This window comes from Reyranella sp. (assembly GCF_004297405.1).
Taxonomy (GTDB): domain Bacteria; phylum Pseudomonadota; class Alphaproteobacteria; order Reyranellales; family Reyranellaceae; genus Reyranella.
Genome location: NZ_SCVC01000008.1, coordinates 1 through 51876, shown reverse-complemented (window position 1 = coordinate 51876; position 51876 = coordinate 1). Strand labels below are relative to the sequence as shown.

General features: G+C 63.0%; 44 protein-coding genes. 32 read left to right on the top strand and 12 right to left on the bottom strand.

From position 1 onward, the window contains the following. Positions 1 to 615: 615 nt before the first annotated feature. From EPO50_RS07790 to EPO50_RS07780, 3 genes are all read right to left on the bottom strand, one after another. Positions 616 to 1497 carry a hypothetical protein gene (locus EPO50_RS07790; protein ID WP_296342657.1) on the bottom strand — a complete coding sequence of 294 codons (882 nt, stop codon included), beginning with the start codon at positions 1495 to 1497 and terminating at the stop codon, positions 616 to 618. 11 nt (positions 1498 to 1508) lie between these two features. Further along, positions 1509 to 1748: a hypothetical protein gene (locus EPO50_RS07785; protein ID WP_296342656.1), complete on the bottom strand. Its 240-nt coding sequence runs from the start codon at positions 1746 to 1748 to the stop codon at positions 1509 to 1511. Positions 1749 to 1813: 65 nt separating this feature from the next. Beyond that, entirely contained in the window at positions 1814 to 1984 is a 171-nt protein-coding gene (locus EPO50_RS07780; protein ID WP_296342653.1) for a hypothetical protein, read from the bottom strand. 365 nt (positions 1985 to 2349) lie between these two features. Between EPO50_RS07780 and EPO50_RS07775 the strand changes: the two genes are divergently transcribed. Continuing rightward, complete coding sequence (locus EPO50_RS07775; protein WP_296342652.1) at positions 2350 to 2943, top strand: TetR/AcrR family transcriptional regulator; 594 nt, start codon at positions 2350 to 2352, stop codon at positions 2941 to 2943. 1 nt (position 2944) lies between these two features. Here the strand turns inward: EPO50_RS07775 and EPO50_RS07770 are convergent, their stop codons facing one another. After that, positions 2945 to 3388: a VOC family protein gene (locus EPO50_RS07770; protein ID WP_296342649.1), complete on the bottom strand. Its 444-nt coding sequence runs from the start codon at positions 3386 to 3388 to the stop codon at positions 2945 to 2947. A gap of 110 nt (positions 3389 to 3498) precedes the next feature. On the opposite strand from EPO50_RS07770, the gene EPO50_RS07765 reads away from it, so the two are divergent. The 19 genes from EPO50_RS07765 to EPO50_RS07675 all read left to right on the top strand — a co-directional run bounded on the left by EPO50_RS07765 (position 3499) and on the right by EPO50_RS07675 (position 26437). Beyond that, a complete protein-coding gene (locus tag EPO50_RS07765) occupies positions 3499 to 4743 on the top strand; it encodes an acyl-CoA dehydrogenase family protein (protein ID WP_296342648.1) in 1245 nt (414 codons plus the stop codon). A gap of 44 nt (positions 4744 to 4787) precedes the next feature. Continuing rightward, positions 4788 to 5927, top strand: a complete 1140-nt coding sequence (locus tag EPO50_RS07760) for an ABC transporter substrate-binding protein (RefSeq protein WP_296342646.1) — start codon at positions 4788 to 4790, stop codon at positions 5925 to 5927. An 82-nt stretch (positions 5928 to 6009) separates the two neighbouring features. After that, positions 6010 to 6897, top strand: a complete 888-nt coding sequence (locus EPO50_RS07755) for a branched-chain amino acid ABC transporter permease (protein WP_296342644.1) — start codon at positions 6010 to 6012, stop codon at positions 6895 to 6897. A 2-nt stretch (positions 6898 to 6899) separates the two neighbouring features. Further along, the gene (locus EPO50_RS07750; RefSeq protein WP_296342642.1) at positions 6900 to 7865 is read left to right on the top strand and encodes a branched-chain amino acid ABC transporter permease; all 966 of its coding nucleotides are present in this window, start codon (positions 6900 to 6902) and stop codon (positions 7863 to 7865) included. After that, positions 7858 to 8622 carry an ABC transporter ATP-binding protein gene (locus EPO50_RS07745; protein WP_296342641.1) on the top strand — a complete coding sequence of 255 codons (765 nt, stop codon included), beginning with the start codon at positions 7858 to 7860 and terminating at the stop codon, positions 8620 to 8622. The genes EPO50_RS07750 and EPO50_RS07745 overlap by 8 nt, the downstream gene beginning before the upstream one ends. A gap of 2 nt (positions 8623 to 8624) precedes the next feature. After that, positions 8625 to 9341, top strand: a complete 717-nt coding sequence (locus EPO50_RS07740; RefSeq protein ID WP_296342639.1) for an ABC transporter ATP-binding protein — start codon at positions 8625 to 8627, stop codon at positions 9339 to 9341. Between the two features lie 900 nt (positions 9342 to 10241). Then, positions 10242 to 10952, top strand: a complete 711-nt coding sequence (locus tag EPO50_RS07735; RefSeq protein ID WP_296342637.1) for an HAD family hydrolase — start codon at positions 10242 to 10244, stop codon at positions 10950 to 10952. After that, positions 10949 to 12034, top strand: a complete 1086-nt coding sequence (gene tal / locus EPO50_RS07730) for a transaldolase (RefSeq protein ID WP_296342635.1) — start codon at positions 10949 to 10951, stop codon at positions 12032 to 12034. Before EPO50_RS07735 ends, tal begins: the two co-directional genes overlap by 4 nt. Before the next feature lie 24 nt (positions 12035 to 12058). After that, entirely contained in the window at positions 12059 to 13696 is a 1638-nt protein-coding gene (pgi, locus tag EPO50_RS07725) for a glucose-6-phosphate isomerase (RefSeq protein ID WP_296342633.1), read from the top strand. After that, entirely contained in the window at positions 13696 to 14604 is a 909-nt protein-coding gene (locus tag EPO50_RS07720; RefSeq protein WP_296342631.1) for a 2-deoxy-5-keto-D-gluconate 6-phosphate aldolase domain-containing protein, read from the top strand. The genes pgi and EPO50_RS07720 overlap by 1 nt, the downstream gene beginning before the upstream one ends. A 2-nt stretch (positions 14605 to 14606) precedes the next feature. Continuing rightward, positions 14607 to 15620 (top strand): phosphogluconate dehydrogenase (NAD(+)-dependent, decarboxylating), encoded by a 1014-nt coding sequence (gene gnd, locus EPO50_RS07715; protein WP_296342629.1) that lies wholly within the window; start codon positions 14607 to 14609, stop codon positions 15618 to 15620. A gap of 24 nt (positions 15621 to 15644) precedes the next feature. Next, on the top strand, positions 15645 to 17702 hold the full coding sequence (gene tkt / locus EPO50_RS07710; RefSeq protein WP_296342627.1) for a transketolase: 2058 nt from the start codon (positions 15645 to 15647) through the stop codon (positions 17700 to 17702). Positions 17703 to 17716: 14 nt separating this feature from the next. Beyond that, complete coding sequence (gene zwf, locus EPO50_RS07705; protein ID WP_296342625.1) at positions 17717 to 19288, top strand: glucose-6-phosphate dehydrogenase; 1572 nt, start codon at positions 17717 to 17719, stop codon at positions 19286 to 19288. 22 nt (positions 19289 to 19310) lie between these two features. Then, the gene (locus EPO50_RS07700; protein WP_296342623.1) at positions 19311 to 20150 is read left to right on the top strand and encodes a Cof-type HAD-IIB family hydrolase; all 840 of its coding nucleotides are present in this window, start codon (positions 19311 to 19313) and stop codon (positions 20148 to 20150) included. Next, positions 20138 to 20863: a 6-phosphogluconolactonase gene (pgl, locus tag EPO50_RS07695; protein ID WP_296342622.1), complete on the top strand. Its 726-nt coding sequence runs from the start codon at positions 20138 to 20140 to the stop codon at positions 20861 to 20863. Before EPO50_RS07700 ends, pgl begins: the two co-directional genes overlap by 13 nt. A gap of 4 nt (positions 20864 to 20867) precedes the next feature. Then, positions 20868 to 21554 carry a ribulose-phosphate 3-epimerase gene (rpe, locus tag EPO50_RS07690; protein WP_296342620.1) on the top strand — a complete coding sequence of 229 codons (687 nt, stop codon included), beginning with the start codon at positions 20868 to 20870 and terminating at the stop codon, positions 21552 to 21554. Next, positions 21551 to 22294, top strand: a complete 744-nt coding sequence (rpiA, locus tag EPO50_RS07685) for a ribose-5-phosphate isomerase RpiA (protein WP_296342618.1) — start codon at positions 21551 to 21553, stop codon at positions 22292 to 22294. The genes rpe and rpiA overlap by 4 nt, the downstream gene beginning before the upstream one ends. Before the next feature lie 20 nt (positions 22295 to 22314). Next, entirely contained in the window at positions 22315 to 24948 is a 2634-nt protein-coding gene (locus EPO50_RS07680) for a glucosidase (RefSeq protein ID WP_296342616.1), read from the top strand. Positions 24949 to 25009: 61 nt separating this feature from the next. Further along, positions 25010 to 26437: an alpha-amylase family glycosyl hydrolase gene (locus EPO50_RS07675; RefSeq protein ID WP_296342614.1), complete on the top strand. Its 1428-nt coding sequence runs from the start codon at positions 25010 to 25012 to the stop codon at positions 26435 to 26437. Here the strand turns inward: EPO50_RS07675 and EPO50_RS07670 are convergent. Next, complete coding sequence (locus EPO50_RS07670) at positions 26434 to 26676, bottom strand: DUF4142 domain-containing protein (RefSeq protein WP_296342660.1); 243 nt, start codon at positions 26674 to 26676, stop codon at positions 26434 to 26436. The two genes, EPO50_RS07675 and EPO50_RS07670, sit on opposite strands and share 4 nt — an antisense overlap. A gap of 1 nt (position 26677) precedes the next feature. Between EPO50_RS07670 and EPO50_RS07665 the strand changes: the two genes are divergently transcribed. Then, positions 26678 to 27058, top strand: coding sequence for a FecR domain-containing protein (locus EPO50_RS07665; protein WP_296342612.1), 381 nt, complete (start codon positions 26678 to 26680; stop codon positions 27056 to 27058). Here the strand turns inward: EPO50_RS07665 and EPO50_RS07660 are convergent. Further along, on the bottom strand, positions 27004 to 28047 hold the full coding sequence (locus EPO50_RS07660; RefSeq protein WP_296342611.1) for an SGNH/GDSL hydrolase family protein: 1044 nt from the start codon (positions 28045 to 28047) through the stop codon (positions 27004 to 27006). The two genes, EPO50_RS07665 and EPO50_RS07660, sit on opposite strands and share 55 nt — an antisense overlap. Positions 28048 to 28411: 364 nt before the next feature. On the opposite strand from EPO50_RS07660, the gene EPO50_RS07655 reads away from it, so the two are divergent. Then, positions 28412 to 29470, top strand: a complete 1059-nt coding sequence (locus tag EPO50_RS07655) for a hypothetical protein (protein WP_296342609.1) — start codon at positions 28412 to 28414, stop codon at positions 29468 to 29470. Positions 29471 to 29552: 82 nt separating this feature from the next. Here EPO50_RS07655 and ispH read toward each other — a convergent pair whose 3' ends face one another. Then, complete coding sequence (ispH, locus tag EPO50_RS07650) at positions 29553 to 30527, bottom strand: 4-hydroxy-3-methylbut-2-enyl diphosphate reductase (protein ID WP_296342607.1); 975 nt, start codon at positions 30525 to 30527, stop codon at positions 29553 to 29555. A 397-nt stretch (positions 30528 to 30924) separates the two neighbouring features. On the opposite strand from ispH, the gene EPO50_RS31520 reads away from it, so the two are divergent. Both EPO50_RS31520 and EPO50_RS07645 read left to right on the top strand, forming a co-directional pair. Further along, entirely contained in the window at positions 30925 to 31065 is a 141-nt protein-coding gene (locus EPO50_RS31520; RefSeq protein WP_367268033.1) for a 1-deoxy-D-xylulose-5-phosphate synthase N-terminal domain-containing protein, read from the top strand. 199 nt (positions 31066 to 31264) lie between these two features. Then, positions 31265 to 31885, top strand: a complete 621-nt coding sequence (locus EPO50_RS07645; RefSeq protein WP_296342605.1) for a phospholipid-binding protein MlaC — start codon at positions 31265 to 31267, stop codon at positions 31883 to 31885. Positions 31886 to 31906: 21 nt separating this feature from the next. Here the strand turns inward: EPO50_RS07645 and EPO50_RS07640 are convergent, their stop codons facing one another. After that, on the bottom strand, positions 31907 to 34510 hold the full coding sequence (locus tag EPO50_RS07640; protein ID WP_296342658.1) for an MMPL family transporter: 2604 nt from the start codon (positions 34508 to 34510) through the stop codon (positions 31907 to 31909). A 96-nt stretch (positions 34511 to 34606) separates the two neighbouring features. Here EPO50_RS07640 and EPO50_RS07635 point away from each other — a divergent pair, with 96 nt between their 5' ends. After that, a complete protein-coding gene (locus EPO50_RS07635; protein ID WP_296342603.1) occupies positions 34607 to 35584 on the top strand; it encodes a hypothetical protein in 978 nt (325 codons plus the stop codon). 709 nt (positions 35585 to 36293) lie between these two features. Continuing rightward, positions 36294 to 36569, top strand: a complete 276-nt coding sequence (locus EPO50_RS07630; RefSeq protein WP_296342601.1) for a cation-translocating P-type ATPase C-terminal domain-containing protein — start codon at positions 36294 to 36296, stop codon at positions 36567 to 36569. A gap of 510 nt (positions 36570 to 37079) precedes the next feature. On the opposite strand, the gene EPO50_RS07625 is transcribed toward EPO50_RS07630, so the two are convergent. Together EPO50_RS07625 and EPO50_RS07620 are read right to left on the bottom strand one after the other, a co-directional pair. Beyond that, positions 37080 to 37658: a VOC family protein gene (locus EPO50_RS07625; RefSeq protein ID WP_296342599.1), complete on the bottom strand. Its 579-nt coding sequence runs from the start codon at positions 37656 to 37658 to the stop codon at positions 37080 to 37082. A gap of 85 nt (positions 37659 to 37743) precedes the next feature. Next, the gene (locus EPO50_RS07620) at positions 37744 to 38367 is read right to left on the bottom strand and encodes an FMN-dependent NADH-azoreductase (RefSeq protein ID WP_296342597.1); all 624 of its coding nucleotides are present in this window, start codon (positions 38365 to 38367) and stop codon (positions 37744 to 37746) included. 79 nt (positions 38368 to 38446) lie between these two features. On the opposite strand from EPO50_RS07620, the gene EPO50_RS07615 reads away from it, so the two are divergent. Together EPO50_RS07615 and EPO50_RS07610 are read left to right on the top strand one after the other, a co-directional pair. Beyond that, positions 38447 to 39403 (top strand): LysR family transcriptional regulator, encoded by a 957-nt coding sequence (locus EPO50_RS07615; RefSeq protein ID WP_296342595.1) that lies wholly within the window; start codon positions 38447 to 38449, stop codon positions 39401 to 39403. An 84-nt stretch (positions 39404 to 39487) separates the two neighbouring features. Next, positions 39488 to 39976: a hypothetical protein gene (locus tag EPO50_RS07610; RefSeq protein ID WP_296342593.1), complete on the top strand. Its 489-nt coding sequence runs from the start codon at positions 39488 to 39490 to the stop codon at positions 39974 to 39976. Positions 39977 to 40720: 744 nt separating this feature from the next. On the opposite strand, the gene EPO50_RS31515 is transcribed toward EPO50_RS07610, so the two are convergent. Beyond that, positions 40721 to 40954 (bottom strand): hypothetical protein, encoded by a 234-nt coding sequence (locus EPO50_RS31515; RefSeq protein ID WP_367268034.1) that lies wholly within the window; start codon positions 40952 to 40954, stop codon positions 40721 to 40723. Here EPO50_RS31515 and EPO50_RS07605 point away from each other — a divergent pair. The 3 genes from EPO50_RS07605 (at position 40940) to EPO50_RS07595 (ending at position 42482) form a co-directional block, all read left to right on the top strand. Continuing rightward, the gene (locus EPO50_RS07605) at positions 40940 to 41068 is read left to right on the top strand and encodes a hypothetical protein (protein ID WP_296342591.1); all 129 of its coding nucleotides are present in this window, start codon (positions 40940 to 40942) and stop codon (positions 41066 to 41068) included. The genes EPO50_RS31515 and EPO50_RS07605 overlap by 15 nt on opposite strands. Positions 41069 to 41208: 140 nt before the next feature. After that, positions 41209 to 42354: an integrase core domain-containing protein gene (locus tag EPO50_RS07600; protein ID WP_296342590.1), complete on the top strand. Its 1146-nt coding sequence runs from the start codon at positions 41209 to 41211 to the stop codon at positions 42352 to 42354. Beyond that, a complete protein-coding gene (locus EPO50_RS07595) occupies positions 42345 to 42482 on the top strand; it encodes a hypothetical protein (RefSeq protein ID WP_296342588.1) in 138 nt (45 codons plus the stop codon). Before EPO50_RS07600 ends, EPO50_RS07595 begins: the two co-directional genes overlap by 10 nt. A gap of 29 nt (positions 42483 to 42511) precedes the next feature. On the opposite strand, the gene EPO50_RS07590 is transcribed toward EPO50_RS07595, so the two are convergent. Further along, positions 42512 to 51049, bottom strand: coding sequence for a glucoamylase family protein (locus EPO50_RS07590; protein WP_296342586.1), 8538 nt, complete (start codon positions 51047 to 51049; stop codon positions 42512 to 42514). A gap of 402 nt (positions 51050 to 51451) precedes the next feature. Here EPO50_RS07590 and EPO50_RS07585 point away from each other — a divergent pair, with 402 nt between their 5' ends. Beyond that, entirely contained in the window at positions 51452 to 51682 is a 231-nt protein-coding gene (locus EPO50_RS07585) for a hypothetical protein (RefSeq protein WP_296342584.1), read from the top strand. Positions 51683 to 51876: the final 194 nt, after the last annotated feature.

Here is a 51876-nt window from a genome sequence, read left to right as displayed (position 1 = left end):
TCGACGATGCTCCACCTGCCTGCCACCCCATCACCCGGCTGCAGGCGAGACGTCGTGTGTGTCGATCCTGTCGAGCTTGCCGAAGCCTTGAAGGCGGACGCCTCGTGACGCGGGAGCATGACTTGGCTTAGCGGCCGAGTCACGGAAGCAGAGGCGGGGTTAGAAATCCTCGAGACGGTCGATCGCAAGGAGCGCCATATCGACGACGGGTCTCCAATCTGACGCCATCCTAACGGGCGGCCATTTTCCAAGCATGCGGCTCTCTCACGAGTTGCCTGGTGCAATGTAACGACACCAAGTTCGTTGTGCGTTGACACAAAGAGCGTTCGGCACCTGCCGCGCGAATGGGCTGCCGGAAGCCCAGTCTTTGTGTACTCACTCACCGCCGTCGTGCTCGTACTTGTCGTCAATGCCCTCTTGTGGGGCGATGGCCGGATGAGTTGCGGCTTACGGGTGAGGGTGGTGTTTGCCTCGCGATTTCGGGTCCGGGGGCCATTCAATGCTAAGTGGCCTTTGTGATGCAAAGCTCGATCGCCAAGCAGGTCGACCTTGCTTCGATGTCGGCGAAGAGGGGCTAAAGGACGATAGTGAAGTTCACCATCGTCCTCGCGTTAGCTACCAAAAACGCTTGGCGCCCATCCAGTAAGGTTTCGTGCGCTTGTCCCGGTCATCACCGCCCAAGCTCGCAGCCGTGGCCGCGGCGGCGAGTGCGAGCGCCATGGTAGCTGCGGTCAGAAAGGCTGCCAACGCCGTCTTCTTTCGAGCCTCATCGGCAAGATCTCTTGCCTTCTTTACAGCGGCTTGAGCCTCCGCAAACGCCCGATCGACGCGCTGCTCGGCTTCGTTTTGAGGTAAGCCACTTTGCTGAGAGACGATCTGCGCGAGATAGGCGCGATCATCAGTTGGTAGAGTGTTGTCTCTCAACGCCGCAGCAAGAGTCCGTACTATGGCGTCGCGGTCTGGGGCTGCAGCTCCGGTCGGCTGCCCAGACCCAGGCCGAAGAAGGCGATCGGCCGCGACATCCCCGGGGTCGAGAGACAGCCGAATATTTGGATTGGAAGCTGTTCCTCCAGCCGCAGCACCAGCGACTACGGCACCAGTTTCAGAGGCGGTCTTCAGAATGCCTCCGACGCCTGAAGCAAGAACTGCCGTGGTGAAGACCAGACCGACAGCCCACACACCGAATCCATAAGCACCGTCGCGAAAGTTCTGCTCGTCTTCGGTGCCGTCGAGCCATGGAGTTCGCAAGCGACCAGCTAGGTAGCCACCTGCCGCGTAACTCACGACCTGAACCGTCGCGGCGAAGAGAGCTGTGAGCACGAAGAAGGTGGTGCCGCTAAGTCCACGATAGGGATGCGGTGAAACCGCTAATAGACCCAGAGCGGAGCCGAACGTGTACAGTACGAAAGAAATCGCCGCGGCCCCCACCGCGCCCAAAAGTATAGGTCCCCATTCGAGGTATCGTAGGGGCCGGGAAACTTCCGCCACTGTCACCATGGTGCCCTCCGCTAGCGAAAGCCGACGAAGGAGAGGATCGCCATGACAATCACGACGAGCCCGACGAGGTAAATGATCGAGTTCATGGGATGCTCCTGAAGCTGCCTTACGGCCGGCAACGGCATCCCGAAGTCGAGGTTGCAGGGTTCTGACATTTTCTTGCCCAATTCGGGCGTATCCACCTGGCCGGCTATCGCCCGGCTCTCCGCTGATCTTAGAAGCCCGCGGATCTGGACCGTCTTCTTATCCATCGTGGCGAAGACGTGAAGGGCCGTAAGCTCCGTGGCCTTCCGTTGCTCGACCTCGATCGTTTCGATCAGCCAACCGTTACGATGCAACTCGGCGCCACCGGCGCGTCGAGCTGCACCAGGGCACGCGAGCTCTCGGGTAGTACGGCCTCCATCCGCAGTGGCTGCCACTTCGTGTCATGCTTGTACTTGTTGCAGGTGCTGTGGGGCGTCTCTACCATGATCCTCAGCTCGCCCATTTTCCTGTCCTCGAAGGGGAATTCGGTCCTGGCGTGAGTTCATTTGGGATGGACCTCTCTGCCGGACACGTGGTTTCGATCAATGTCGTTGCTGAATGCTGGAGGAAAGAGGCGGGTCCCATTAACGTCCGACGAAAGACGATGTACCGTGCCGTAGGAGGCTTGCCGGAGGCCCCATCGTGGGAGATCCCAGCGCGCTCTCGCACGGCAGCCCGGAAACGGGCATAAGGTCTGCCTTCTGACTCAGGACACTTCCCGGAAGCATGGCGGCAAAGAGAAGAAGGGCAGGGGCGACGGCCAGGCGTGAGACGAAACCTGTCCGCCGGCACGTCAAGCGTGCAGGCATCACGCAGCGCATATTGGACGTGGCCGAGGACCTGTTCGGCCGGTCGGGCTTCGGCGGCACCACGACGCGGGCGATAGCGGCACGCGCTCACCTTAATGTCGGGCAGCTTCACTACTACTTCGATTCCAAGCGCGCGATCTTTGAAGCGGTCGTCGGACGACAGGGCAAGGAGGTGACCGAGCGCCGTCGACAGCTCCTTGACGAGGCGATGGCGAAGTACGGCAGGAAGGGCGTGCCGCTGGCGGTGCTGGTCGACGCGCTGGTGCGCTCCCTGCTGCTGGCCGAGGTCCGGCGCAACGGAAGACGCACCTCCCTCCAGATGCAGGCCCGTCTGTTCACCGATCCCGACGAGACGGCGAGCGAAGTGCGGGCCAACATCTACGACGAGACCAACGCGCTCTACGTCGACGCGATCCGCCGTGCCCTGCCCGAGGTGCCGGCGAAAACGCTTTACTGGCGCTACTACTTCATGATGGGCGCCTACGTGTGGACGCTGCTTCAGCCCGGACGCCTCGAGGCGATCTCCAGGGGCCGCTGCAATCCTGCGGACATGGAGTCCGCGGTGCGCGAGATCGTGCCGTTTCTGTGCGCGGGGCTTTCCGCGCCCGCTTAGGCTAGGCTTTCACGCGGCTCTTCAGCCGGCACCGGCATTTGTCGAACTGGTGGAGCTCGACCATGTTGCCGCACGGATCGTTGAGGAAGAGCTGCTCGGCATCAGGACCGGTTGCGCCCTTCAGCGACCAGTAGGTGGCGCCGATGCGATCGAGTTCGGCCTTGGTCTCCACGATGTTCTCGACTGCGAGCGCGACGTGCGGCGCGGTCGGGTCCTTGCCCGGTCCTTGTGAGAAGCGCGATGGGAAATCGCCGCCGATCAGATGGATCTGGCCGACGTCGCCGATGTTGATCCACATGCCGGGAATGCCCGGGATTTCCGGTCGACCCTTGTCACGCTCCAACCCGAGCACGTCGGTGTAGAACTTCTCGACCTCGCCCAAGGTCTTGTCGTCGGCCTCGACGCGGACGCCGTGGTGATGAATCTCCAGCACCTTTATCGCCATCTTCTTCCTCCCGTGGTCGTTTCAAATAATTTAGGTCACTTGACCTGATCGTGCACGACGCGCATCGTCCGGGCAACGAACAACGCTGCCGTATCGCCGGGAGGAACGGGATGCCGAGAGAAGGGAGCGCGGGCTGGTCGAAATCGGCCACGCTGCCCGCGACGCCGCAATCGTTTGCCGGTGTGACGTATGCCGAGATGCTGGCCCGCGCCCACGAGCTCGTGCCGGCGATCGCCGCCCGCGCGGCGGAGTGCGAGAAGCTGCGCCGCCTGCCCGACGAGACCGAGCGCGACCTGCACCGCACCGGCCTGTTCCGCATGGTGCAGCCGGCGCGCGTGGGCGGCGCCGACCTCGATGTCGGCATCCTGGTCGACACCTGCGCCGCCGTCGCGCGCGTGTGTCCCTCGACTGCGTGGAACCTCGGCAACCTCGCCAGCCACCACTGGATGCTGGGCTACTTCCCGTCCGAGGTGCAGGACGAGATCTGGAGCCTGTCGCCCGACACGCTGATCGCCACCTCACTTGCCTTCCCGGCTGGTCGGGGTCGCAAGGTCGAGGGTGGCTACGAAGTCTCGGGCCGCTGGCCGCTCTCCTCCGGCGTCGACAATTCCGACTGGAACATGCTGGCCTTCATGGTGCGCGAGCGCGACGACGGCCCGCCGGTCGACCAGCGCTTCGCCCTCGTCCATCGCTCACAGTACGAGATCATCGACACCTGGCACGCGGTCGGCCTCTCGGGCACCGGTTCGAAAGACGTGGCCATCAAAGGCCTGTTCGTTCCCGAGCAGCGCACTGTCACGGCCTGGGCCATGAACGGCAAACCGCATCCGGGATCCAAGGTGAACGGCTCGGCTCTCTTTAGGCTGCCGATGCTGGCGCTCGGACCGTATGTGCTCTCGGGCGTCATGCTGGGTTGCGCGCAGGGCGCCTACGAGACGACAGTCGGTGCGGCGCGCACGCGTAACGCCACAACGTCCGGCCAACCGGTCGGCGCCAGCCAGGCCGTGCAGCTCAAGGTCGCGGAGGCCGGCGCGCGCATCGACACAGCCGAGATGATGATGCGTGCGGTCTGTACCCACGCGATGGACTGCGCGCGTGCCGGCCGCGAGCCGCTGCACGAGGACAAGCTGCGCTACCGCCGCGACGCCTTCTTCTCGGTGCGCATGTGTCTGGAGGCCGTCGACATCCTGATGGGTGTCGCCGGCTCGAGCGGGCTTTACCTCACCGGCAATATGCAGCGCCTGTTCCGTGATGCGCATGCTGCCAACGCACACGTCATGTTCTCGCCCGACACGCAGGGCGCATTGTTCGGTCAGCATGCACTCGGCATGGCCGGGCCGCCTCCGCTGCTCTAGGGCAGGGGGCGACAACCAAGTTTAAGGAGTGGGAGGAAGCAACAATGTCACTGTCAAAGATTGCAAGGTTTGCCACGGCGCTGGCCGGATTGACGGCCTTAGCCGTCGGCGCGCAGGCGCAGACTCCAGCAGCAGGCGAGCCGATCAAAATTGGTGCCATTGTTTCGGCAACCGGCGCTGGCGCCGGCCTCGGCATCCCTGAGCGCAACGGACTGCTGCTGGCCGAGAAGGACATTAACGCCAAGGGTGGTATCAAGGGCCGACCGATCAAGATGATCATCGAGGACGACGCCTCGAACCCCGACACTGCTCTAAGCAAGGCGAACGAGCTGATCTTCGGCCAGAAGGTCGTGGCCCTGCTCGGGCCATCGCTGACTGCCAGCACCGTGGCGGTGGGCGGCGTGACGCACGCCAACAAGGTGCCGCAGATCGCCTTCACCGGCATCGGCCCGGCGGTCGAGCGCGAACGCAAGTGCGTGGCTCACGTGCTGCCGCCGCAGCGGCTGAACGCCCAAGCGCTGCTCGAATATGCCAAGAGCATCAGGGCTACCAAGGTCGGCGTGCTGCACGACGCGGGCTACGGCAACGTCGTGATGGCCGAGCTGAGGCCGCTCGCCGACAAATACGGCGTCAAGCTGGTGGCGGTCGAGAAGTTCGAGATCGGCGCCACGGACACGACCACGCAAGCAGCCAAGGTAAAGGCGGCGCAGCCCGAGGCGGTGTTTGTCATCGCGACGTCGGCCACGCCGTTCCGCAACGTCAAGCAGATCCAGATCACCCAGCCGGTGATCGCCGCGATCGGCTCGTCGTCCTACGAGTACGTCAACGCCATGGGCACGGCCGCGGACAACATCGCGATCCCCGAGTTCGTCGTTGGCGAGGATCCGCTGCCGCACCAGAAGGCGTTCGTCGACCTCTACAAGCAGGCCTACAATTCGACGCCGAAGAACTACGAGGCGGCGGCGTGGGACGCCGCGCACATCATCGCGTCGGCCCTCAACAAAGCCGGGGCCGATGCGACGAACGAGAAGCTCTGCGAGGCGATGAAGGCACCCTACTCGGGCGTGCTCGCCAACTACGACTTCTCGGCCGACGACATGACGGGCATCCCCATCGGCAGCTTCGTGTTCTCGAAGCTGGTCGGCGGCAAGTACACCCGCACGCCGTTCCGCGTGTCGCAGTAAGCCAACCAAGTCATCGGACGGTGCTGGCCCATGCCAGCGCCGTCCTGCCTTCGCGCGGATCGCCTTCCATGACCACCAGACCATGACCTTGAGCCTCATCCTGCAGGCGATCTTCGCGGGCGTGACGAATGGCATCGTCTATGCCCTGGTCGGCATGGGCCTGTCGGCCATCTTCAAGGGCAGCCGCGTCATCAACGCCATGCAGGGCGAGTTCGCCGTGATCGGCGCCATGACTACGGTCTTGCTGCTCACGAAGTCCGGCTGGCCCTATCCAGCGGCGATCGCTGGCGGCGCGTTGGCGGGCGCCCTGGTCGGTGCCTTCATCGAGGTCGCTTTCGTGCGTTACATGGCGCTGAAGAACGCCAGCGAGGACAGCTTCCTGCTGCTGACCATCGGGCTGGCGCTCACGCTCTCCGCCTCGGTCCTGTTCTTCATCGGCCGCGACGGGCACCTTCTGCCGCCGATCGGCGGCGAGGGGGTCGTGCTGGTACTCGACGCGGTGATCCAGTTGCACGCGTTGTGGCTGGTCGCGATCGGCATCGGCGCGACGCTTGCCCTTCGCGCCTTCTTCCATCGCACGACGGTGGGCCTCTCAATGATGGCCGCATCGATCGATGCGGATGGCGCCGCGACCACCGGCATCAATGTCGGCCGCATGCGCACCTACACCTTCGTCCTTGGCGGCTTGCTGGGCGCGCTGGGTGGTATCCTGGTGACACCGCTGATCTCGGTCGATTACACGCTCGGCCTCAATCTCACGCTGAAGGGCTTTGCCGCCGCGGTGCTGGGCGGCCTCACCAACCCCCTGGGTGCCGCGGTGGGCGGTGTCACTCTAGGGCTGGTCGAGTCGCTCGCCATCATTGGCATTTCGTCGAGCTACAAGGACGTCGTGGCTTTCTCCGTGCTGATCGTCATCATGATTCTGATGCCGAACGGCATCCTCGGCCGCGCCGGGCGGCGAGGAGGTTGAAGATGGCGAGCCTGAACCTGCAGAGGAACCTCCTCTGGATCGCCGTCGCGCTCGCTGTCTGGGCAGCGCTGCCGTTTCTGGTGCCGCGCAACATCGCCGACCTGCTGGTGTTCACCGGCATATACACGATCGCAGGCCTGGGCATCGGCCTTCTGCTCGGCCATTGCGGCATCGTCAACCTGGCGCAGGCGACCTTCTATGGGCTCGGCGCCTATGCCAGCGCCTACTGCACGGTGATGATGGGCTGGCCCAGCATCACCGGCTTCCTGGTGGGTGCCGTCATCAGCATGGCGCTGGCCTACGTGATCGGCCGGCCGATCCTGCGCCTCACCGGCTATTTCCTCGCATTGGGCACCCTGGCGCTGAGTGCGATCGCGAGCGCGCTGTTCTTCGAGTGGGACTGGCTGACCGGCGGAACGCTGGGCATCGGCGGCATCCCCAAGCTCGACCTCTTAGGCTTCGTGCTTGACCGGCCGTCGCGCTACTACTTCTTCGTCTGGATCGTGGCCTTTGCCTGCATGTGGGCCGCCCACAATCTAGTCGACAGCCGCAGCGGTCTGATGCTGCGAGCAATGCGCGATTCGAGCACCGCAGCGGCGGCCCTGTCGGTCGACCTGCAGTCACTGCGGACGCGCGTGTTCGTGGTCTGCGCGTTGTTCGGCAGCCTGGCGGGCAGCCTGTTCGCGCACCACGTTTCGTTCGTCAGCACCCAGAGCTTCACGGTCGACCGCTCGATCACCTTCCTGCTGATCCCGGTGATCGGCGGCGCCACGTCCATTCCCGGCATCGTGGTCGGCGCACTGTTCATCACCTTCCTGCCCGAGCTGCTGAGTAAGCTGGGCGACGTTCACCAGATCCTGTTCGGCCTGGCCCTGGTCGCCGTTGTGGTGCTGATGCCCGACGGGCTGATGGGCGCCTGGGACCGGTTCAGGGCGCGCCTCGTGGCGCGGGGAGGCTCCGATGCCTGACTCGGCGCCCCTGCTTGCCCTGCGCGAAATCGGCCACTCCTTCGGCGGCCTCTCAGTGCTGCGTTCGGTCACGTTCGACGTGCCCGAGGGCGGCATCGTCGGGTTGATAGGGCCCAACGGTTCGGGCAAGACGACGTTGTTCAACATAATCAGCGGCTACATCCATCCGCTGGCCGGCACGATTGCCTACCGTGGCAGGTCGCTTGCGCGTGAGTCGATCCAGAAACGCGGACTGACAGGCCTGGTCCGCACGTTCCAGACACCGCAGGTTTTCGAGAAGATGACCGTGCTGGAGAACATCATGGTGGGCTGCGCCAAACTCACCCGCACAACGATGCTTCAGGACCTGCTGCGCACGCCGGCCGCACGCGGTCAGATGCGCGAGATCTACCGACGAGCCGAGGCGGCCTGCGAGCGGTTCCAGCTCGGCGGCCTGCGCGACCTGCCGGCGGCCAGCCTGACGGCGGGCCAGCGTCGCATTCTGGAGATCGCGCGCGCGGTGGTGGGCGAGCCGAAGCTGCTGCTGCTCGACGAGCCTTCCTCCGGCCTCAACGCGCAGGAGATCGATAATCTGCGCGAGTGGATCGTTCGGCTGAACGAGCAGGGCATCACCGTGCTGCTGGTCTCGCACGACATGGGTCTCATGACCGTCGCCCGCACCGTCCACACGCTCTACTTCGGGGAGATCATCGCCAGCGGTGACATGGCTGCAATCCAGCGCGACCCCAAGGTCCGCGAAGTCTATCTAGGAGTCTGACGGTGCTCGAACTATCCTCCGTCTCGGCAGGCTATGGCGCTCTCGCCGTGCTGACCGACATCTCACTCAAGGTGGACGACGGCGAGGCCGTGGCGTTGGTCGGAGCCAATGGCGCCGGCAAGACCACGCTGGTACGGACCGTGTGCGGCCTCCTGCGCGCCCGCGGCGGCCGGATCGTGAAGAACGGCGCGGACATCACCCTGGCACCACCGCACGAGCTCGCGCGGCACGGCCTTGCTGTGGTGCTGGAGAACCGGCGCCTGTTCGGTGAACTGTCAGTGCGGGAGAACCTTGTGCTGGCCGAGAAGGTAGGCCGCAAGGCGCGGGGCGGTAAGCTGCGCTTTGCGTGGGACGAGGTGACGGCGCTCTTCCCGGTCGTGAAGGAGCGGCTCGATTCGCCCGTCGAGCTCCTGAGCGGAGGCCAGCAGCAGATGGTGGCAATCGCGCGGGCGCTGCTGCTGCAGCCCGACCTGCTGATCATGGACGAGCCCTCGACGGGGCTGGCACCCAAGGTGGTGAAGGACATTCTGCTGGTGATCAAGGCGCTGCGCGAGCGCGGGATGGGCCTGCTGCTGATCGAGCAGAATGTCGGCATCGCCTCGGAGATCACAGATCGCGCCTACGTCATGGCAGTCGGCCGCATCGTGCACGAAATCGGTGCTGGTGAGTGGCAGTCGTTCCTGCAGGACGAGCGGTTGGTGAAGGCCTATCTCGGATAAAGCTCCCGAACCCGCCTCGGCATTTTAATGAGCCGGATGCGCAGGGCAGCGGTCCGTAGCGCCTCTAGGTAGGAACCCGAAACCGAATGGGGCGAGTTCCTTGAGGAGCTGGCTACGCCGGCAAGCATCAGCGGATGCCACTCTTGGAGGCTGTGATTGCCAAGCCCGAGAGACTTTGCCCGGAATCGGCATGTTCACTCCCTGCGCCGAAAGAGTCGTCGGTCTCTCGTGTCACTCCAAGCGGGAAAAGTGCCGAATAAAGGGGCTTATTGGTCGGACCGCCCGCTGCCGGTGTTAGTGGCAGCAGCTGGGTGGTAGTGGGGCCAGTCCAGTACGAACCGTTCTCCACGGTAATTCCCTGTTAACAGGGAAAATAGCAGGGAACATCGGACTAGTGCTCCAGGTACGGACTGGTTGGAATGGCGCCCAAAGCCGCTATTTCCCGGCATTGGCGGGGAATCCCCTTCGCTGGATTTGGAAGCTCCTGCTAGGGAACAGGGAATTCCAAACACAGGATCAGGGATCGCAAACGCCATAGCAGGGATATGAGAGCGATGGAGCAGGGACGCCATCGACCGCCCTCGGAGGTGATTCTGAGGCCGCTCGCATGTGCGCCGGCTGGAGGCGTTGCGCCGAACCCCTTGCCCGCGAGGACCTGGACCCAACAAGCGTGGGGACCACAGGAGGCGCCGCACTGCGGGGCGGATCAAGTGTGGTGGCGGAGAAGGCGGCGAACCCATACTGGGGCCGCCAGGCTGGAAATCATAAGCCAGCCGCATGTGCAATCGACTGCGCTTGCGCATGACGTGGGCATGCCGACCCTGCGAGGGCAAGGATTTGTCTTTGCCATCCCGTAGGGGCATGATGGCTTGGGGGCGCTAGCTGCACAGGATATGCTGCATGGCACGGCCTCATCCGATTGTCTTCCTCGTCGACGTAGACAATACGCTGGTCGACAATGACGGCATCCAGCAGGATCTGAAGGACCATCTCGAACAGACCTATGGCCTCGCTGCCCGTGAGCGCTATTGGAGGATCCTGGAGGATCTGTTCACGGAGCTGGGCTATCGCGACTATATCGGAGCCCTTCAGCGCTTCCGCGTCGAACACCCGCGCGAGGTTGAGCTCTTGGCGATGTCTTCCTTCCTTATGGATTACCCTTTCGCTGCGCGCCTCTATCCAGACGCGCTGGAGGTACTGAGACGATTGCGCAGTCTAGGTCCGACCGTAATCCTGTCGGACGGCGACGTAGTCTTTCAACCACGCAAGGTCGAGCATGCGGGCCTGGCCCGCGTCGTGGATGGAGATGTGCTGATCTATATTCACAAGGAAGAGGCTCTCGATGACGTCGAGCAGCGCTACCCGGCCGAGCATTACGTTCTCGTGGATGACAAGTTGCGCATCCTGGATGCGGTCAAGCAATTTTGGGGTGAGCGCGTGACGACCGTGTTCCCGCGCCAAGGCCAGTATGCGCATGACGACAAAGTTGTGAGCGCCTTGCCGGCCGCAGACGTAACAATCGAGCGCATCGGCGATTTGCTCGACTATGACTTGGTGCGGCTGCGCACGGCGGCGCGGCGCTTCGCATCCAGCCCGGAGGTGACACGATGAAACCAACCAAGAGGCTCCATGACCTTGGCCAGAGCCTGTGGCTCGACAACATCACGCGCGAGCTGCTGAACAACGGGACGCTGCAACGCTACATCGACGATCTTTCGGTGACGGGGCTCACGTCGAACCCGACGATCTTCGACAATGCGATCAAAAGCAGCGCCATGTATGACGAGGACATCTCCCGCACGGCGTCGTCGGCCAAATCGGGCGAAGACCTGTTTTTCCCCTTGGCGCTGGCGGATTTGACCCGTGCGGCCGACTTATTCCAGCCTGTATTCGCCCGGACGGATGGGGTGGACGGCTGGGTATCGCTCGAAGTGTCGCCTCTTCTGGCTCACGACACCGACAGTACCCTGGCGGCCGCGCTCGATCTTCATAAGCGCGCCGGCAAACCCAATCTCTTCATTAAGATTCCTGGCACTCCGGAAGGTCTGCCTGCCATCGAAGCGGCCATCTTCGCGGGTGTTCCGGTTAATGTCACACTGCTCTTCTCTCGCGAACAATACGTTGCGGCAGCCGGAGCGTATCTGCGCGGTGTCGAGCGGCGCATCGCGGCGGGCCTGAGCCCGGCCGTCGCCTCGGTGGCCTCGCTCTTCGTCAGCCGCTGGGATGTCGCGATCAGCGGGAAGGTTCCGGCCGAGCTCATCAACCGGCTCGGCATCGCCGTCGCGCAGCGCGCCTACAAGGCCTATCTTGAGTTGTTGGCGTCGCCACGCTTCCAGCGTGTGGCCAACGCGGGCGGCCGTGCCCAACGTCTGCTTTGGGCCAGCACCGGCACCAAGGATCCGAAAGCGTCCGACGGCCTGTACGTCAAAGCGCTCGCCGCTCCCTTCACGGTCAACACCATGCCCGAGGGCACCCTCAATGCATTCGCCGATCATGGCGAGGTCGACCAAATACTCGCGCCCGATGGAGGCGACTGCGAGAAGGTCCTGGCCAACTTCGCCAAGGCTGGCATCGACATTGATGCGCTCGCGGTTCGCCTTCAGGACGAAGGTGCGGCATCGTTCGTCAAGTCCTGGAACGATCTGATGACCCGCATAGAGTCCAAGCGTGTCACGATCCGCAAGGCAAGCTGACTACCATCTGCAAGGGAACAATCAATGAGCGTACAGGCTTTGCATTTGCGTCCCGCCTGGGCGGCGCTGAAGAAGCACCATCAGAAGGTCAGGCGTGTCCAACTGAGGCAGCTCTTCGCCAAGGATCGTGAGCGCGGGACGCGCTTGGCGATCGAGGCCGCCGGAATCTATCTGGACTATTCAAAAAATCGGATCACCGACGAAACCCTGGGATTGCTTGTTCAACTTGCCCAGGAGTCGGGGTTGCGGGATCGCATCGACGCAATGTTCCGTGGTGACAAGATCAACACCTCGGAGCAGCGCGCAGTGCTTCATGTCGCCCTGCGCGCGCCGCGAGGTGCGTCCATCATCCACGACGGACAGAATGTGGTACCCGAGGTCCATGCCGTTCTGGACAGAATGGCGACGTTCGCCGAGCGTGTGCGCAGTGGCGCCTGGCAGGGCCATACCGGCAAGCGCATCCGCAATGTAATCAACATCGGCATCGGCGGCTCCGACCTTGGCCCCGTAATGGCCTACGAAGCGCTGAAGCACTACAGCGAGCGGGCGATGACGTTCCGCTTCGTCTCCAATGTCGATGGCACGGACTTTGCCGAGGCGGTGCAGGCTCTCGATCCCGCGGAGACGCTTTTCATCGTTTCCTCCAAGACCTTCACGACACTGGAAACGATGACCAATGCGCACACCGCGCGAGACTGGCTGCTGAGTGGGTTGAATAACGAGCCTTCGGCCACGGCCAAGCATTTTGTCGCTGTTTCCACCAACGCCGAGAAGGTGGCGGAGTTCGGTATCGACACGGCCAACATGTTCGGCTTCTGGGACTGGGTCGGTGGACGCTACTCGATGGATTCAGCCATTGGTCTGTCGACCATGCTCGCCATCGGGCCGGACAATTTCCGGGCCATGCTGGAGGGCTTCCATGAAGTCGACGAGCATTTCCGCACGGCACCGTTCGAGCGCAACTTGCCAGTGCTGATGGGCTTGCTCGCCATCTGGTACAACAATTTCTTCGGTGCCCAGACGATTGCCGTGCTGCCCTACGAGCAGTACCTGAAGCGCTTTCCCGCCTATCTCCAGCAACTCACCATGGAGAGCAACGGCAAGCACGTCACACTCGATGGCCGGCCGGTGAACTACGACACAGGGCCGGTCTATTGGGGCGAACCCGGCACGAACGGTCAGCATTCCTTCTATCAGCTGATCCATCAGGGAACCCGCCTGATCCCTTGCGACTTCATCGCCTTCGCCCGCACCCTTAATCCGCTCGGCCGGCACCACGATATGCTGCTGGCAAACGTCTTTGCCCAGACCGAAGCGCTGGCCTTCGGCAAGACCGCCAAGCAGGTCGAGGCCGAGGGTACTCCCGAATGGCTCGTGCCCCATCGTCTGTTCGAGGGCAACCGCCCATCGAACACTATCCTGCTCGATGAATTGACACCGGCCGCGCTTGGAAAGCTGGTGGCGCTCTACGAGCACAGCGTGTTCACTCAAGGCGCAATCTGGCAGATCGATTCCTTCGACCAGTGGGGCGTGGAACTCGGCAAGGCGCTCGCTCAGCGGATCATCCCCGAGCTCGAGGATGTAGCGGAGCCCAAGCTCGAGCACGACAGCTCGACCAACGCACTGATCCGCCGCTATCGCAAGATGAAGGGCGGCACCTGATGCCGCGGGGATACGATCGGCCGCTTTACATCCAGCCGTTCGATCATCGCGGTTCCTTCCAGAGCGGGCTGTTCGGCTGGAAGCCGCCGCTCAACGACCGCCAGACCGCCGAAATCGCCGGCTCCAAGCAGATCATCTATGACGGCTTCCGCTCGGCGCTGGCCGGCGGCGCGCCCGCCGAAAAGGCCGGCATTTTGGTGGACGAGCAGTTCGGCGCCGCGATCCTTCGCGATGCGAAGGCCAAGGGTATCGCGACCGCTTGTCCGGCCGAGAAGAGCGGCCAGGAAGAGTTTGACTTCGAGTACGGCGAGGAATTCGCGCGCCATATCGAGGCCTTCGACCCGACTTTTTGCAAGGTGTTGGTGCGATATAACCCGGAGGGCGATCGCTCGCTGAACCAGCGGCAGGCAGGGCGATTGAAGCGCCTCTCCGACTACCTCTCGGCGCGCAGCCGCAGCCGTTTCATGTGCGAGCTCCTGGTGCCACCCGAAAAGCCTCAGCTCGACGCGCTCAAGGGGGACAAGCGGGCCTACGATCTACAAGTCCGGCCGCACCTTATGGTGGAGGCCATTCACGAACTTCAGAAAGCCGGTGTCGAGCCTGATCTCTGGAAGATCGAAGGCCTCGATCGCCGTGAGGATTGCGAGGCGGTCGTGGCGGCGGCGCGGGCGGGCGGACGCGACCATGTCGGCTGCATCGTGCTGGGCCGCGGCGAGAACGATCAGAAGGTCCGCGAGTGGCTCGGAACCGCCCGGAAGGTACCGGGCTTCATCGGCTTTGCCGTCGGCCGCACCGTCTTCTGGGATCCGCTTGTCGACTGGAAAGGCGGGAAAGCCTCGCGCGAGCAGGCGGTCGCGCGGATCGCCACCCGCTATCGCGAGTTCGTCGATCTCTTCGAAGGGAAGTGACCATGCAATTGGGAATGATCGGCCTTGGCCGGATGGGCGCGAACATGGTGCGCCGCCTACTCAAGGGCGGCCATGAATGCGTGGTCTTCGACATGTCGGCAAAGGCAGTGGCCGAGCTGACGACGGAAAAAGCCGTTGGCACCGCTTCGCTGGCCGAGTTCGTCGGGACCCTGACGAAACCGCGCGCAGTCTGGCTGATGGTGCCCGCCGGTGTGGTCGACAAGACGATCGCCGACCTGCTTCCACATCTCGAGGCCGACGACATCGTGATCGACGGCGGTAATTCCTACTATGTCGACGACATCCGCCGCGCTCACGAGCTCGCATCCAAACGCATCCACTATGTCGATGTGGGCACCAGTGGCGGCGTCTGGGGACTGGAGCGTGGTTATTGCATGATGGTTGGCGGCGAGGCCGAGGTTGTGAAGAACCTCGATCCGATCTTCGCGACTCTTTCACCAGGCATCGGGGATATCCCGCGCACGCCGGGACGCGAGAAAGCCGGCGGCACTTCCGAGCATGGCTGGCTGCATTGCGGACCTAACGGCGCCGGCCACTTCGTGAAGATGGTGCACAACGGGATCGAATACGGCGTGATGGCGGCGTACGCCGAAGGAATGGCTGTTCTCAAGGCCGCCAATATCGGCAAGAGATCGGGCGCGGTCGACGCCGAGACCACACCCCTGCGGGATCCCGAACACTATCAGTACGATCTCAACCTTCCGGACATTGCCGAAGTCTGGCGCCGCGGCAGCGTGATAGCGTCCTGGCTGCTCGATCTCCAGGCTGCCGCCCTGATCAAGGACCCTGCCTTGTCGAAGTTCAGTGGACGGGTGTCCGATTCCGGGGAAGGCCGCTGGACCATCAAGGCAGCCATCGACGAGGGGGTGCCGGCCCATGTGCTTTCCGCTGCGCTCTACGAGAGGTTCAGCTCGCGCGGCGAGGCGGACTTCGCAGACAAGCTGCTATCGGCCATGCGTTACGAGTTCGGTGGGCATATCGAGAAGAAAGCCTGATCACAGCAAAGGCAAGGATCGGCCATGACCCAGGAAGAGCTTGATCAACTGGCGGTCAACACCATTCGCACGCTGTCCATCGACGCCGTCCAGCAGGCGAAGTCGGGCCATCCCGGTACGCCGATGGCGCTGGCACCGCTGGTCTACACAATCTGGAACCGGATCATGCGTTTCGATCCGAAGGATCCGATCTGGCCTAACAGGGATCGCTTCGTGCTGTCGAATGGCCATGCCTCGATGCTGCTGTGGTCCGTGCTCTATCTGACACAAACCCAAGCGGTGAATGCCGACTACGAGAGCCTGGGTAAGCCGTCGGTGACACTCGACGACATCCGCCGTTTCCGCCAGCTCGAGAGCAAGGCGCCTGGCCATCCGGAGTATCACTGGGTGTCAGGCGTCGAGACGACCACGGGGCCGCTGGGGCAGGGGATCGCCACCAGCGTCGGCATGGCGATCGCACGCAAGTGGCTGGCCAGTCGCTACAACAAGCCGGGCTTCGAGTTGTTCGACTACGACATCTACGCGGTGTGTGGCGACGGCTGCCTGATGGAGGGTGTCGGTTCCGAGGCAGCTTCGCTCGCCGGACATCTCGGGCTCGACGAGCTGTGCTGGATCTACGACAACAACCACATCACGATCGAGGGCAGCACGAAGCTTGCCTTCACGGAAGATGTCGCTGCGCGCTTCCTCGCCTATCGCTGGAATGTGCTGCGGGTCGGCGACGCCAACGATCTCGATCGCATCGAGGATGCGCTCGAGATATTCCGCAAGACCGAAGGCCGGCCGACGTTGATCGTCCTGGACAGTCACATCGGCTACGGGTCTCCTCACAAGATCGATACCGCGGCCGCCCACGGTGAGCCTTTGGGGGAGGACGAGGTCCGGCTCACCAAGCGGGCATATGGTTGGCCGGAGGATGCCAAGTTCCTCGTGCCCGATGGGGTCATGGAGGCGTTCGATGCCGGCATTGGCGCGCGCGGCGCGGAGGCGCGGCAGCGCTGGGAGGTGCTGCTTGTCGACTACCGCACGAAATACCCGGAACTCGCCGCCGAGATCGACCAAATGCAGCGCCGTGAGTTGCCGTCGGAATGGGATCGCAATCTGCCGAGCTTCAAGGCTGATCCCAAGGGCATCGCCGGCCGCGATGCCTCCGGCGAGGTGCTGAATGTGCTCGCCCAGAACATTCCCTGGTTCCTCGGTGGATCGGCGGATCTCGGCTCGTCGAACAAGACGAGCCTGAAGTTTGCCGGCGCGGGCGACTTCGAGGTGGGCAGCCCCGGCGGGCGCAATTTCCATTTTGGCATCCGCGAGCACGCCATGGCGGCGATCGTCAACGGGATGTCACTGTCCAAGCTCAGGGCCTTCGGCGCGACCTTCTTCATCTTCAGCGACTATGCTCGTCCGGCGATTCGGCTTTCCGCCCTCATGGAGCTGCCGACCATTTTTGTCTTCACCCATGACGCCATGGGTGACGGAGAGGATGGTCCGACGCATCAACCGGTCGAACAGCTCGTATCGCTGCGTGCCATCCCCGGCCTGGTGGTGTTGCGGCCGGCCGACGCCAACGAAGTCGTCGAGGCCTATCGTTACGTCACCCAGCTTCGTCACCAGCCGGCGGTGCTGGCGTTGTCGCGCCAACCCTTGCCGACGTTCGACCGGGCCAAGTACGCGTCGGCGGCCGGCGTTGCCCGCGGCGCCTATGTCATGGCGGACGCAACTGGCGGACCGCCGGAGATCATCCTCATCGCCTCCGGCAGCGAGGTCGCGCTGATCGTCGAGGCTCAAGAAGCACTGACCGCCAAAGGCATCCGGTCGCGTGTCGTCTCTATGCCTTCGTGGGACATCTTTGAGCACCAACCGGCTGCGTACCGAGAAGAAGTCCTGCCGCGTGCTGTGAAGGTACGGCTCGCCGTCGAGCAGGCATCGGCGCTGGGTTGGGAGCGTTACGTGGGTGACGAAGGGCGAGTCATCGGCATGAAAGCCTTTGGCGCCTCTGCACCGCTCAAGGAGTTACAGCGCAAGTTCGGTTTCGAGCCCGGTCATGTCGTGGCGACCGCTCTGGAAATGCTCGGGCGCAAATAGAGCAGGAGGAAGCCATGTCGGAAAGACAGGAACGCGCCAGCGCGAGCAAGAAGCCCGCCACCGGCGACACGGTGCCCGTGGCGCCACCCTGCGCCATGGTCATCTTCGGCGCTGGTGGCGATCTTACCAAGCGACTGATCATGCCGGCGCTCTACAACCTGGTGACGGCAGGGCGTCTGCCCGACGGCTTCCGTATCGTTGGCGTCGATCACGGCCGCCGGACGGTGGAAGAATGGCGACAAGGCCTCACCGATATGATGAAACAGTTCGTCGCCAGCCATGAAGGGGAGTTCCAGGCCGACCGCCTCGATCAAAAAGCGTGGCAGTGGCTCGGCGAACGCATGAGCTACGTGCAGGGTGAGTTCGAAGATGCCGACGCCTACAAGCGCATCGGCCAGCACCTTGCCGAACTCGACAAGACTGCTGGCACTGCTGGCAACTATCTCTTCTACCTTGCCGTCGCCGATCGCTTCTTCGAGACCGTCGTCGAGCGCCTGGGCGCCGCCGGCCTGGTCGGCGAACAGAACGGTCGCTGGCGGCGGGTCGTCATCGAAAAGCCCTTCGGACACGATCTGCCGTCGGCCAAAGCGCTCAATGCGTCGATCCTCAAGGTCCTGGAGGAGCGGCAGATCTATCGAATGGACCATTTCCTCGGCAAGGAAACGGTCCAGAACATCATGGCGCTGCGCTTTGCCAATGGCCTGTTCGAACCGCTGTGGCGCCGCGAGCACATCGACCACGTCCAGATCACCGCGGCCGAGACCGTCGGCGTCGAGAGCCGCGGCAGGTTCTACGAACAGACCGGTGCGCTACGCGACATGGTGCCCAATCATGTCTTCCAGCTCCTGTCGCTCACCGTCATGGAGCCACCGACGTCATTCGATGCCGAGGCCGTGCGTGGCAAGAAGGCCGAAGCTATCCAGGCCATCCGTTCTCTGAAACCGGGCCGGGTCGAACGCGATGTCGTCCGCGGCCAGTACGGGCCGGGCACTGTCTTGGGCAAGCCCGTGCTGGGCTATCGCCAGGAGCCCAACGTCTCACCCAAATCGAACATCGAGACCTATATCGCTTGGAAGCTTCAGATCGACAACTGGCGCTGGGCGGGCGTGCCGTTCTATCTGCGCACTGGCAAGCACCTCAAGGCACGCAAGACCCAGATTGCCATCCGATTCCACCAGGCGCCGCACGCGATGTTCCGCGGAACGCATGTCGAGAAGATGAATCCCAACTGGCTGATCCTGCGCATCCAGCCCGATGAAGGAATCGCCCTTCAGTTTGCCGCCAAGCGCCCTGGCCTCGCCATGACGCTCGGGAATGTCAGCATGGATTTTTCCTACAAGTCCTACTTCGACGCCAAGCCTTCTACCGGCTACGAGACACTGATCTATGACTGCATGGTCGGCGATGCGACTCTGTTTCAGCGCGCGGACAACATCGAAGCGGGCTGGCAGGCGGTGCAGCCCATCCTCGATTACTGGCCCGAGCATGCGCCGAATGACTTCGCCAACTATGCCGCCGGAAGCGACGGGCCGGCCGCTGCAGACGCGTTGTTGACGCGCAGTGGGCGTGCCTGGCGGCCACTTTGAGCATTGCACGGCGGAGTGTCCAATGGCTGAGAAGAGGAAAATCTCCCTGGTGCTGGCGGACGTGGACGGCACGCTCGTCACCGAGGAGAAGGTGCTGACCGAGCGCGCCCAAGCCGCCGTGCGCAACCTGCGAGGCGCCGGCATCCGTTTCGCCATCACCAGCGGCCGACCGCCCAAAGGCATGGCCATGCTGACGGATGCGCTTCGTCTCGATACGCCGATTGCCGGTTTCAACGGCGGGCTTGTCGTGAAGCCGGACCTCACGATCATAGAAGAAAGGATCGTGCCGGCCGACGTCGCCGCCAAGTCGATCGAGCTGCTGCGAACCCACGGCCTCGATGTCTGGGTTTATTGCGGTAATGACTGGCTGGTTGGCAAGGCCGATGGACCGCACGTGGCCCACGAGGCCTGGACCGTCAAGTTCTCGCCCAAGATCGTGGCGGACGTCGGCGAGAAGCTCGACCAGGTCGCCAAGGTCGTCGGTGTCAGTGACGATCTGGACAAGGTGGCGCGCTGCGAGGCAGATGCCCGAGCGGTTTTTGGTGAGCGGGCGACGGCAAATCGCTCGCAGCCCTATTATCTCGACGTGACGAACAAGGACGCGAACAAGGGCGCGGTGGTGGACTTTCTCTCGCGGCATCTCGGCGTGCCCCTCGCGGAGATCGCGACCATAGGCGACCAACCCACGGACGTACCCATGTTCAAGCGGTCGGGCTTCAGCATCGCGATGGGCAATGCGTCCGATCAAGTCAAGGCGCAGGCGAGTGTCGCCACCGATTCCTACAATGACGAAGGCTTCGCCAAGGCGATGGAGCGATTCATCCTGGGCGCGTCGGATCGAGGTGCGGCATGGGCGAGATGAGAGGGCGCGTCGAGACCCTTGCGGATCCACCGGCTCTTGCGCGCCATGTGGCCGAATGGATGACCTTGGCGGCGCTAGCAGCGAAGGGCCCGTTTCGGGTGTCGCTTTCGGGCGGCTCGACACCGAAAGCTCTCTTCGCGTTACTCGCTTCTGACGAGTTTGTCGGGCGTTTCCCGTGGCCACAGGTCTCCTGGTACTGGGGCGACGAACGGTTCGTTCCTTACGATCATCCGGAGAGTAATTACCGGATGACCCGGGAGGCGATGCTGGATAAAGCGCCCGTACCGCCCGGACATGTCCATCCTGTCCCAGCCGACGGCACGCCGGAGGAGGCCGCCGCACGCTACGAACGGACTCTGCAGGCAACCTATGGTGCCGCGGTGCTGGACCCGGAGAAGCCGCTCTTCGACATCACCTTGCTCGGGCTCGGGCCCGACGGGCATACCGCTTCGCTGCTGCCGGACGAGCCGGTGCTGGAGGAGCGCAAGCGATGGGTCGCTGCTGTCTCGCACGGCCGGCCGGAGGTTCGCATCACCATGACCTATCCGGTGATCGAGAGCAGCCGGCGGGTCGCCTTCCTGGTGGCAGGCAAGGAGAAAGCCGCGATCTTCAGGAAGATCCGCGCTGGTGGTGGCGACGTGCCGGCGGCGCGCGTGAGGCCTGTCGGTGAGCTCATCTGGTTCGTCGATCGGGCAGCGGCGGGGGAGGATTAGGACGATGGCTGCCTCCATCCTCGTGGCGCCTTCGGTGCTGTCGGCCGATTTCGCGCGCCTGGGGGAGGAGGTCCGTGCTGTCGATGCTGCTGGCGCCGATTGGATTCATGTCGACGTGATGGATGGCCGCTTCGTGCCTAACATCACCATCGGCCCGGTCGTGCTCCAGGCCATTCGTCGCTCGACGGCCAAGCCGCTCAATGTCCATCTGATGATTGTCGAGCCGGAGCGCTATCTCGCCACGTTCGCCGAAGCCGGCGCCGACCACCTGCTGGTCCAGGCTGAACCTGGTTCGACCATCCATCTGCATCGGGTGCTGAGCCAGATCCGGGCGCTCGGCAAGAAGGCGGGCGTGGTGCTCGACCCGGCGAGTCCGCCGGAACTTGTCGAGTATGTCCTGCACCTCTGCGACATCATTCTCGTCATGACGGTCAATCCCGGATTTGGCGGGCAATCGTTCTTGCCCGAGATGCTGCCCAAGATTCGGCGCCTCCGGCAGATGTGCGGGCAGCGCGGCCTCGATCCGGTGATCGAGGTCGATGGCGGGGAGAACGAGACGACCGCGCGACAGGCAGCTGGGGCAGGGGCCACCGCGATCGTGGCCGGCTCGGCGATCTTCGGCACAAAGGATTACAAGGCCGCCATTGCCGCGATCCGGGCAAGTGCGGCCGCAGGGGCGGCCACGCCATGAGTACCGCCGCGATCCCTGCCGATGCCGAGCGGGCCGCGTTCAAGCGCGCGGCGGCGGAGGCGGCAGTCGAACTGGTCCAGGATGGCATGGTCGTCGGGCTCGGCACGGGCTCGACAGCGGCCTTCGCAGTCGACGCTCTTGCCCGGCGTCACCGACAGGGGCTGCGCTTTGTCGGTATTCCCACGTCGGAGCGAACGGCGACGCAGGCACGGGAGGCGGGCATTCCCCTCACCACGTTCGCGGAGCATCGACAGCTCGACCTCACGATCGATGGCGCGGACGAGGTCGAGCGCGGCACCCTCAACCTAATCAAGGGATTGGGCGGGGCATTGTTGCGCGAGAAGATCGTTGCCGCCGCAAGCCGGCGCCTAGCCATTGTTGTCGACGGCGCCAAGCTGGTGGATCGGCTGGGAACGCACGCACCGGTTCCCGTGGAAGTCGTCACTTTCGGGCTGGAATCGACCCGCGCCGCCCTCGAAGCGCTTGGCGCCAGCGTCCAGTTGCGCCACTCGTCGGCGCGCGAACCTTTCGTCACCGATGGCGGCAACCGCATTCTCGATTGCAGTTTTGGGCCTATCCTCGATCCGGCACGCTTGGAGGAGCGTATCGGACGCATCGTCGGTGTGGTTGAAAGCGGCCTGTTTATCGGCCGCGCTGATCCGGTCTTCGTTGCCGATGCGACCGGAGTCCATCGTCTCGGTGTTTCCACGGCGGGCGGCCAAGGCGTGATACGCGCGTAGACGCATTGAAGGATCGGTGCATGCCGGCGAAGACGAATCCTGAGGAGCGACGCCTGGAAGAGGCGAACGCACGCCAGCATCTCTGGCGGAAATGGGGCCCTTATATCAGTGAGCGTCAGTGGGGCACGGTGCGCGAAGACTACAGTGCCGATGGAGATGCCTGGAACTACCTTCCCCATGAGCATGCGCGCAGCCGCGCCTATCGCTGGGGTGAGGATGGCATCGGCGGGTTTTGTGACAGCAAACAGCGTCTGTGCATCGCCGTCGCGCTGTGGAACGGCAAGGATCCCATCCTCAAGGAGCGCATGTTCGGCCTGAGCAACCGGCAGGGCAATCACGGCGAGGACGTCAAGGAACTCTACTATTATCTCGACGCGGTGCCGACCTACAGCTACGCGCGGATGCTCTACAAGTATCCGCAGGATGAATTTCCCTACGATCGTCTGGTGCGGGAGAATGCGCGGCGCGACAGGCAGCAATCCGAGTTCGAGATCATCGACACCGGCATCTTCGATGCCGACCGCTATTTCGACGTCGATATCGAATATGCAAAGGCCGGTGCCGGCGACATCCTCCTGCGGTTGACCATCAACAACCGCGGGCCCGAAGCTGCGGCGATCCACGTGCTGCCCCAGGTCTGGTTTCGCAACACCTGGAGCTGGTTTGCAGATGGCCGCAAACCGTCTTTCGAGCGCGCCGGGGACAATGTCGTGGTCGAGCATGAGAAACTCGGAACCTATGCGATCCACTTCGACAGGCCCGACGAAATCAAGTTCTGCGAGAACGAGACCAATGTCGCAAAACTATATGGGTGTGCTGGCGCAGGCTCATTGTACAAGGACGGCTTCCACGACTATCTGGTGAAGGGCCGGAAGGATGCGGTCGATGCCACCAAGGGCACAAAGGCGGCCGGGATCTATCGGCGAGTCGTTCCGGCTGGCGCCAGCACGACTAGCCGGGTCAGGCTCAGCTCGGGGCACGTCAAGCCTGACCCCTTTGCGGACTTCGAGCAGGTCTTCGAGCTGCGCAAATCCGAGGCGGATGCCTTCTATGCGGAGCTACAAAGCAACGTGCCGGACGAGGACCTCCGTCGCATTCAACGTCAGGCGTTCGCGGGCGTTCTCTGGTCGAAGCAGTACTTCCACTACGACGTCACGGAGTGGCTGGACGGCGACCCGGTAGAACCCAAGCCACCCAAGAGTCGCCTCACCGGACGCAACAGCGAATGGCTTCATGCCAACATGGAAGACGTCGTCTCGATGCCGGACAAATGGGAGTTTCCCTGGTTCGCTGCTTGGGACTGGGCCTTCCATCTGACCACGCTGGGCCACCTCGATCTCGAGGATGCCAAGCGTCAACTGATCCTGCTGTGCCAGTCCTGGTACATGCACCCTAATGGGCAGTTACCCGCCTACGAGTGGAACTTCAGCGACGTCAATCCACCTGTGCAGGCCTGGGCGGCCTTACGCCTCTACGATGCCGAGCGGCGGAAAAGCGGCAGAGGTGACCGGAAGTTTCTCGAGACCGTCTTCACCAAGCTACTGCTCAATTTCACCTGGTGGGTGAACCGTAAGGATCCGCGCGGCCTGAACGTCTTTCAGGGTGGCTTCCTCGGCATGGACAATATCGGCGTCTTCGACCGGTCGGCTCCGCTGCCGGTGAATGGCACGCTGGTGCAATCCGACGGGACGTCCTGGATGGCGATGTACAGCTTGAACATGCTGCGGATCGCCATCGAGCTGGCGCAGGAAGACGATGTCTATCAGGACATCGCGACCAAGTTCTTCGAGCACTTTCTGATGATCGGCGGTGCGATGACCAACCTCGGCGGCGAGGGGTTGGGGTTGTGGGATGACGAAGACAATTTCTTCTACGACTGGCTCGTCATGGGCAATGGGGAGGCAACGCCTCTGCGCGTTCGCTCGCTGGTCGGTCTCATTCCGATGTTCGCCGTCGAGGCCATCGACGCGACCCTGCTGAAGAAGATGCCGCTGTTCGCCAAGCGGCTGGATTGGTACCTGCGCTATCGTCCAAAGCTTGCGTGTCTGGTGTCCCGCTGGAACACGCCCGGCGCCGACGATACGCGCCTGCTCGCGATACTCCGTGCCTTCCGCTGCACCAAACTGTTGGCACGAGTTCTGGACAAGGACGAATTCCTATCGGACTACGGCGTCCGGTCCTTGTCGCGCTTCCATCTCGAACGCCCGTATGTCTTCGAAGCCGGCGGCTTTCGCTCCGAAGTCAAATATGTTCCGGGCGAATCGGCGAGCGATCTCTTCGGCGGAAACTCCAATTGGCGCGGGCCGATCTGGATGCCGATCAACTATCTGATCATCGAGAGCTTGAACCGGTTCCATGCCTTCTACGGTGACGACTTCCGCGTCGAATGTCCGGTCGGGTCCGGCCGGACGGCGTCGTTGAAAGAGACCGCTGACGAGTTGCGCAACCGTCTGATCAGTATCTTTCGGCGCGACGAGAACGGGCGACGTCCCGTCTTTGGTGCCTATGAGAAGATGCAGACCGACCCGCACTTCAAGGACTACATCCTCTTTCACGAATATTTCGACGGTGATCGCGGCCACGGCCTGGGCGCCTCGCATCAGACGGGCTGGAGCGGCTTGGTCGCCAACATGATCGCGGAGCTGCATGACTAGGGAAAGCCGCGCGCGCTATTCCTCGCTGTACGAGATCAACACGAGGGTCTGGCTTCGCCGGTTGTCCCGCGCGGCGGGAAAGCCGGTCACCCTCGCGGATGTCGATGACGCCACCCTGGACGACCTTGCGCGTCGTGGGTTCGACTGGATCTGGCTCCTGAGCGTGTGGCGGACGGGCGCGGCCGGCCGGGCCGTGTCGCGCAGCAACCCTGCCTGGGAGCCCGAGTTCCGGGCGGCGTTGCCGGACCTCACGGAAGAAGATATCTGCGGGTCGGGTTTCGCCATCAGCGCCTATGAGGTCGACGAAGCGCTGGGCGGGAGGGCCGCGTTGGCCGAGTTCCGTGCCCGGCTCGCTGCCCGCGGTCTGCGGCTCATGCTTGATTTCGTGCCCAATCATACGGCGCTGGATCATCCCTGGGTCAGTAGGCATCCCGATTTCTATGTCCAAGGTGACGAGCAGGCTCTGGCTGCCGCGCCGGCTGATTATTGCCGGGTCGCGACGGATCAGGGCGCTCGCATCCTGGCCCATGGGCGCGATCCCAATTTTCCTGGCTGGCCGGACACGCTGCAGCTGAACTATGCCAATCCAACGCTGCAGGCCGCGCTGATGGCGGAACTGGCCATGATTGCCGAGCACTGCGACGGGCTGCGCTGCGATATGGCAATGCTCGTCCTGCCGGACGTCTTCCGGCGCAGTTGGGGCCTGACACCGCCGGCGTTCTGGCCGAAGGCGATCGCGGCAGTGCGCGAAGCTCATCGAGGTTTCACGTTTCTGGCTGAGGCCTATTGGGATTTAGAGTGGGAGTTGCAGCAGCAGGGCTTCGACTACTGCTACGACAAGCGTCTTTATGATCGCCTCCGTCATTCCGATGCCGGCGCCGTTCGCGCCCATCTGGGAGCCGGGCTCGACTATCAAGATCGGCTGGCGCGCTTCCTCGAGAACCACGACGAACCGCGCGCGGCGGCGGTCTTTCCCTGGCCGCGCCATCAGGCGGCTGCCATCGCTGCGTCTTTCGCGCCGGGCCTAAGGTTCTTTCATGAGGGCCAGTTGGACGGCGCACGTGTCCGTGTGCCGGTGCATTTATGCCGTGGTCCGCTCGAATCCCGGAACGCGGAGATCGCCGACTTCTACGACAGGCTCCTTGGGGAACTGACGAAGACCGACACGTTTCGCGATGGTGCCTGGTCGCTGATCCCGCCTCGATCGGCTTGGGCCGGCAATCCGACCTGGCAGGATTTAATCTCCTATGCTTGGCACGCGCGCGACGGCCGCGACTACGCCGTCGTCGTCAACTATTCGGATCATCGGGCGCAATGCCATCTGCGGCTACCGTTCGCCAACCTGGCGGGCCGTCAATTTCAGCTCATCGACGTGATGGGAAGCGAAGTCTATCATCGAGATGGCACCGGTTTGATCGATCCCGGCCTCTTCATCGATCTGGAGGCATGGCGCTACAATGTCTTCAGGCTAAATTCCGTTGGATCCTAATCAAGCCGCGATAGTACCATCGTGGCGAAGACATCAGCAGGCAAGAGTTCTGGGCTTTTGTCGAGCTCTTCTTGGTGTGCCTTGTCGAGGCTGGTGGGCAGGGTCGCCTGAACCTTGCCGCCGTCGACTAGCGCTATCAGTTCGGTCGACGTCTCAGTACGGTCCTTGATCATCTTGTCGGCAAACTGCTTGGCTTGGTCGTTTTCGGCCTTCGCAAAGGCAAGCTTGCTCGTCTCGATTGTGGCTTCAGGCCGACGGCGTCACGTCGACGCGGAGTTTCGCGACCTCGTGCTGGAGGACGGCAGCCGCGTCGCGCTCGATGCCGGCAGTGCCATCGCGGTCGACTATACGGCCTCGCAGTGTAGCGTCTGGCTGCTGGCGGGGCAGGCCTTCTTTGAGGACGTTCCGTCGAGGCAGCGGCCGTTCGTCGTGGCGGCGAGTGGCATCGACGTCGAGATCGCAGGCACGGCCTTCAACGTGGCGACATCGGAGAACGGCGTCGCCCAGGACAACCTCGATCCTCAGGCCGTGACGTGTGATCTATCTTCGTATGCTTCCGGTGAAGCTCAGAACAGTCCAACAGAACGCTTCAGTTCCTCAAAGAGCAGGCGGTGTCCCTGAGCCGAGAAGTGCACATCGCCAGGAATGAAGTACCTGCCCACCGCGATGTCAGGTGGTTTCTGGAAGAACGGGGCAAAGCCATCGACGAAGCGTACGCCACGCTCGGTCGCCCATTGCCGCCAGTGAGTGACCTGGATGCTGTTGCGGTCGCCCGCTTTGACATTGTCGGGCCAGGGATAGACGACCAGGGTGAGCTGGCATTTCCACTCGCCGCAAATCTCGACGATCTTGTCCAGGTTCTCAGCTGCCAACTCCAACCCGCGGCGGCCCCATTCGTCCATGATCCTGGGATCGAGGCTCCAGCGCGCACGCCAGCTCTCATCGGGCGCCGCCGAGCCGAACGGCATGGCGAGCCAGAGATTGTAGAGCAGGCGGAAAGTCGCGAAGCTGCCGAGCAGGAACTGGCCTGCGTCGAACCAGCGGTGCGACGGCGCCATCATAATCGTGCCGTCGTCGCTGGCGCGATAGACGATGGCATCGTCTGTGATGTCCGAGAGATCGAGGAAGACATATATTTCGGCAGGCTTGATGGCCAGCTTCTCGGCAGCCGCCCTGATCTTGCGATGGTATATGATAGGGCTGAAGGACAATACGCCGAGATCCCACACCGCCTTCCTCTGGCCGGCCGCTTGGCACGCCATCAGCCCGACGAAGGTTTCCTCGTACGGCACCCCGAGACCCTCAGTGAACGAATCGCCGACGGCGAAAATGGCGGGCTTGCTCTTGTCGCCTTCGCCCGGCGCACAGGTGCCGGTCCGGAAACCATAACCGTCGGTGCGAAAGGGATAGAGGATCTTGCCCCAGGGTCGCATGGAGTTCTGGTTTGGAGCGAGGTCGTGATGCCAGGGGGCATGGACATAGGCTTGGGTATAGGCGGTCGCGGCATCGGCCCAGTTGCGCTTCCAGTCGGAAAAGACTGTGGCTAGCAGGATGTAGTCCGCCGTGAGCGTGATGGCGAGGATCGCACAGACCTGGCCAAGGATGCGCAACAGTCGCTTCCGCACAGGATTAGTCCCCCTGCAGTCGGCTGGGCAGGTCAATGACGAAAGCCGCTCGTGGTGGAGGGCAAGGAAAGGCTACTGCGCAGGTAATCCGAGGGAAAGTCCATTACCGTCGTCCCCGCCGCCATGGGCGGCCCTGTCGTAGGGTGGGTCAGGTAACCAGGTAACCGTACGAGCCAGCGACCTCGCGCAGACGTCCTGCATTGCATGACGACTGCACGCGCGGAGCGTGACAGGAAGCGCGCGCGCCACGGACCGATTGCGTGCGCCGCAGTTCGAGTGTTCTATGTTGAACATTGCGGCATTCGCCCGCCCGAAGAAGCCCACTATTTCAAACTGAGACAGTGCTTCGATGTCTGTAATCAGGCCAAAAACGGGCGATGTGCTTGAGGGTGGAGTTGCGCGACTCCTCGAGGAAGCGGTGTTCCGCTTCGTTCCGCCGGAAGGCGCCAAGCAGCCCGCCACGCTGTCGATCGTCGAGGCTGCCAACCGGACCGCGCGGCATTGGACAAGTGTCGAGGCCGGGCCCCTTGCTCCGGGCTCCGCCGCTCACAAGCGCGCAATCTGCGCGATGTTCCAGGAAACATTTAACCCCTATCGCCCCTCGGTGATCGCCTGGCCGACGCTCAGTCCCGACGAGTTACGGCGTTTGCAATCGCTGCCCATCTGGGACATTGCGGTACAGACGGAAGGTCGGGCGCGTCTGAGCTTTGCCGCCTATGCCGATGGCCTGGAGGATCAGGCGTTTCGCCGGGCCATCATGCTGAATGCCTGGGAAGAGCATCGCCACAAGGAGGTCCTCGGTCATCTGGTGCGCACCTACGGCATCGAGCTGGCGGAGGAGCCGCCGTACTTGCCGCCGCGAGATCGGGAGTTTGCCTTTCTCGTCACAGGTTATTCCGAATCGATCGACAGCTTCTTCGCCTTCGGGCTTTTCGACCTGGCTAAGCAAGCTAGTTTCTTTCCCGCGGAACTCGTCGAGACGTTTGAGCCTGTGATCCAGGAGGAATGCCGGCACATCCTGTTCTTCGCCAACTGGCTGGCATGGCACCGCGCCAATCTCAATTGGTGGCGTCGCATCCGGTTCGAGCTGCGTGTGGCGGTGGCCTGGGTTTACATCGCCGGGCTGCGCGTCGGCCTTGCGCGGAGTGTGGGCACCAACAGGAAAACCACGCGGGAGGAAAGCAACTTCACGGTTAACGGCGCCCAGGCGGTGACGTCGGTCGAAGTCGGATTCTTCGATCTGATAAAAATTTGCCTGCAGGAAAACGACCGACGACTGGCAGGCTATGATTCGCGTCTGTGCCGGCCGACTCGCATTCCGGCGTTGGCGCGCTGTGTGGTCGCAGTCGGCAAACTCTGGCCGGGCAAGAAACGGAACAACGGCTCGGGCATCAGCGCCAGTGGATAGCGCTCGCGGCCGCTAATGCTGACGCAGCAGGTAGGCGCCAATGCTGGCTGCCTATCGGAGAGGCAGCCTCAGGCTCACTGCCCTACCTCACCATCGTGGCAGAGGCCTTGCGCGACCTTTTCGACCTCGGCTTCGCCGCTCTGAGCTCGGGAGGCATGCGGAACTCGATGTTCTCGCGCACCCCGTCCAACTGCTCGACATCGATCTCGCCGTGCCGCCGCAGCGCTGCGATGACGTTGAGGACCAGGTCCTCGGGCGCCGAGGCGCCGGCGGTGAGTCCTACGGTCTGCACGCCGCGGAGCCACGCCGGATCGAGCTCGCTGCCGTCCGAGATCAGGTAGCTGGGTAACCCCTGTTCGATCCCAATCTCGCACAGCCGGTTGGAATTTGAGCTGTTGCGGCTGCCGACAACCAACAGCAGATCCGCCACCGTGCAGAGGTCGCGGACTGCCGACTGACGATGCTGCGTGGCGTAGCAAATGTCGGAAACGTTGGGCCCTTCGAGGTCGCTGAACCGCGCATGCAGCGCGGCGATCACTCCGCGCGTATCGTCGACGCTGAGCGTCGTCTGCGTGACGTAGGCGACGGGTGCGTCGTCGGGCAGGTCGAGCCGGACGACGTCCTCGACCGTCGAGACGAGATGCACGGGCGCGCCGACCTGTCCCATGGTCCCCTCGACCTCGGGATGGCCGGCGTGGCCGATCAGAATCAGCACCCGGCCGCGTGCCACGTAGCGCTTGCCCTGGAGATGGACCTTCGAGACCAGCGGGCATGTCGCTTCTAGCACGGGCAGGCCACGCGTCTTCGCCTCATCGATGATCGACTGGGACACGCCGTGCGCGCTGAAAATCGTGACGGCGCCGTCGGGAATCTCGTCCAGCTCCTCGACGAACACAGCGCCCATGCGCTTGAGCCGTTCGACGACGTGTCGGTTGTGCACGATCTCGTGCCGCACGTAGACCGGTGCGCCGAATTTCTCGAGTGAGCGCTCCACGATCTCGATCGCGCGCACCACGCCGGCACAGAAGCCTCGAGGCTGCGCCAACACAACTCGCATTCCAGATCTCCTTACTGGGCGCAAGCCAGATGCGAATGGCTTTCGTGGGCTGTCTCACCCGGTAGGCAATACAACCTACGTCCGGCAAACGACGCGTGGGTTCAGCTGCCCACGCCGGAGGCTACATTTCCAGACGATACGATTGTCCGCTACGGTCGCCGCGGCCGCAAGCACTCCAGCGCATGAAGGACCCGTGCGCTTTGGAGGGCGACCCTTTCGCCATCGGAACTGGCAATGCGCCGGCTTGCATTGCTGCCATGTCCGCGGCGTGTGGTGCGGCAGGAAGTAGCGGGTTAGCTCAAGCTGGAGTGATCAAGCACACACGAAGGCGCACTGAACGATCGGTCAGGACCGTGCCTTCCAAGAAGCCATTCTCGGCCGCAAAACGGCGGCCGATTTGCGCAATCTGTCGACAGAGCAGCTGAACGATCTCGCCGCGGACTTGCGTACCGAGACAGTCGACGCGGTTTCCGTCATCGGCGGGCACTTTCGGTCGCGTGGTCAAACTGACGGTGGCGCCACACGTAGCGTTCGATGACGGGCCTTCGCAAGAAAGGCCGGCGGCAGATGTCTCGCCCGAGCCGCTTTTAAGCCCCAATTGCGGCGCGGCATTATGCGGTGTACCCGCCGTATGTACTTGTTCCGACGCGGCAGTGATCTAAATCATCCTCATCACGCCGCTGTCAGCAATTGCTTGCAAGGAGAGATCAGTGTCGTCGTTTGTCCGCCGTCGAAGCGTGCTGCGTTTTGCCATTGGCGGAGGCGCCATCGCCCTCATCGGCCCTGGCTTTGCCGTCATGACGGCGAAGCAGGCGGTGGCCGAGCAGGATCCCGCGGGTCAGCTCGTCCAGAGAGCGGCGGACCAGGTGATCGAGGTCGCCAAGGCCAACGCTGGGGCGGCGCGCGAGGCCGGCATCAGACGGGTGCTCGAGGCCCATTTCGACCTCGCTTACATGGGCCGCTCGACGCTCGGCAACTATTGGAACCAGGCCACTCCCGAACAACGCGAACGCTTCCTCAAGGCCTCTGCAAGCGCAGAGGCGCGTGCCTATGCGGAGCGGTTCGGCCAATACCGCGGCCAGACGCTGTCTGTGGGTCGCATCAATACCCGGGGAAACGGTGTGTTCACCGTCGAGAGCAAGCTCAACCAGAGCAATAGCGATCCGGTTGCCGTCCAGTGGGAGGTGCGCAATGAAGGCCAAGGCTTGCGCATTGTCGACGTCAAGACTGAGGGCGTCAGCATGATCATGACCAGGCGGGCGGATTATGTTTCCTATATTCGGAAGCACGGCGGCCAGGTCGAATCGCTGATCGAAGAGCTGGAAGCTCGTGCCAAGCAGCGAACCACGCAGCAATAGCCTCGATCACCACTCCAGAGACTAAGCTGTCGCGCTGATCGTCCGGGTCGCCGGTTGCGCCAGCAGAGCCGGACGAAACAGCACGGTGACAAGTAGTTCCCATGCCAGCGAGATCATCAGCAGCCGGCCCATGCTGGCGGTACCGGGATGGCTCGACAGCCAAAGCGCACCGAAGGCCGTGGCCGTCGTCATTGCGCTGAAGACCACAGCCCGCATCAGGCTCGACTGCAGCATGGCCGTCTCGCCGGCGCGCCAGGCGAGCACAAAGTAGATGTTGAAGGCGACACCGACGCCAAGCAGCAGCGGCAAGGCAATAATGTTGGTGAAATTCAGCGGCAGGTCGAGGGCCGCGCAAGTGCCGAACGTCAGAAGGCCGCTCAAGATGACGGGCAGCATGGTGAGCACAACATCGCGCACCCGGCGCAGCACGGCGACGAGCAGCAACGTAATGGCCAGGAAGGAGTAGGTGCCAGCCTGCAGGAACGCGTGGACGATGCTCTCGCCCGATGCGACGGTGGATATCGGCCAACCGGTCGCATCCGGCGCAACCGACTGAACCGCCTGCGCGAACCGCCGAAGGGATGCGTCGCTGTGATCGTCCTTCGGCAGGACCAGCAGCCGGACGCGCGCATCCAGGGTCATCCAGTCGGCAATGAGTTCCTTTGGCAAGGTCTCGATGGAGATCGGGCGCGCCTTCAACTGGGTGCGCACTTGGTCGAGCATGATCTTGAGCGGCGTCACCACGGCCGCTGCCGCGCTGGCGCGAACCGCCGGCGTGGCGGTTTTTAGACGGTCGAGCACGTCAGCCAGGCGACGCGCCGATGCAGCGGCTGCCGCGTCAAGGCTGTGTTCCGCCGCTACCCGTAGCGAGATTGCCGTCGCCCCGAGCCGCTGTTGCAGCTCTGCGTCCGTTGCCGGCTGCGCAGGCTCGACGTCAAGGACGGGCTCGACCACGTCCACAGCATCGCCGATCAGCACCAGCTTTTCCTTCTGGTTCTCGGGCATGAAGCTGTTGAGGCTGACGACGCGGGACACTTCCGGCAGATCGGCCAGCCGGCGCGCCAGCGGCGCCGCGTCGGCAAGCGACGGCGCCAGGATGTTGATGGCGTCGAGGCTCCAGTTGCGATCGTGTTGCATGTCGCGCAGCGTCGCCATCGACTCGACCCTGGGACTCTTGAGGTTGAGCGGATTGTAGTCGAAGCGCAGCAACGGCAGCAGGGCAGCGGCCGCGGTTGCGGCAAGCAGCGCCACAATGAGTACGGCGCGGCGATGGCGATGCACGAGATCGTCGACCGGCGCCAGCAAGGTGAATCCGACCTCCTTCAAGCCGGCTTGCGGCGCGCGCAGCAGGAGCAAGACTGTCGGCAACAGGCTAATGGTCAGCGTGAAGGCGACGATCATGCCGAGGCCAGCAATGGTTCCCAGCTCGGCCACGCCGAGGTAGCTGGTTGGCAGAAAGGCGAAGAAGCCTACGCCGATGGCCGCGGCCGACAAGGCCAGCGCCCTGCCGATGGTTTTGCCGGTCGCCACGAGCGCGGCCTCGAGGTTCGGCCGGACGAGCCGTTCGGCAAGAGTGCGCACGCTGAACTGGATGCTGAAGTCGACGCCGAGCCCGACGAACAGCGGGATGAAAGCGACGGAGATCAGGTTGAAGCGGCCGACGGCCAACAGGCCGATCGCTGCCGTGATGACCAGACCGATCAGCGTGGTGCAAATGATCGCAAACGTGATGCGTGTCGAGCGGACCGCCAGCCAGAGGATGCCGATTAGCGCCGCGGCCATGGCGGCCGTGATCAGGCCCGCATCGTCGGCGAGCGAGGCGAACTCCTCGTCCGCCAACGGCACTTGGCCGGTGAGGCGCACAGTGACACCATGAGCGGGATCCAGATTTAGCAATCCCGCCATTGCGCGAATGGCGTCGCTCGCGCCCTGGCCGGGCTGCAACTGACCGTAATCCATCTCGGGCTGAACAAGGATGAGCCGTCGCTTGTCTCCGAGATCGGGTGCGTCGCCGGTGACCAGCGTGCGCCAGGAAAAGTAGGCCGGTTGTCCGGCCACCGCCTTCTCGAATGTCCCCGCCAGCGCGTTGAGCTGGGGCTCGATGTCCTTGAGCTTCACGTCGCCGCCCTCGATGCCCAGCAGGGTGACGTTAAGCATCTTCATTGCCCCGGCCAGGCTGGGATCGGCGGCCAGCGCCGACAGGAGCGGCTGTACCTTGATCAGGGCGTCTGTGACCGACCTGACATCGTCCATGGGCAACAGCAGCAGGCCGTTGCGCTCGAAGAACCGGCCGCCGTCCGGCTGGCGTACATTATGGAAAAGATCGGGTCGCTGCTGCAGTGCCGAGGCGAGTCGCTTGGCCCCGTCATCGGCGAGCTCCGGCGTCGCGCCGTCGACTACGATCATGGTCAGGTTTTGCAATTGCGGGAATGCCTTGTCGAACTCGATCCCGCGCTTGCGCCAATCCAGCTTGGGCGAGATCAACTGGCTGGTCTCGGCCGTCATGGCGAAGTTCTGGGACAGGTAGACGAGGGCCGCCGCCGTCGCCGCGAGCGCGCCAAGCAGCACGATCAGGGAATGCCGGATGCTGACCGCGACAGTACGACCGACCAGCGAAGTGCCCATGGACAAGAAGCGCCTCGAGGATTGATGCAATGACTGGCAGGACACCACTAGGCATTCGCGCCGACTTTGCAACCTATGCCTTTTGGTGGTCCCGGCGTGATGGACAAAACGGCATTCGTGGCCATCAATAGCCATAGCGATGGGGGCTTGCCTGTCATGAAAATCGGATCCCTAGAGCATCGCGATGCTTTCTGCTCGCACTTTGCGCGAACCTATCTCGACTATGATCCTGAGGCGCTGCCCTGGCCTGCCCTGGACGAGGCGGCATTGCACCGCCTTCGGCAGGTGCCCTTCTGGGAGGATGTTCTCTACTTCGAGCGGCGCGCCGGCGCGATCGTCGCGGCCTTCACCGAAACTGTAACCGATCCGGTCATGAAGGAGGCGCTGGCCCTGCAGGGCCGGGAGGAGACCCGGCATGCGAAGCTGATCCGCGTGATGGTGGACAGATATGGCCTCGACGCCCCGGAGCGGCCGATCGGGGATCTCGGCGCGGACATCGAAACCAGCTTCAAGGATTTCGGTTTCGGCGAATGTTTCGACTCGTTCGTGGGATTCGGCCTGTTCAAGATCGCCTGGCAATCGGAATTCCTTCCCCGGGAGATCATGCAGATCTTCTCGATGTTGATGTACGAGGAGACGCGCCACATCGTCTTCTTCATCAACTGGATGGCCTACACGGAAGCCCGCAAGGGCTGGCTTGCAAGGACGGTTTCCCCGCTGGTGACCCTGCGCTACTACGTGCGGGCGGTGCACAATAAGATTCGCTTTGCGCGTCGTGGCCAGCAGGTCGATGACGGCAAGAGCCTGGCGGCCCTCCAGGTCAGCATGTTTCTCGATGGCTTCAATTTCCGGCGCTTCCTCGAAGACTGCTACGCCGAGAACAGCCGACGCATGAGTGTCTTCGATCCGGAATTGCTGCGTCCCAGCTTCCTGCCGCAACTGACGGACGTTGCCCTCAAGGCGCTGCGCGTGTGGGGCAGACGAACAGAGCTGGAAACGAAGCCAGGCTCATTACCGCCCCTCTACGGCGCACACCCGGGATCTGCCGCCGCCCAGCGGCCGGAAAGCTCATAGTCTTCCGGACCGCACGCGTCTCACGCGCTCAGTGCCAAGGGCGCTGACGATATCGTCGAGCTGCGGTGAAGGGCGGCAAGAAGCCGGAGGACCTTCGCCAAATGAGCCTGCGGGCAGTCCGGGATGCAGAGCGTCCTAGTTCACAGCACTTCTTGCGAGGAAGCCTGGCGACGTGGCTCTTGAGGCCTTTAGACGCGTCCTCGGCCCGGCTGAAAGTTCAACAGCTGTGCAGGCCCTCTATGGCTTCTATGGCACGCCTCACGAGGGGGCCGGCCCATCAATTGAGAACGGCATTGGCTGAACACGCCAAAGCGATGCGGGACATACTTTGCGAACGCCCTAGTAACATCGGTGATAGCGACTCGGACCCGTTGACACGAGGGATCGAGAGCGCACGAGCTGTGTTGGATGACGCTTGCCGACCCTATCTGCGAGATCCTTCGTGGCGTGAAGGGTTGGGGAGTGGGCCAATGGCAAGCAAGATCAACAAAGCAATGGACAGCTCTCAGCGCGGATAGTGGGCACGGCCATGAAAGCCTCCCAGGGCAAAGGATCAGCTGCGTGTGAAGGGAGGGGCGCATGCCGTAGGCGATCAGCAGGACGACGGCTAACCAGTAGCTGATCGGCGCGATAAAGCCACGACCGCCGTGGGGCCTATGCTCGACCTTGATGCCGAACTTGCGGCGGAACGCAGATCCTCTGGATCAACTTGGTCACCGACGGCGCGCCTGCGCTCGCTCTCGGCGTCGATCCGGCGGATGCCGAAACCATGAACCGGCCGCTCCACCCGCACGACGAAGGCGTCATCACACTCCGCATGTGGATCGGCATCGTCTTGGTCGGTGCCGTCATGGCGGTGGGCACGCTCGCCGTCCTCGACGCCTGCCTGCCGGGCAGCTTCATGGAAGGCTCCGGCACGCTGCAATATGCCCAGACCATGGCCTTCACCAGATGGTACCGGCCTTGCTGCAAGGCTCTGACATGATCGCGCTGCTTCCCTCGCGCGTGCTATCCGATTTCGATGGGCTCGTTTCCTTTCAGCCGCCGATTAAAGTGTCGGGTTTCTCTCTACACCTTGCTTGGCATCGCCGGCGTGCAAAGGATGCCGCCTTGCAACATGTTGCGGCGATCTTAATTGCGTTGCTGAGGTGAGAATGGGGTACGGCAGAGTGACTCGAGCTTGCTCATTCCGTTGAATCGAAATCGTCCTCGCCGGTATGCAGCATCACTGCCAGCGAGCGTAGTCCGATATCGACCTATCCATTGTCGGCGCCGCAAGCGCTAGCCTAAAGGCGTTCGGCGCATGGCCGGGTTTGACGGCGAATGTCGTCGAGGGCGTCAACGCAATTGTCGCGCTTGGCCGCGGTAGCGACAAAAACTCTGCGAGCGCCAGTGCGCTGGCAGCTTCAGCCACAAGTGATAACATTTTGCGTTAGTCTGGATTTCGAAATGTTCATTCAGACCGGCCAGATTGTATCAATCTCGGCAGTGGGCTCTACCACCAGGGCCTGATGAGCGTGGCCGCGGGCTCTCCTGTCCGCAGTCGCGCGAGCAGGCTCTGGGGATCGACCGGAACGCCTACCGGATTCTTCTCGAAGGCATCCGACTCCATGTAGGCGGTGCCTTCCTCGATGGTCGCGAAGTTGTCGACCTGAAGCTCGATGTTGTTGCCGTCCGGGTCGGCGTAATAGAGCGATGTCGTCGTGCCGTGATTGACGGAAAACACGGGCGTGACCCGCTGCTTCTCCAGTCGCTCGAAATTCTCGAGCAGGGCGGCGAGCGAGTCGTAGGTGAAGGCGATATGGGATAGGCCGCGATTCTGCGGAGCGGCGTCGCTGCGAGACACGCCATCCCCGCTTGGGGCGATCAGCTGGTCGAGGCCTCCCGACGCGCGCGCCACAGCATCGCGGTCCGCCAGCGCGATTCGGTGATGCTCTTCGTCATAGGTCATGAAGACCGCCGCCGGATTCTGGTGAACGACGCGCGCATCGAGGACATTCAGGTACCAGTCGCGCATTTCGGCAAGACGGCTCGTGAAGAGGACGACATGAGCGAGTTTCGTGGGCGATGTCATGGGGCATTCTCCTGGATCAAGCCTCTGCAGGCCGTGGTCGTGGCCCGCTGCCCGCCGGTGCCGGCCGGCAGCGGGGTTCCATGGATCAGGCGGCGTTCGCGACCGCGCCGATGGTCGTGGGAAGCCCTGCGATCGCGGCCTTGATCGACTGCTCGCGCTGTTCGGCGCCAAAGGCCACGCCTTCGGCGCGCACGACCTCGATGTCGGTGATACCGATGAACCCCAGGATCGCCCGCAGATAAGGTTCCTGGAAGTCGTTGGCGGCATGCGGCGTGCCGGGGGCATACAGCCCACCGCGCGATGACGCCACGATGACCTTCTTGTCGCCGGCCAGCCCCTTCACGCCGGAGGCGTCGTACTTGAATGTCCTGCCCGCGACGACGATGCGGTCGAGCCACGCTTTGAGCTGGCTCGAGATCGCAAAGTTGTACATCGGGGCGCCAAGCACGATGACGTCGGCGGCCAGGAACTCTTCGAGGACGGCGGTGCCTTTTTCCACTTGGGCTCTGGTCGCCGTGGTGGGCTCAGCGCCCGGCTGGGCGGCGAGGATCGCACCATCGAGGTGAGGCAGCGGATCACCGGCGAGGTCGCGGCGGATGACCTGGAGGTCGGGAAGACGGCGCTTCCACTCGGAAACGACCGCGGCGGAGAGCTGGCGGGACACCGACGCCTCACCGGAAATGCTGGAATCGATATGGAGGAGTTTCATGGGACGTCCTGGGTTTCGAGGTTGTTGCTCGCGCCAGGCGTATATAAAGGTGGAACAATAGAGAGATTAGAGAGTGAAAATGGAACGTTTCGTTGCACTGGGTGAACAATCGTTCGCCATGCGCGATCTGAACGACCTCAATTTTTTCGCCGCTGTCGTGACTTTTGGCGGCTTTTCCGCTGCAGCCCGGGTACTGGGCGTTCCCAAATCCCGAATCAGCCGCCGGGTATCGGCGCTCGAGGAAAAGCTCGGCATCCGGCTCATCGAGCGATCGACGCGCCGGTTGAGCGTCACCGAGGTGGGGCGGGACATATATCGTCATGCCCGGGCAGCGATCGCCGAGGCCGAAGCGATCGAGGAAATTGCCTATCGGCAGAAAGCCGAACCTCAGGGCCTTGTGCGCGTCAGCTGCCCGGTCGGCGCCGAGCGTATTCTTTCGAGCAAGCTACCGGGTTTTCTCCGCCAGTATCCCCGAGTGCGTTTGCAGCTGATCGTCACCAATCGCCGCGTCGACCTGATCGAGGACGGCATCGATGTTGCCATACGCGTCCGTGAGACCTTCGACACGGATGTGGATCTGCAAATGAAGGTCATCGGGCGTATGCACTCACGCCTCATCGCGAGCCCGGCCTATCTGGAGCTGGAAGGTGCTCCGACAGTGCCTTCCGATCTCTCACGTTTCCACACCCTCAGCCACTCCGAGCGACCCGGACCCACGACCTGGACGTTGGTCGATGTGGATGGCCGCGAAGAAACCATCCTGCACGAACCCAGAATGGCGATGAACGATCATGCCATCTTGTGGCAGGCGGCGATCGAGGGCGTTGGCATTGCTCTTCTTCCCGAGCTGATCTGCCGCGAGGCGATCGCCGAAGGGCGTCTTCAATGGCTGCTGCCCGATTGGACCAGCCGCGAAGCGGTGCTGCATCTCGTCTTCACCTCGCGCCGTGGCCTGTTGCCCGGAGTGAGGGCCTTCCTCGACTTCGCGGCCGTGGCGCTCGATCCGCTCGCGTCGAGCGGGCGGCCCGTTACCTGAACGCATTGTTTGGCAACGCTCTCGTCCCGACATGGGTGGCAACCTGTCCGAGAAAGAGATTCTCTCGGTTTTGGCATTCCTCATGTGCGCAAGGCACTGGCATCCATATACGACGACGCTTGTTCTTCCGAACAGGCGCTCCGGAATCGCGTCGAGCGGGTGGTTGTTCGCGCCGACCGTGTCGAGATCGTCAGGACTGATGACGCCACTGACCCGGAGGAGGCTCCGACATCCCGAACCATCGTCGTGAAGGCCAGATTGGCGCATCGTAACAGGGTCAGAATCCTCGACGACGGCTCGATAGGCCCCCATCCAGTATTGATGAAGGCACTTGGTCGGGCGCACGAATGGCGTGGCTGGATGGAGCGCGGCGAGGCAACGTCGTATCGGAGCATCGCCAAAAAGGCTGGGATCACGTCGAGCTACGTCCAGACCATCCTGCCACTGGCGTTCCTGGCCCCCAAACTTACCCGTGAGCTGCTTGATGGTCGTCGCCAGTTGCGTGGTCGGCTGGTCGTCGAAATGCGTCGAGGTATTCCGGTCGACTGGGCTCAGCAAGTCGACCGTTTCTGACGGCGGTCGAGCGTCGCGCATCCACTCTCTAGGCGAAAGCGATCCCTAGCAATCGAGCCCACGACCGGCACTTGCAGTTCGCGCCACAGTTCATAATCGCAGAGTAGTGTCTCGGAAAAGCGGCTCCAGAGACTTTCGGCCCGAAACGGCATGTTCGTCCCAAAGACCGCAAAATACGCCGGTCTCTAGTGTCACTCTGGGCGGGAAAAGTGCCGAATAGTGGGGCTTATTGGTCGGACCGCCCGCTGCCGGTGTAGCGGCGGCGGGGTGGTAGTGGGGCCAGTCCCGTACGAACCGTTCTCCACGGGAATTCCCTGCTAACAGGGAAAATAACAGGCAAATAGAGTTGAAAAGCTAGGCGCCAATCGGCTGGAACTACGCTGAATGCCGTGATTTCTGGGGCTTTTGAGGGCTACTTCGCTCAGAGCTGAAAATTCCTGTCCATAGGAACAGGGAAATCCAAACTCGGGAACAGCGATTGGGCAGCGCCATAACAGGGACGTGCGAGTGGCTGATCAGCGATTGGCAGTGACGGAACGCGTGTGGCTCGGCGGAAGCTTGCGAGATCGCCTGCGACACCGCGGACCGGCCCAAGGGGGCCTGCTCAGTGGTCGGGTTGATGTGGTGCTCCACATATTGTCCCTGATCGGCGTCAGGAGTCGCGTCGTCGTCATGTTGGAATGGATCTGCTCCTACGCGACCTTCTAGCCGGGGTGTGCGCCTCATCACCGGGTCAGAGCCAGACTAGGTAGTGGGCTCATAAACTCGCATCCAGACGCGGTCAGATGCGAGGGCTACGGTGGCGAGGAAGTTCCGAGCGAGTTTATCGAAACAAGTGGCGACGGTTCGGAAATGCTTGGGCTTGCAGAAGAGGCACTCGGCGAGGTTGGGTCTCTGGTAGATGGATCGGTTGACGGATCTGTGGACGATACGCTGGCTGGTTGACGGAATGTGCGGTTTGGCATGGGCCGCCTGGATCAGCTCGAGCAGGGCGTCGGCATCGTAACCGTGATCGGCAACGACACGACGGGATTTGAGGCCGGCGCGCAGGTCGTGCGCCTGTCCGGCGGTTCGCAGGAGCCGACCCGGTAGGCCGTTCTCATCGACGACGGCATTGATCTTGGTGCTCAGTCCTCCACGAGAACGGCCGATGGCGTGATCTTCGCCCCTGTCCTTAGCGAAAACTTCGTCAGCGCTGGCGTGAGGTGCGGGATTGAGTGGGCTGATCGGCAATGATCGCTTTCGTGAACTTGGTGCTCCACGCCCTGGTCTCAACGTTCAAGACGCAAGCGCGGCTGGAGGCCGAGATCGTGCTGCTGCGGCATCAGTTGAACGTGCTGCGCCGGAGCGTTCCATCGAAGCCTAAACTGGCGCCAACCGATCGACTTTTCTTCGTCTGGCTCTATCACCTGTTTCCATCGGCGCTGAATGCGGTGGCCATTGTGCAGCCTGAGACGATCGTCCGGTGGCATCGGGCCGGCTTCCGCCTGTACTGGCGTTGGAAGTCGCGCTCGCGTGGTGGTCGGCCAAGGATTCCGCTAGAGGCCCGGCGCCTGATCCGCGAGATGAGCCTGGCCAACCGGCTATGGGGAGCGCCGCGCATTCATGGTGAACTGCTGAAACTCGGGATCGAAATCGCACAATCGACAGTCGCCAAGTATATGGCGAAGAGTGGGCGGGGGCGGTCACAAACTTGGAGGACCTTTCTGCGCAACCACGCGGCAGGCATCGGCGCGGTGGATTTCCTGATCGTGCCGACGGTCGGTTTCAAGCTGCTGTTCGCCCTCGTCGTGCTCAGTCACCAACGACGGCGACTGATATCGCTGAGTGTAACGCCCCATCCCACGGCGGAATGGATCACCCATCAGATCACGGATGCCTTTCCGTGGGATGAAGCGCCAACCCACATGATCCGGGATCGTGACGCGTCGTACGGTCACGCTGTCACCCGGCGTCTTGCGGCGATGGGAATACGTGATCACCCCACCGCCCCACAGCCACCCTGGCAGAACGGACATGCGGAGAGGCTGATCGGTTCGATCCGCCGAGAATGCATCGATCACGTCATCGTCTTCGGCGAGGCCCATCTGCGCTTCATCCTTGCGGCCTACGCCCGGCTATTACAACGAACCGCAAACGCATTTGTCCCTGGGCAAGGACTCGCCGAGCCGTCGGCCGGTCCAGCACCTCGGCCAGATTGCCGCGCGGCCGATTCTCGGTGGACTGCACCATCAATACTGCCGGATTTAGTTTCTGGCAGTCACAAGGGTTACAATGGGCGGCGCGGCCTCGAGAAAGCGTGTATGGTCCATCCATCGGTCCGACGGTCCGCGGATGTCCCGCGCTCCGACGCCGAAGAGCCATCCCAATGTCCATGAAGAATCGTCGCGGCAATCGCGAAGCGAAGAAGCCTAAGCAAAACAAGCCTAAAGTGGCCGTGTCGGCCTCTCCCTATGCAGCCGTATCGTCAAGTCCAGCCAAAGCTGCTGCCGCCAAGCGCAAGTAGGTACTGGTTTGACGTCGCGGAATGCGGCGTCACTCTAACCCCAGCGTCACGACGACCGTGTGTGTCGCGCCGTCCTCGCACAGCCGAATCCGCGCTTGACCATGCACCGGTATCTGGGGAGCACCGTCGCACTCGACATCGATGACGCCACGGCTAACGCCCTGCGGATTGCGGACCACGATCTCGTAAACTGCGCCGCGATAGCGCAGTTTCATTTCGAAACTCGGCCATGACGTCGCCACGCAGGGGTCGATCACAAGCCAGTCGCCTTCCAGGCGCAGGCCGAGGATCGACTCAACGCCGGCACGGTAGACCCAGCCGGCCGAGCCCGTGTACCAGGTCCAGCCGCCACGCCCGACATGCGGTGGCATCGAGTAGACATCGGCCGCCACAACGTAGGGCTCGACCTTGTAACGAAGCACGCCAGCACGGCTTGACGTGTGATTGATCGGGTTGAGCAGAGAGAAGAGTTCGATTGCCTTGTTGCCTTCGCCGAGCGTGGCGAAGGCCATCATCGACCAGGCAGCGGCGTGGGTGTACTGGCCTCCGTTCTCGCGGATACCGGGCGGATATCCTTTGATGTAGCCAGGATCGAGGGAGGTCTTGTCGAACGGTGGCGCAAACAGCAAGGCCAGCCGGTCGCCGCGATGGATAAGGAGACGGTCCATGGCCTCCATCGCCTCCGTCGCCCGCGCTGGATCCGCGGCCGCCGAGATCGCCGCCCAGGATTGGGCGATGGCATCGATCCGGCATTCCTCACTAGCCGCCGAGCCGAGCGGGGTACCATCATCATAGTAGCCCCGGCGGTACCAGCCCCCATCCCAGGCCTCGCGTTCCAGCGCGCTCTGCAGTGCCGTGGCATGTGCTTTCCAGGTTTCGGCACGCCGATCCTCGCCACGGGACTCGGCAAGCGGCACAAATGCTGTCAGGGCGGCATAGAGGAACCAGCCCAGCCAGACGCTTTCCCCTTGTCCTGCCTCGCCGACGCGGTTCATACCGTCGTTCCAATCGCCGGTGCCCATCAACGGCAGGCCATGTACACCTGTCTGGAGGCTGCCATCGAGGCCGCGAGCGCAATGCTCGAATAGCGAGGCGGTCTCGTCAGTCCGGTCCGGCTGAAAGTAGAGATCGTGCTCGCCAGGCCGTAGCAAGGGGCCATCGATGAATGGCACCTGCGCGTCGAGGATCGTGGCATCGCCCGTGGTTCGGAGGTAATGCGCGACGACCGCGGCGAGCCAAGCCCGGTCGTCTGAGATGCGCGTGCGGACACCGTGCCCGCCAATCGGGAACCACCAATGCTGGACGTCGCCCTCGACAAATTGCCGTGCCGCGGCGCGCAGGACGTGGTCGCGCGTCAGCTCAGGCTTTGCCACGGCGAGCGACATGACGTCCTGGAGCTGATCGCGGAAGCCGTAGGCGCCGCTCGCCTGGTAGAAACCAGAACGAGCCCAGTAGCGGCAGGCGAGAGACTGATAGAGCAGCCAGCCGTTGAGAAGAATATCCATGGCGCGGTCTGGAGTCTTTACCTGCACAGTGCCGAGAACTTCGTCCCAGAAGGCGACGACCTCGCGATAGACCGCGCCGAGGTCGGCCGCGCGATAGCGTGCGATCAGTGCGCGTGCTTCGGTGGTATCGGCCGCTTGTCCCAGGAAGAAGACGACCTCCTGCGAACTTCCGCTGGCAAGCTCGATGGTGGTCTGCAGCGCGGCGCAGGGATCGAGCCCCGCACCGAGCCGCTGCGACAGCGGAAGGGCGGCGGTGAGCGCGGCCGGATTGTCGGCGGTGCCGTTGCGGCCGATGAACTCCCCACGATCGCCGGTCCACGTATTTTGGCGGCCAGCGAGGTCGGCGAATGCCACGCGCGACCCGTGATGCATATTCCACTTGTTGCGTGCGAAGATCGCACCTGTTTCTTCGTCGCGCTCTGTGACGACCGTTGGGGCGGAGGCGCCGCGCGACAGACCAAGCACCCATTCGACGTAGGACGTCACGGACAGACGGCGCGGCCGGTCGGAGATGTTGTGGAGCGTGAGCCTCGAGACCTTGATCGGGTCGTCGAGCGGTACGTATTGCAGCAGCTCGAGCGCGATGCCGTTGGCTGTGACCTCGAACCGGCTATAACCTCGGCCATGACGAGCGATATAGGTCGCTTGGTTGTGATGGATCGGCTGTGCAGTCGGCCCCCATAGATCGCCGCTCTCGAGATCGTGCACGTAAAGTGACTCACCAGGTCGGTTGATCACCGGATCGTTCGACCATGGGGTGAGCTGGTTATCCCGGCTGTTCTGCGACCAGGTGTAACCACCTCCCTCGGCGGCCACTTGGAAGCCGAACGACGGATTCGACACGACATTTATCCAGGGTGTCGGCGTTGATTGGCCTGGACCCAAGGTAATGACGTACTCCCGGCCATCGGGTGAGAAGCCGCCGAGGCCATTGAAGAACTGAAGGCCGTCGAGCGCGACCGTCGGTGCTGGCACGACCTTCGCGTCTATTTCGGCCGTGGACCGTCGCTGGGGTGGCGGCAAGCCGCGCGGCGCCCGCAGGCGGTCGATTTGATCGGCGAGGGTGCCGCGCCCACCGCGTATGACCACGCGCGCAAGTGCCAGGAGGAGGGCGCGGCTTTCACCAGAGATTAGATCGGTGCGCAGGACGAAGACGCGCGCCCCCTCGGTGCCGGTGCCGAGGTGGGTTCTGGATCTGCTGGCGCGAACCAGTGTCTCCAACGCCGCCTGAAGATCCTGAACATAAGAGGTACTGCGCTCATTTAGGATCACGAGATCGACGGCCAGCCCTTTCAGCTGCCAATATTCCCAGGCACGCAAAAGTTCACGGACGATGCCGGCGTCCTCGACCTCGTCGATCCGCACGAGCACGATCGGCAGGTCGCCTGAGATACCCTGCGCCCACAATGTCGGAGGACCAGCCAGACCGCGACTGATCGCACCCGGGGACGAACGCAGCGCCGGGTTGGCGTACAGCACATGGCCCGCCAGGCGCTGATAATGGCTCGCCTCGGCGGAGGTTACATCGAGATGGCGAAGTTGGACCTGCGCCTGTGTCCACGCAAGCGTCGTCGCTCGCGTGAAAGCATTGGCGTCCTGATGTTTGTCGATCGCATCGAGCAGCGCCTCGCGCGACGAGGCCACCACCGTCCAGAAGGCGATCCGGGCCGTGCCACCCGCGGGTATCGCCAAGCGCCTGCGCAGGGCAAACACCGGATCGAGGACTGCGCCGACCGTGCCGGAAAGACGTCGGCCGTCCGTCGCGGCGACGGCGTTGCCAACCTCGTTGCCACGGCCGAGGAAGCGGGCGCGGTCGGTCTCTACTTCGATTACGCCGACCACTTCACCTTCGACGGCTGTCAAATGGGCGGCCCACAGCTCGGGCTCATCCGGGCCTCGTCGGCGTCGCGTCGCCAGAATAGCGCCCGCGGTGGGCAGATATTCGGTGTGCACAAAAAGCTTGGAGAAGGCCTGATGTGCCGCGTCGGCCACGGGCGATGCCAGAACGATCTCGGCGTAGGAGGTGAGCTCGATTGTGCGCGGCTCGGCGCCGGTGTTTACCAGCGACACACGCCGCACCTCCGCATCGTCCTCCGGAGATACGACGACGTCGAGGCTCGTGACGAGTGTACCGTCGTGTCGTACGAATTCAGCGCGATCCTCCGCGAACATGACGTCATAACGATCGGGCCGGCTACCACACGGTTGATGGGTGGCGGACCAGACTGCGCCGGTTTCGATGTCGCGCAAGAAGATGTAGCTGCCGTAATCGTCGCGTGTCGTGTCCTCGCGCCATCGCGTTACGGCGTGACCACCCCATTGGCTGTAACCTGAACCTGCGGCCGTCAGCATGACCGAATAGCGTCCGTTCGACAGTAAGTGAACGGAGGGACTGGCAGCATGCGGGTTGTGTAGACGACGCACGACCGCCGGTTCGAGTTCACCTGTCAGGGCACCAGCGCCGACTTCCTCGGCACGCGGATGGGCGACCGCGACGTCACGCGGCGCTCGCTCCTGAAGCAGAAGTTCAGTCGCCTGGACCTTGGGTTCAGCATGGAAGCGCGAACGCATCACGCCATCGAGCAGGGCATTGGCAATGGCGACGACGACCATGCCCTGATGGTGGGCCATATAAGCACGCACAATCGCCTGGGACTCCCCGTCCGGCAGACGGGACGGCGTAAAGTCGATCGCCTCGTAGAAGCCGTAACGGGCGCGCGCACCCCGGGCGGTCAGTCGCTTGAAATTGGCGGTAGCGGCTGCAGGATCGACCATGGCGGCGAGCGCCGTCGCATAGGGAGCAATGACGATGTTCTCGCTCAAGCCTCGCTTGAAGCCGAGCCCCGGCACGCCGAAGTTGGAGTATTGATAGGTGAACTCCTTGTCGCGCGCGTTATAGGCCGATTCGGAGATTCCCCAAGGTAGACCGAGAGCGGTCGCATACTGCATCTGCCGCCGGACGATAAGCTGGTTGGTTTTCTCAAGTAGGCTGCCGAATGGCGCGCGCATGACCAACGACGGCATGAGGTACTCGAACATCGAGCCCGACCATGAGACCAGAGCCGCGCCGCGGCCGACCGGCGTCACTTCCCGCCCCAATCGGAACCAGTGTCGGGCGGGGATCTCACCTGCTGCGATCGCCACGAAACTTGCCAACCTCGCTTCCGAGGCGAGGAGGTCGTAGCAGTTGGAATCGAGCCGATCTTCGACGGCCAGGTAGCCAATCGACAGCAGCCGACGGCGGTTGTCGAACAAGAAGTCGAACTCCATGGCATTCGCCGTGGCACGCGCGGTTGTTTCGATCGTCAGCAGCCGACGTTCCAGATCATCCACGACGACGGTAAGCGCATTGCCGCGTTGGTGGCTTACGATCGAACGATGTGCCGCTTCGACCCAATACAGCATGTCGCCGCTTTCAGTGTCGCCGCGCTCGCTGGCGAGCGTGCGGGCGAGGTCGACGGCCGTGGTGGCGTGCGCCAGGAGCGCTTCCGGTCGAGACGACGGATGCAGCAACGCCGCCGCAAGGCTCTCCAGCGCACTGACAAGTTCATGTGACGTGACAAGGTGCGTGCGCCTGTCGTCGGGCAGGGCAAGGAGGGCCTCACGGGCGAGATCCAGGCTGTCGGCTGCACCCCGGCCCATATCGGGTTCGATCGCCATCCCGCCGCGCCATGCCGCACAGGTGTTCGCGAGCGCAATCAAGTGTCCTGCCAGATTGCCGCTGTCCACCGTCGAGATGTAGGGCGGCTCCAGTGGACGCAGGTCGGACGTGTCGTACCAATTGAAGAAGTGTCCGCGGTAGCGCTTCAGCCGCTCCATGGTTGCCAGGGTCGCCTCGATGCGCTCGACTGCCTCGATTGTGCTGATCCAACCGAACTCACGAGCGGCGGCAGTCGACAGCAACAGGAGCCCTAGGTTGGTCGGTGACGTCCGCCGGGCGAGGACGGGCGTCGGATCCTCCTGGAAATTGTCCGGTGGCAGCATGTGATCTGCCTCGGTGACGAAGGTCTCGAAGAAGCGCCATGTGCGGCGAGCGACCAGGCGGAGCGAGAGGGCATCTTCAACGGCGACGCGCAGGCTGCCTGCGTCGCGCGGTGGACGACTCACCCAGTGGGCGATTGCCGGCGCGAAAAGCCATGCCAGCACGAACGGGGCTGCCACCGGTAACGCTGGACTGCCTGTGTATCCGACAAAGAGAGCTGTCAGGAGCGCGATGACCACGCTTCCGGCCATCTTGGCGTAGAGACCGAGCCAGCCGCTGCGCCGGCCCTGCTTGGACTGAGCTGCCGTGATCCATTCGAGTAGGCGGCGTTGGCTGATGACGAGGCGAAATAGTGTCCGCCCGATCGCATCGACCATCAGCCAGGCATGGTGGGCGAGGAATACCACCAGGAGTGCCGTCTGGGAGAAGGATGCCAGGATATCCGTCCAGAGTGCTCCGAGATGGCTGCGCGTCGTCGTTGCCGAATGCCTTGGAAACAACGCCCCCACGACCGGCAGGAGCGTAGGCATGGCGATAGCCAGGAGCACGAACGCCGTCCAAACGATTGCGCCCGGAAGTGGCAGGGTCCACCCGACGAGCAGAGCTAGGAGGGCGGCTGGCGCCGAAAGCGTGCGACGTAGATTATCGAACATCTTCCAGAATCCGATGGCAGGGACGTAGCCCACGCGGGCGCGTGTCGCCGTGCCCTTCACGAGGCCCATCATCCAGGGCAGAAGCTGCCAGTCGCCCCGCGCCCAGCGGTGCTGGCGCGCTGCAGCCACGTCATAGTGCGCCGGAAACTCCTCCACGACCTCGATGTCGGACACCAAGCCGGAGCGGGCAAAAATCCCCTCGAACAGATCGTGGCTGAGCATGGTGCTGTCGGGAACGCGCCCCTGCAATGCCGCCTCGAAAGCGTCGATGTCGTAAATGCCCTTGCCCGAGTAGGAACCCTCGCCGAACAGGTCCTGGTAGACGTCCGATACGGCTGACGCGTAGGGATCGATACCGCTATTGCTCGAGAAGACACGCTGGAACAGCGAGCCTTCGGTGCCGACCGGCAGAGAAGGGGTGACGCGCGGCTGCAGTACACCATAGCCCTCGACCACTCGGCCCTTCGCGACGTCGAGACGCGGCCGATTGAGGGGGTGGGCCATCTTACCGACCAATCGCGCGACTGCGTCTCGTGGCAGGCGTGTGTCCGAATCGAGGGTGATGACGTAGCGCACGTCCATTGGCAGGACTCGTGATTCGGCCTCCAGGAACGTCGTTCCGGTCGCCCCTCGCAGTAGTTGATTGAATTCATGAAGTTTGCCGCGTTTACGCTCCCAGCCGATCCATCGTCGCTGCACCTCGTTCCAGCCGCGGCGCCTATGCAGAAGGAAGAAGCGGTCGACGCCGTCGGTACCCGGATATCGACTGTTGAGGCGGGCGATGCCGTCGCGGGCGGTGGACAAGAGAGCGATGTCTTCCGGCATGGATTCCGAGTGCGCATCAGTCCAATCCGACAGCAGAGCGAAGTGAAGCGCACCGGCTGGATTGGAAAGATGGTGAACCTCAAGGCGCTCGATCTGCTCGTCGATTGCAGCTTGCGAGGACAGCAGCGTTGGAATGGCAACCATTGTGCGTAGATCGGATGGCACGCCGTCACGCAGAGCGAGTCCCGGCAGGAGGGTCGCGCCAAATCCACCGGTGATCAGGCGGTTCACCAGCAACAACGCGGTGTCGAGGGCGGGCAGAAAGCCCGCGAATGCCATCGCCACGAGCAACCAACCATGAATACCCAGCAACGAGAGGCCGAGTAGGGGAGCTAGCAGAACAATGCCGGTGGTTGCGACGATGCTGGAGACGTATCCCCAGATGCCGGTTCGCGTAAACCGGCGACGCAGCGTCAGTCCGCGCGTGCGAAAACCGACCGATCGTTCGAAGATGCGACGGCCACCACCGATCAAATGATAACCTGGCTCGCGCTCGCGGCCATCCCGGTCGCCGCTTCGCGCGGAAGACGAGGCAGCTGCAAGGGCGCGCTTTGCGACCTCCGGCTCGCGCAAAGTAGTTCCGCGCGCGATTTCCTCGATAGCAGTTCGATAGAGATTGCGAGTGGCGAAGTCCATCTCGACAAAGACGCCCGCGGTACGCAGTACATCATCTACCGGACTCACCGCCTCGAAAATCCTCGCCCAATCGACGTCAGAAACCAGGCGCATGCTGGTGATGATGTTGCGGACGGTGACGTTGGTGGCGCCTTGGAGTTGATGCTCGCGGCGGACGAGCTCGTCGGCGCTCGTTCCCTCTCCCACCAAGCGCCTTTCGAGCCACCTTACGGCGGGTGTCGTGTCAGGGTCCTGATCGCGCAGCCGCTGCACAAGCTGGACAGCGAACCCCTCGGAGAACGGTGCTCCCTCGTAAGGGGCCAGCGCCGTGGGATCCGCCACATGATCCTTCACGCCGAGCAGGCGGTCGGCAATGAGATCGGCCTGTGCGCGCGCCGACCGCTGGCTCACGATGCGACTGGCCGATCGCCGCAGGTTTTCGACCAGCACGATGCGCAAGGTGATGGCAACGGCCCACAATTCGCCAATGTTGAGCGGCTGGACTTCCTGATAGGCGCGTACGAAGCGGGTCAGCGTCTCGGGTTCGAACAGGCTATCGGTATGGGCGACAAATGCCCATACTAGCCCGAACACGCGGGGATAGCCGGCGAGTGGTCCGTCACTTAGCTTGGGCAGCTCGCGATAGTATCCCGCTGGCAGATCCGTACGGACTTCGCGCACCTGCTGCTCGACGAGATGAAAATTGTCGAGGAGCCATTCCGCGGCAGGCGTTACTGACCGGCCTTCGCTGGCTGCCTTGGCAATCGAGCGGTAAGCATGCAGCAGGACGCGCTCGTTATCTTGGAGGCGCGCAACGAGCGATCTACCGGCGATCGCCGCCTTGTGAACGGGTTGGTTAGCCGCAAGACTTCGCGCATGCTGCTCCAGCCGCTCGATGCTGAATAGTTCACTGCGGATGGCGTCTTCGTCTTGCTGAATAATAGCATGTCGAGCGCGTCCGAAGACGCGCCACGCGAACGATTTCAAGGAGTGCTGCCTTTCCGGCGGTAACGCGTGACCAACGGCAACGTTGCCGTGCGCGCGTGAAGTGTTCCTGCAGCGGATCGCTGGGGACGATCCCTTCTACAGCAAATGCAGGGCGCAGCCGAATCAGATGGATCTCAACCCTTCGGACCAAAAGCTATACGCACTTCATTGGGGGGGGTGTTCGCCCCCTTGTTCATCGAGATCGACGGGCTTTTGGGATGTGACGCGATACCCTCTTGTTCGCGCAGCGCAATCAGCCGCGATGTCCAGTGCGATCGGCGCAGCGTGACAAGAAATAGAGACGGAATTCCCCCTCATATTGGAGGGATCCGTCACCACTTGTTGTTGGCGTCACCTGAACGACAGTCGTTCACGAACGGCAACTTGATCCCAGGAGAGAGCATGACCGACCGCCAAACGGCGACGACCGATTCCTCTGCGAACGACACAGATCGACAGGACATTCTCAACGAGATCGGCGCGAAATGGAGCAAGTTCTCCAGGAAGGAGCTCTCCAACCTTACGACCATTGACCAGCTCGTAAGCCAAATCGGCACCAAATATGGTGTCAAAAAGGAAGCAGCCCAACGCCAGGTCGACATGCTGATGGATGGCCGCAACCTCACGGCGTGACCGGATTACACGCACTCGGCAGGGAGTACCTTCAGGTGGTTGAGCCGAGCCAGCGGGCAGTCGGCACGCGCGCCCGGTCGAGACTTGCCTGGACCGTGGCGAGCTTTCAAACTGCGACCCTGCGGACGGTTTCGCCCGCCATTCGATCGTTACGGAGCTGCGCGATTGACTCAAGATCGCGTCGGATCATCCAT

What these genes read in the sequence shown, in the direction of transcription:
- pgl (WP_296342622.1), top strand. Translation starts at nt 20,138, where the DNA reads ATGGGCGAGATGAGAGGGCGCGTCGAGACCCTTGCGGATCCACCGGCT.
- EPO50_RS07790 (WP_296342657.1), bottom strand. Translation starts at nt 1,497, where the DNA reads ATGGTGACAGTGGCGGAAGTTTCCCGGCCCCTACGATACCTCGAATGG.
- EPO50_RS07600 (WP_296342590.1), top strand. Translation starts at nt 41,209, where the DNA reads ATGATCGCTTTCGTGAACTTGGTGCTCCACGCCCTGGTCTCAACGTTC.
- EPO50_RS07750 (WP_296342642.1), top strand. Translation starts at nt 6,900, where the DNA reads ATGGCGAGCCTGAACCTGCAGAGGAACCTCCTCTGGATCGCCGTCGCG.
- EPO50_RS07765 (WP_296342648.1), top strand. Translation starts at nt 3,499, where the DNA reads ATGCCGAGAGAAGGGAGCGCGGGCTGGTCGAAATCGGCCACGCTGCCC.
- tkt (WP_296342627.1), top strand. Translation starts at nt 15,645, where the DNA reads ATGACCCAGGAAGAGCTTGATCAACTGGCGGTCAACACCATTCGCACG.
- EPO50_RS07585 (WP_296342584.1), top strand. Translation starts at nt 51,452, where the DNA reads ATGACCGACCGCCAAACGGCGACGACCGATTCCTCTGCGAACGACACA.
- gnd (WP_296342629.1), top strand. Translation starts at nt 14,607, where the DNA reads ATGCAATTGGGAATGATCGGCCTTGGCCGGATGGGCGCGAACATGGTG.
- rpiA (WP_296342618.1), top strand. Translation starts at nt 21,551, where the DNA reads ATGAGTACCGCCGCGATCCCTGCCGATGCCGAGCGGGCCGCGTTCAAG.
- zwf (WP_296342625.1), top strand. Translation starts at nt 17,717, where the DNA reads ATGTCGGAAAGACAGGAACGCGCCAGCGCGAGCAAGAAGCCCGCCACC.
- EPO50_RS07735 (WP_296342637.1), top strand. Translation starts at nt 10,242, where the DNA reads ATGGCACGGCCTCATCCGATTGTCTTCCTCGTCGACGTAGACAATACG.
- EPO50_RS07680 (WP_296342616.1), top strand. Translation starts at nt 22,315, where the DNA reads ATGCCGGCGAAGACGAATCCTGAGGAGCGACGCCTGGAAGAGGCGAAC.
- EPO50_RS07640 (WP_296342658.1), bottom strand. Translation starts at nt 34,510, where the DNA reads ATGGGCACTTCGCTGGTCGGTCGTACTGTCGCGGTCAGCATCCGGCAT.
- ispH (WP_296342607.1), bottom strand. Translation starts at nt 30,527, where the DNA reads ATGCGAGTTGTGTTGGCGCAGCCTCGAGGCTTCTGTGCCGGCGTGGTG.
- EPO50_RS07605 (WP_296342591.1), top strand. Translation starts at nt 40,940, where the DNA reads ATGGGCCGCCTGGATCAGCTCGAGCAGGGCGTCGGCATCGTAACCGTG.
- EPO50_RS07755 (WP_296342644.1), top strand. Translation starts at nt 6,010, where the DNA reads ATGACCTTGAGCCTCATCCTGCAGGCGATCTTCGCGGGCGTGACGAAT.
- EPO50_RS07625 (WP_296342599.1), bottom strand. Translation starts at nt 37,658, where the DNA reads ATGACATCGCCCACGAAACTCGCTCATGTCGTCCTCTTCACGAGCCGT.
- EPO50_RS07700 (WP_296342623.1), top strand. Translation starts at nt 19,311, where the DNA reads ATGGCTGAGAAGAGGAAAATCTCCCTGGTGCTGGCGGACGTGGACGGC.
- tal (WP_296342635.1), top strand. Translation starts at nt 10,949, where the DNA reads ATGAAACCAACCAAGAGGCTCCATGACCTTGGCCAGAGCCTGTGGCTC.
- EPO50_RS07620 (WP_296342597.1), bottom strand. Translation starts at nt 38,367, where the DNA reads ATGAAACTCCTCCATATCGATTCCAGCATTTCCGGTGAGGCGTCGGTG.
- EPO50_RS07615 (WP_296342595.1), top strand. Translation starts at nt 38,447, where the DNA reads ATGGAACGTTTCGTTGCACTGGGTGAACAATCGTTCGCCATGCGCGAT.
- EPO50_RS07780 (WP_296342653.1), bottom strand. Translation starts at nt 1,984, where the DNA reads ATGGGCGAGCTGAGGATCATGGTAGAGACGCCCCACAGCACCTGCAAC.
- pgi (WP_296342633.1), top strand. Translation starts at nt 12,059, where the DNA reads ATGAGCGTACAGGCTTTGCATTTGCGTCCCGCCTGGGCGGCGCTGAAG.
- EPO50_RS07595 (WP_296342588.1), top strand. Translation starts at nt 42,345, where the DNA reads ATGTCCATGAAGAATCGTCGCGGCAATCGCGAAGCGAAGAAGCCTAAG.
- EPO50_RS07760 (WP_296342646.1), top strand. Translation starts at nt 4,788, where the DNA reads ATGTCACTGTCAAAGATTGCAAGGTTTGCCACGGCGCTGGCCGGATTG.
- EPO50_RS07720 (WP_296342631.1), top strand. Translation starts at nt 13,696, where the DNA reads ATGCCGCGGGGATACGATCGGCCGCTTTACATCCAGCCGTTCGATCAT.
- rpe (WP_296342620.1), top strand. Translation starts at nt 20,868, where the DNA reads ATGGCTGCCTCCATCCTCGTGGCGCCTTCGGTGCTGTCGGCCGATTTC.
- EPO50_RS07770 (WP_296342649.1), bottom strand. Translation starts at nt 3,388, where the DNA reads ATGGCGATAAAGGTGCTGGAGATTCATCACCACGGCGTCCGCGTCGAG.
- EPO50_RS07745 (WP_296342641.1), top strand. Translation starts at nt 7,858, where the DNA reads ATGCCTGACTCGGCGCCCCTGCTTGCCCTGCGCGAAATCGGCCACTCC.
- EPO50_RS07785 (WP_296342656.1), bottom strand. Translation starts at nt 1,748, where the DNA reads ATGGATAAGAAGACGGTCCAGATCCGCGGGCTTCTAAGATCAGCGGAG.
- EPO50_RS07655 (WP_296342609.1), top strand. Translation starts at nt 28,412, where the DNA reads ATGTCTGTAATCAGGCCAAAAACGGGCGATGTGCTTGAGGGTGGAGTT.